Origin of the sequence: Vibrio sp. 10N.222.52.C12 (assembly GCF_041474215.1) — a bacterium.
GTDB lineage: Bacteria > Pseudomonadota > Gammaproteobacteria > Enterobacterales > Vibrionaceae > Vibrio > Vibrio crassostreae_C.
Window position 1 is genome coordinate 1 of sequence record NZ_JBFRTR010000108.1, and the last position, 49,680, is coordinate 49,680.

43 protein-coding genes and 3 pseudogenes are annotated in these 49,680 nt (G+C 43.8%); 25 read left to right on the top strand and 21 right to left on the bottom strand.

Annotated features, from left to right (window positions below; genetic code table 11):
• Positions 1-93: 93 nt before the first annotated feature.
• Complete coding sequence (locus tag AB4623_RS18755) at positions 94-417, bottom strand: DOPA 4,5-dioxygenase family protein (protein WP_017079771.1); 324 nt, start codon at positions 415-417, stop codon at positions 94-96.
• Between the two features lie 176 nt (positions 418-593).
• Positions 594-1,451 carry a glutathione-dependent disulfide-bond oxidoreductase gene (yghU, locus tag AB4623_RS18760; RefSeq protein WP_050712431.1) on the bottom strand — a complete coding sequence of 286 codons (858 nt, stop codon included), beginning with the start codon at positions 1,449-1,451 and terminating at the stop codon, positions 594-596.
• Between the two features lie 284 nt (positions 1,452-1,735).
• Between yghU and AB4623_RS18765 the strand changes: the two genes are divergently transcribed.
• The gene (locus AB4623_RS18765; protein ID WP_017060876.1) at positions 1,736-2,080 is read left to right on the top strand and encodes a YajD family HNH nuclease; all 345 of its coding nucleotides are present in this window, start codon (positions 1,736-1,738) and stop codon (positions 2,078-2,080) included.
• Positions 2,081-2,260: 180 nt separating this feature from the next.
• Here AB4623_RS18765 and AB4623_RS18770 read toward each other — a convergent pair whose 3' ends face one another.
• A complete protein-coding gene (locus AB4623_RS18770) occupies positions 2,261-2,641 on the bottom strand; it encodes a hypothetical protein (RefSeq protein WP_017064770.1) in 381 nt (126 codons plus the stop codon).
• Between the two features lie 594 nt (positions 2,642-3,235).
• Here AB4623_RS18770 and AB4623_RS18775 point away from each other — a divergent pair.
• From AB4623_RS18775 to AB4623_RS18785, 3 genes are all read left to right on the top strand, one after another.
• A complete protein-coding gene (locus tag AB4623_RS18775) occupies positions 3,236-4,474 on the top strand; it encodes an OFA family MFS transporter (RefSeq protein ID WP_017067032.1) in 1,239 nt (412 codons plus the stop codon).
• A 57-nt stretch (positions 4,475-4,531) separates the two neighbouring features.
• Positions 4,532-6,196, top strand: coding sequence for a VRR-NUC domain-containing protein (locus tag AB4623_RS18780; protein ID WP_372147145.1), 1,665 nt, complete (start codon positions 4,532-4,534; stop codon positions 6,194-6,196).
• A 222-nt stretch (positions 6,197-6,418) separates the two neighbouring features.
• On the top strand, positions 6,419-8,773 hold the full coding sequence (locus AB4623_RS18785) for a fatty acid cis/trans isomerase (protein WP_372147147.1): 2,355 nt from the start codon (positions 6,419-6,421) through the stop codon (positions 8,771-8,773).
• Positions 8,774-8,904: 131 nt separating this feature from the next.
• Here the strand turns inward: AB4623_RS18785 and AB4623_RS18790 are convergent, their stop codons facing one another.
• Positions 8,905-9,843, bottom strand: a complete 939-nt coding sequence (locus AB4623_RS18790) for a LysR family transcriptional regulator (protein ID WP_372147149.1) — start codon at positions 9,841-9,843, stop codon at positions 8,905-8,907.
• 93 nt (positions 9,844-9,936) lie between these two features.
• Here AB4623_RS18790 and AB4623_RS18795 point away from each other — a divergent pair, with 93 nt between their 5' ends.
• Genes AB4623_RS18795 through AB4623_RS18805 form a run of 3 tightly spaced genes read left to right on the top strand, consistent with a single transcriptional unit; the run spans position 9,937 to position 13,977 of the window.
• A complete protein-coding gene (locus AB4623_RS18795; protein WP_017064775.1) occupies positions 9,937-11,262 on the top strand; it encodes a cytosine permease in 1,326 nt (441 codons plus the stop codon).
• A gap of 5 nt (positions 11,263-11,267) precedes the next feature.
• Entirely contained in the window at positions 11,268-12,392 is a 1,125-nt protein-coding gene (locus tag AB4623_RS18800; protein WP_017064776.1) for a DUF917 domain-containing protein, read from the top strand.
• 4 nt (positions 12,393-12,396) lie between these two features.
• Complete coding sequence (locus tag AB4623_RS18805) at positions 12,397-13,977, top strand: hydantoinase/oxoprolinase N-terminal domain-containing protein (RefSeq protein ID WP_017064777.1); 1,581 nt, start codon at positions 12,397-12,399, stop codon at positions 13,975-13,977.
• A gap of 135 nt (positions 13,978-14,112) precedes the next feature.
• Here AB4623_RS18805 and torS read toward each other — a convergent pair whose 3' ends face one another.
• On the bottom strand, positions 14,113-17,118 hold the full coding sequence (torS, locus tag AB4623_RS18810; protein ID WP_372147150.1) for a TMAO reductase system sensor histidine kinase/response regulator TorS: 3,006 nt from the start codon (positions 17,116-17,118) through the stop codon (positions 14,113-14,115).
• A 92-nt stretch (positions 17,119-17,210) separates the two neighbouring features.
• Here torS and torT point away from each other — a divergent pair, with 92 nt between their 5' ends.
• Complete coding sequence (torT, locus tag AB4623_RS18815) at positions 17,211-18,239, top strand: TMAO reductase system periplasmic protein TorT (RefSeq protein WP_372147152.1); 1,029 nt, start codon at positions 17,211-17,213, stop codon at positions 18,237-18,239.
• A 60-nt stretch (positions 18,240-18,299) separates the two neighbouring features.
• Positions 18,300-18,755 (top strand): methylglyoxal synthase, encoded by a 456-nt coding sequence (locus AB4623_RS18820; protein WP_017064778.1) that lies wholly within the window; start codon positions 18,300-18,302, stop codon positions 18,753-18,755.
• 120 nt (positions 18,756-18,875) lie between these two features.
• Here the strand turns inward: AB4623_RS18820 and AB4623_RS18825 are convergent, their stop codons facing one another.
• A complete protein-coding gene (locus tag AB4623_RS18825) occupies positions 18,876-19,226 on the bottom strand; it encodes a VOC family protein (protein WP_372147154.1) in 351 nt (116 codons plus the stop codon).
• Positions 19,227-19,313: 87 nt separating this feature from the next.
• Positions 19,314-21,389, bottom strand: a complete 2,076-nt coding sequence (helD, locus tag AB4623_RS18830) for a DNA helicase IV (RefSeq protein ID WP_372147156.1) — start codon at positions 21,387-21,389, stop codon at positions 19,314-19,316.
• A 177-nt stretch (positions 21,390-21,566) separates the two neighbouring features.
• On the opposite strand from helD, the gene yccS reads away from it, so the two are divergent.
• From yccS to AB4623_RS18855, 5 genes are all read left to right on the top strand, one after another.
• Positions 21,567-23,750, top strand: coding sequence for a YccS family putative transporter (gene yccS / locus AB4623_RS18835; protein WP_372147158.1), 2,184 nt, complete (start codon positions 21,567-21,569; stop codon positions 23,748-23,750).
• A 332-nt stretch (positions 23,751-24,082) separates the two neighbouring features.
• Entirely contained in the window at positions 24,083-24,268 is a 186-nt protein-coding gene (locus tag AB4623_RS18840) for a hypothetical protein (protein ID WP_029235859.1), read from the top strand.
• A gap of 121 nt (positions 24,269-24,389) precedes the next feature.
• Positions 24,390-24,710: a hypothetical protein gene (locus tag AB4623_RS18845; RefSeq protein ID WP_017060893.1), complete on the top strand. Its 321-nt coding sequence runs from the start codon at positions 24,390-24,392 to the stop codon at positions 24,708-24,710.
• A 161-nt stretch (positions 24,711-24,871) separates the two neighbouring features.
• Complete coding sequence (locus AB4623_RS18850) at positions 24,872-26,134, top strand: hydroxymethylglutaryl-CoA reductase (protein ID WP_372147159.1); 1,263 nt, start codon at positions 24,872-24,874, stop codon at positions 26,132-26,134.
• Positions 26,135-26,209: 75 nt separating this feature from the next.
• Positions 26,210-27,121 (top strand): LysR family transcriptional regulator, encoded by a 912-nt coding sequence (locus AB4623_RS18855; protein ID WP_372110200.1) that lies wholly within the window; start codon positions 26,210-26,212, stop codon positions 27,119-27,121.
• A 75-nt stretch (positions 27,122-27,196) separates the two neighbouring features.
• On the opposite strand, the gene AB4623_RS18860 is transcribed toward AB4623_RS18855, so the two are convergent.
• The 3 genes from AB4623_RS18860 to AB4623_RS18870 all read right to left on the bottom strand — a co-directional run bounded on the left by AB4623_RS18860 (position 27,197) and on the right by AB4623_RS18870 (position 30,650).
• Entirely contained in the window at positions 27,197-28,111 is a 915-nt protein-coding gene (locus tag AB4623_RS18860; RefSeq protein WP_372110201.1) for a YjjW family glycine radical enzyme activase, read from the bottom strand.
• Between the two features lie 43 nt (positions 28,112-28,154).
• Positions 28,155-29,720, bottom strand: a complete 1,566-nt coding sequence (locus AB4623_RS18865) for a YjjI family glycine radical enzyme (protein WP_017060897.1) — start codon at positions 29,718-29,720, stop codon at positions 28,155-28,157.
• 330 nt (positions 29,721-30,050) lie between these two features.
• Positions 30,051-30,650 carry a class I SAM-dependent methyltransferase gene (locus AB4623_RS18870; protein WP_017064785.1) on the bottom strand — a complete coding sequence of 200 codons (600 nt, stop codon included), beginning with the start codon at positions 30,648-30,650 and terminating at the stop codon, positions 30,051-30,053.
• 161 nt (positions 30,651-30,811) lie between these two features.
• Here AB4623_RS18870 and AB4623_RS18875 point away from each other — a divergent pair, with 161 nt between their 5' ends.
• Positions 30,812-31,690, top strand: a complete 879-nt coding sequence (locus tag AB4623_RS18875; RefSeq protein WP_017071134.1) for a LysR family transcriptional regulator — start codon at positions 30,812-30,814, stop codon at positions 31,688-31,690.
• A 57-nt stretch (positions 31,691-31,747) separates the two neighbouring features.
• On the opposite strand, the gene AB4623_RS18880 is transcribed toward AB4623_RS18875, so the two are convergent.
• Positions 31,748-32,098, bottom strand: a complete 351-nt coding sequence (locus AB4623_RS18880) for a hypothetical protein (protein WP_017060899.1) — start codon at positions 32,096-32,098, stop codon at positions 31,748-31,750.
• Between the two features lie 288 nt (positions 32,099-32,386).
• Here AB4623_RS18880 and AB4623_RS18885 point away from each other — a divergent pair, with 288 nt between their 5' ends.
• On the top strand, positions 32,387-33,283 hold the full coding sequence (locus AB4623_RS18885; protein WP_050653601.1) for a cation diffusion facilitator family transporter: 897 nt from the start codon (positions 32,387-32,389) through the stop codon (positions 33,281-33,283).
• A 39-nt stretch (positions 33,284-33,322) separates the two neighbouring features.
• On the opposite strand, the gene yddG is transcribed toward AB4623_RS18885, so the two are convergent.
• Complete coding sequence (yddG, locus tag AB4623_RS18890; RefSeq protein WP_372147161.1) at positions 33,323-34,252, bottom strand: aromatic amino acid DMT transporter YddG; 930 nt, start codon at positions 34,250-34,252, stop codon at positions 33,323-33,325.
• Between the two features lie 267 nt (positions 34,253-34,519).
• A complete protein-coding gene (yjjG, locus tag AB4623_RS18895) occupies positions 34,520-35,194 on the bottom strand; it encodes a pyrimidine 5'-nucleotidase (protein WP_372058278.1) in 675 nt (224 codons plus the stop codon).
• A 626-nt stretch (positions 35,195-35,820) separates the two neighbouring features.
• On the opposite strand from yjjG, the gene yiaY reads away from it, so the two are divergent.
• A complete protein-coding gene (yiaY, locus tag AB4623_RS18900) occupies positions 35,821-36,969 on the top strand; it encodes an L-threonine dehydrogenase (RefSeq protein ID WP_017060904.1) in 1,149 nt (382 codons plus the stop codon).
• Positions 36,970-37,164: 195 nt separating this feature from the next.
• Positions 37,165-38,088, top strand: a complete 924-nt coding sequence (locus AB4623_RS18905) for a hypothetical protein (RefSeq protein WP_029235256.1) — start codon at positions 37,165-37,167, stop codon at positions 38,086-38,088.
• A gap of 176 nt (positions 38,089-38,264) precedes the next feature.
• Here AB4623_RS18905 and AB4623_RS18910 read toward each other — a convergent pair whose 3' ends face one another.
• Positions 38,265-38,699, bottom strand: a complete 435-nt coding sequence (locus AB4623_RS18910; protein WP_004730224.1) for a YccF domain-containing protein — start codon at positions 38,697-38,699, stop codon at positions 38,265-38,267.
• 256 nt (positions 38,700-38,955) lie between these two features.
• Here AB4623_RS18910 and AB4623_RS18915 point away from each other — a divergent pair, with 256 nt between their 5' ends.
• Positions 38,956-39,081 (top strand): hypothetical protein, encoded by a 126-nt coding sequence (locus AB4623_RS18915; RefSeq protein WP_017060906.1) that lies wholly within the window; start codon positions 38,956-38,958, stop codon positions 39,079-39,081.
• A gap of 122 nt (positions 39,082-39,203) precedes the next feature.
• Here AB4623_RS18915 and AB4623_RS18920 read toward each other — a convergent pair whose 3' ends face one another.
• On the bottom strand, positions 39,204-40,280 hold the full coding sequence (locus AB4623_RS18920) for a low specificity L-threonine aldolase (protein WP_372147163.1): 1,077 nt from the start codon (positions 40,278-40,280) through the stop codon (positions 39,204-39,206).
• A gap of 306 nt (positions 40,281-40,586) precedes the next feature.
• On the opposite strand from AB4623_RS18920, the gene AB4623_RS18925 reads away from it, so the two are divergent.
• From AB4623_RS18925 to AB4623_RS18935, 3 genes are all read left to right on the top strand, one after another.
• Complete coding sequence (locus tag AB4623_RS18925; protein WP_372147165.1) at positions 40,587-41,204, top strand: NAD(P)H-dependent oxidoreductase; 618 nt, start codon at positions 40,587-40,589, stop codon at positions 41,202-41,204.
• A complete protein-coding gene (locus tag AB4623_RS18930) occupies positions 41,204-43,126 on the top strand; it encodes a monovalent cation:proton antiporter-2 (CPA2) family protein (RefSeq protein WP_017067137.1) in 1,923 nt (640 codons plus the stop codon). The genes AB4623_RS18925 and AB4623_RS18930 overlap by 1 nt, the downstream gene beginning before the upstream one ends.
• 541 nt (positions 43,127-43,667) lie before the next feature.
• Positions 43,668-44,894 carry a DUF819 domain-containing protein gene (locus tag AB4623_RS18935; protein WP_017064792.1) on the top strand — a complete coding sequence of 409 codons (1,227 nt, stop codon included), beginning with the start codon at positions 43,668-43,670 and terminating at the stop codon, positions 44,892-44,894.
• 128 nt (positions 44,895-45,022) lie between these two features.
• On the opposite strand, the pseudogene tdh reads toward AB4623_RS18935, so the two are convergent.
• The 4 genes and pseudogenes from tdh to AB4623_RS18955 form a co-directional block, all read right to left on the bottom strand.
• Positions 45,023-45,166 (bottom strand): annotated as a pseudogene (gene tdh / locus AB4623_RS18940) (L-threonine 3-dehydrogenase); the annotation flags it as partial.
• 176 nt (positions 45,167-45,342) lie between these two features.
• A pseudogene (locus tag AB4623_RS18945) lies at positions 45,343-45,778 on the bottom strand (transposase); the annotation flags it as partial.
• Positions 45,779-45,842: 64 nt separating this feature from the next.
• Complete coding sequence (locus tag AB4623_RS18950) at positions 45,843-45,983, bottom strand: hypothetical protein (RefSeq protein WP_157936388.1); 141 nt, start codon at positions 45,981-45,983, stop codon at positions 45,843-45,845.
• Between the two features lie 284 nt (positions 45,984-46,267).
• Positions 46,268-46,672, bottom strand: a complete 405-nt coding sequence (locus tag AB4623_RS18955; RefSeq protein WP_102257267.1) for a hypothetical protein — start codon at positions 46,670-46,672, stop codon at positions 46,268-46,270.
• Positions 46,673-46,764: 92 nt separating this feature from the next.
• Here AB4623_RS18955 and AB4623_RS18960 point away from each other — a divergent pair.
• Positions 46,765-46,949: pseudogene (locus AB4623_RS18960) on the top strand (IS110 family transposase); the annotation flags it as partial.
• Between the two features lie 25 nt (positions 46,950-46,974).
• Here the strand turns inward: AB4623_RS18960 and AB4623_RS18965 are convergent.
• The gene (locus tag AB4623_RS18965) at positions 46,975-47,466 is read right to left on the bottom strand and encodes a hypothetical protein (RefSeq protein WP_017082548.1); all 492 of its coding nucleotides are present in this window, start codon (positions 47,464-47,466) and stop codon (positions 46,975-46,977) included.
• A gap of 331 nt (positions 47,467-47,797) precedes the next feature.
• Positions 47,798-47,995, bottom strand: a complete 198-nt coding sequence (locus AB4623_RS18970; RefSeq protein WP_102561088.1) for a hypothetical protein — start codon at positions 47,993-47,995, stop codon at positions 47,798-47,800.
• 563 nt (positions 47,996-48,558) lie between these two features.
• Here AB4623_RS18970 and tpx point away from each other — a divergent pair.
• Positions 48,559-49,056: a thiol peroxidase gene (gene tpx / locus AB4623_RS18975; RefSeq protein WP_017082551.1), complete on the top strand. Its 498-nt coding sequence runs from the start codon at positions 48,559-48,561 to the stop codon at positions 49,054-49,056.
• Positions 49,057-49,058: 2 nt separating this feature from the next.
• Positions 49,059-49,667: a redoxin family protein gene (locus tag AB4623_RS18980; RefSeq protein ID WP_017082552.1), complete on the top strand. Its 609-nt coding sequence runs from the start codon at positions 49,059-49,061 to the stop codon at positions 49,665-49,667.
• The last annotated feature ends 13 nt before the right edge of the window (positions 49,668-49,680 follow it).

The following is a 49,680-nucleotide window of genomic DNA, read 5'->3' on the forward strand; positions in this document are numbered from 1 at the left end:
TTAACTGATCGGCATTACCTCATTTGAGGAGCCTTTTTATTGTTCATGTATTTTCCGGTCGGAATGAGTTAAGTGCAATATTGGTATATTTGATTAGCTAGTAAGCGTTTCTTCAAAGACACCCAATTCACGACCAAGCCAGATCGCTCGTACTGTGTGATCCAAAGTTTCTTCACCGCCAGTTACAGGGTGAATAAGCACCGACATATCACCGCGTTCTTGCTCAAGCCATTCAACAATGCCCGACTCTTTGTTCGCAAAGTGAATCTCAAACATTGGCATCTTATGTGGACCAACCAAACGCTGTATTAATGGGAAAGTTTCTAACACATCTTTGCGCTCTGAGAGGATTTTCTGACGCAGTGTTTCTGCTTGCTCTGCAAATCGCAGAGGGAAATAGATATGACCGTGGTACATGGCACCATCCTTTAGAATTATGATGTCGCAAGTTTATACCTAAACCGCCTTTAATAGCCAAACCTAAATAGGTGAGCTTGCTTTCGGAAGGATCAATTTGAAATGGGAAAACTAGAGTTTGTTACTCGAACGAATCGAAAACAAACTCTAGTGATATTGACTATTTCTTTAAATCACTACGGGCGTAGTTTTAAAACACGGTCGATGTCTTCTGCGGAATGGCGTTCTGGTACTTGCTCCCACTCTTCGCCAAATGAACGATTAACCACTCGGCCGCGTTGGAAACCTTCACGCGCTTCTAGCTGCTTCGCCCAGCGCACAACGTTGGTGTAAGACTCAACTTGTAGAAATTCGGCTGCGTCGTAAATTTTGCCAAGTACTAAGTTACCGTACCAAGGCCAAATCGCGATATCTGCAATAGACAGCTCTTCACCCGCAACGAAAGTGCTGTTAGCAAGTTGCTTGTCTAACACATCTAGTTGACGCTTAGCTTCCATTGCGAAGCGGTTAATTGGGTACTCTTGCTTTTCATCCGCGTAAGCGTAGAAGTGACCAAAACCACCACCTAGGAATGGCGCAGAACCTTGTGCCCAGAACAACCAGTTAATGGTTTGCGTTCTTGCTGCCCCTTCTTTTGGTAAGAAGTGACCAAATTTTTCTGCTAGATGCATCAAGATAGATGCCGATTCGAATACATTCACGTCTTCGTCACCAGACTTGTCGACAAGTGCTGGTATTTTGGAGTTTGGATTCACGCCAACAAAGCCAGAAGAGAACTGATCAGCCTCACCGATGTTGATCAAGTACGCATCATATTCAGCTTCTTTAACACCCGCCGCTAACAACTCTTCCAGCAAGATAGTGACTTTTTGACCGTTAGGTGTGCCAAGAGAATACAATTGAAAAGCATGGTCACCAACAGGAAGCTCTTTATCAAAGCGAGCTCCAGATTCAGGACTATTGATGTTTGCCCACTTGTTACCACCAGCAGTATCATTAACCCAAACTTTTGGCGGAGTGTATTGTTCTGACATGATATTTCCTTATTAATATAGGGTCTCACAAACTGATATTAGGTCACATGCCTGCGGTTAAAACCCCTGAATACGATTTATTTTCAAACTGTTAAGCATGGCTTATTCCAGAAAGACATAACCCGCTTAAGCGTTAGTGTGTAGAAGGTAAGTCTGTATTCAAACTTCAATCTAATATCGATAAGTCCACTGCATCATTTAGCAATGATTTTACGAACGACATACCGACAGCTTCAAGAAAGCTGTGATAAAATCGGGGTATTACAATTGATAAGGATTTGGCAATGTCTTCTGATTTCACAGGTTCGAGTGCAGCGTATGCTCGCCAAGAGAAAGGCTACCGCGAAAAAGCACTAAAACTGTACCCTTGGGTTTGTGGTAAATGTGCGCGCGAATTTGTTTACTCAAACCTCCGAGAGCTTACCGTTCACCACGTGGATCACGACCATACAAACAACCCTGAAGATGGCAGCAACTGGGAGCTACTGTGCCTGTACTGTCACGATCATGAGCATTCAAAATACACTGACCATGAGCGTTATGGTGTGGATGCAAAAGCGAGTTTAGATGATCATCAGTCAGCGACACACAACCCGTTCGCCGATCTCGCTAAGATGATGAAGAAATAACACACCTTCAGAGTAGTCTTTGGTAGATGGTAACTACTAGATAATAGATACATAACAAGTAACCCCAGTATGTCACCATACTGGGGTTTCTTTTATCTGCCGTCATAACCAAATAATAGAGTTCAGGTAGGCAGGAGCAAAAAAGCCTTCCGAAGAAGGCTTTTTAAGAATCAAATCGAATTATGCAGCCGCTTGCTTGCGAGACTCTTCTACCTTCTTAGCGCGTTGTTTTAGCGTCAATTTATCGCGGTATGCAAACCAAACGTAAGACACAACCACTAAGAAGAACAGGTATGACAATGAGAAAATGAACGGCGATTGAATGATATCGTTCGAGATACCCCAAGAAACACCGATAACAGTCACTGCAATTTTCGCAAAAAAGCCACACATCAATAGCACTAATGCCAACTGTGGGAAACGCGTACTGCGGAATGCAAGCCAGTAGCAACTACCAACTGCTAGAGCCGCAACATAGAAGCCGAATAGGAAAGAGTGAATATGGTCAGCTGCCGCTACACCACCAGAAATTGACATCAATAAAATTAAAAACAGTTTCATAATACTCGCCTCACCATAAGTTGGAAACGCATCCTTTCAAATTTGGAATCTCAGTTTGCATACCATTTTCCCACTTTTTACGGACAACACAACCCCTCCAATCGAACAAAATGTAAGCAAAAGTACTAACAAAAATCACCCTTAACAATTGCTTAACATTCTGTTTTTAATAAAACTCCGTTACTCCTTGTCTCATATGAGCAAAGCGCTGTTACGATTTATTTTGTTACACAAATTTAACCTTGGAAATTAATTAAAATTATTTGTAACTCTGTGATATCCGCACGCAATACGCGTCTATTCAAAAACCATCACCTCAAAATCCCTGAAATAATAAGAAGACAGAGCGAAAAAGAACAAAATAGAGAGGTGTTAAAAACATTTCAAAAACCAATGAAAAACAACTTATTAACAAATTGAATTTAATTTACCAAAAATGGAAAAAGAGATTCCAATCACTTTTTAATTGGTTATAATCCGCGCTCTTTTGCGCTATCTGTTGATAAACGCAAACTAATTTTGAAGAAACAATCACAATAACCCGTCTTTAGTTAAGTGGCTCTCCACTAACCGATGACAAAACTGAGAATAAAAATGAGCAAGATTGATAAAGCAACACGTATCCTGCTAGCAGGCTTCTGTATCAACCTTTGTCTTGGCATCCTGTATGCTTGGAGTGTATTTAACAAAGCGCTAGTAACTGAAGCTGGTTGGAGTGCTGCTGAAGCATCTTCACCTTACGCTATTGCAACTATCACATTCTCTGTTTGTCTTCTTGTTGCGGGCATCCTACAAGACCGTATGGGTCCACGTAAGATCCTTATCTTAGGTACAGCGCTTACAGGCCTAGGTATGATTGCTTCTGGTTTCGCTACAACGCCTATGATGCTGAACATCACGTTCGGTATTATAACAGGTGCAGGTATCGGCTTCGGTTACGCATGTCTGTCTCCATCAGCAATGAAGTGGTTCCACTCTTCTAAGAAAGGTATGGTTAACGGTCTTATCGCAGCAGGCTTCGGTCTTGCGGCTATTTACCTAGCACCAGTAACTTCTGCGCTAATCGACAGCATGGGTATCCAAACTAGCTTTATGATTCTTGGTGTTGGTGTACTTGCAATCGCAGTACCTCTAGCAGCAACAATCAACAACCCACCAGCGGATTACACGCCAGCTGAGCCTAAAGTAAAAGCAGGCCAAGCTCCTAAAGCGGTTAAGAAGACTGAAGACCTTACTTGGAAAGTAATGCTGAAGACTCCTCAGTTCTACTCTCTATGGATCATGTACGCATTCGCTGCATCTGTTGGTCTAATGATCATCGGTAACATCACTACAATTGCTAGCGTTCAAGCTAACCTGCCAAACGCAGTTTACCTAGCGTCTATCCTTGCAGTATTCAACTCAGGCGGCCGTGTTGCTGCGGGTATGCTTGCAGATAAAATCGGTGGCGTACGTACTCTACTTCTAGCGTTCATCCTTCAAGGCGCGAACATGGCTCTATTCGCTACGTTCAACTCTGAATTCACGCTAATCATTGGTACGGCTATCGCAGCGGTTGGTTACGGTACGCTTCTAGCAGTATTCCCAACACTAACTGCTGAGTTCTACGGCCTGAAAAACTACGGTACTAACTACGGCGTGCTTTACACGGCATGGGGTATCGGCGGCGCTATCGGTGCAGCAGTTGTTGGCTTCTCAATGTCAAACGGCGAAGGTTACGGCCTAGCTTACACAATCTCTGCAGTTATGATGGCAGTGTGTATTGTTCTAGCAATCATCACTAAACCAATCTCTGAAGCTAAAGTTGCTGAACTAAAAGCATCACAAGCTTAATCAACAGAAAAGATTGAATTTGTTACTGAAGAGCTTAACCTTAGGGTTAGGCTCTTTTTGTATCAAGCGACTTCTCCATTGACGACCGAAACCACTCTTCAGCTCTCCCCCACTTATTATCTCGACAACTTCAATCGACTGGTTGAACACGCTCAAACGCTCTACCCCGATCTTCTGAGTGATGATGAATGTCGTTGGTTGTCCGCATACAAACGTCTTTCTGTTTCAAGCCAATGCCTAATGGTTCGTTTGCTTTCTCGTAAAGGCCGTTGGTTTCGCAGCGATAAACTCAACTATGTTGAGATCCCAGATCTAAAGACCGTACTGCAAGAGCTAAACAGCTCAGGCTTTATTGCGTTAAGTCATCCCGAAGAACAGCATCACCTCGTCATTAGTAAGGTCGAGATCGGGTTTCACTTGCTCACCAAACCAGAGCTGTTGAGTGTATTCCCCGCCCTTAAGAGCCATAGAAATGCCAAGAAAGACGAGCTGTTGTTACGGCTTGATCAGCAACCTTTTGATCAATTTCAAAACCTCTCTTTCGACTGTATTTACGTCATCGAATCTCAAGTGATTGATGTATTACTGTTGCTGTTCTTTGCCAACACCTATCAAGACTTAAGTCAGTTCGTGTTAAGCGACCTTGGGCTAAACACCTTTGAGAACTACCCATTAAGCAAGCAACACCGCTTCTTCACCTCTAGGGATCAGCTCAATCAATTAATCCAGATGCGCGATATTCAACGCTTGTCTTCAGAAGGTGACCGCAAAGATGGCGAGTTTCTGGAACTGATTTTAAATGCGATTCCTGAAGAATCAGAACACAGAAGTATTGCCAGAAAACGATCGCGTTTGATCAATGATATTGCTCGCGATCTTGAAAGGCTTAATCTAAACGACCAAGCTATCTTTTGGTTCAGACAATCTACACTTCCTCCGAGCAGAGAACGACTTGCACGCATCTATGATAAGCAAGGTACGCTAGACTTAATGTGTGACATTGTCACGCAAATGAAAGCTACTCCATCGGATGTGTCAGAGTTGGAAATCGCTATTAAGCTTGAAGACCGGCTGCTACGGAAACAGGGGCACAAAGTTTCACGAACCATAAAGCCGAGCTGCAAAGAGTTAAAACTGGAATTAGACCTCAGCCAAACTCGAGTCGAGCTTGCGGTAAAGCAGCATTTTGAGAACCAAGGTTGGGACGTCTACTTTTCAGAAAACAGTTTTCTGTGTGGCTTGTTTGGTTTGGCTTTCTGGGATGTCATTTTCGCAGACATTGAAGGCGCCTTTATCAATCGTTACCAACATCGACCATTGGATCTGTACCATTCAGATTTCGTAGACAAGCGAGCCGAACAGATTGAAGCCGTGTTTCAAACGATATCCAAACATGGGCTGAACCATTTGCTCAATACTTACGATGAAAAGCAAGGTATCGCGAACCCCTTTGTTCATTGGAATTATTTTCCTAAGGCACTCATCGAACATGGCATGGCTTCAATTCCAAATGCCTTGGTTGTAGACCTCTTCAAAGTGATATTGAGTGACTTAAAGCTATTTAGAACTGGGATGCCGGATTTGATTGCGTTCAAGGGCGATGAGTTTCATTGGATTGAAGTCAAAGGCCCTGGCGATAAACTGCAAGACAACCAGTGGCGCTGGATCAAAGAGTTTGAGCGATTGTCTGTCCCCTTCTCTGTTTGTTACGTCAATCAATGAGTCTTAGCTCTTAACTCTTAACTCTTAACTCTTAACTGCTAGCTTTTAGCTCTTGGGGCTTAAATCTAGCTATCTTGAAACTCCAATTTCTGATCACAAGCGAGTAACGCGCATCGACAAGTCACTCGTCCCATCAAGATCTTGTCTACAAAATTGTTAGAACATGAGCATTTTCAATCATTTTCGATATAATTATAGAAAATGCCTAATATTTAAATACGTATGAATTTGAAAAAACTCTTCATTTTAGCTTTTGTTAGCGTCTTCTCAGGTTGTGCCGTCTACGCGGGTTTAAACTTCGACGAACTGTTTGGTGAACAACAAGTACGTGATCGCCAAGCCCCTATTCTCTCGGCTCAAGCCCAGCACTTCATTGACGAAGTGAAGCCCATCATTGATAACCGCTGTGTAGTTTGTCACGCGTGTTACGACGCTCCTTGCCAACTCAAAATGTCGTCTGTGGAAGGCATAGACCGAGGTGCGAGCAAAACACTCGTCTACCAAGGCACTCGTTTAACGGCCTCTGCTCCAACTCGTTTATTCGAAGACGCAATCACTACGCAAGAGTGGCGCGATGCAAGCTTCCACCCTGTGCTAAACGAACGTATGCAGAATTCAACCGCAAACCTCGATGCAGGTCTTGTCTCTCGAATGTTGACGCAGAAAGAAAACCACCCTCTTCCCGATCAAACGCAATTAGAAGGGTTCGATTTTTCAACCAATCGCGATCAACAGTGTCCGACTATTGAAGAATATGCTCAATACGAAAGAGATTACCCGACTTGGGGGATGCCTTATGGTATGCCTAACTTAGATAAAACGGAATATGCGACCTTAATGAGTTGGCTGGAAAATGGTGCACTGATGAATGTCCATATTCCCCTCAATGACAGTGAACAAGCGTTGGTCGATACCTATGAAAACCTTTTTAATGAAAGTGACCTTAAGAGCCAACTTTCCGCTCGCTACATCTACGAGCACCTATTTTTATCACACCTGTATTTCTCTGACCTATCTCAGCCAACTCGCTTTTTTACGCTTGTCCGCTCTGCCACGCCTCCAGGCGAAGCCGTTCAACGCATTAGCACTCGTCGCCCTTACGACGATCCAAAAGTTGGACGTGTTTACTATCGACTAATACCCGAGCAAGGCACTATTGTCGACAAAACTCACATGCCTTTCGCATTGAATAAAGAACGTCTACAAAACTGGAAAACATGGTTTGTTGATGCGGATTACAAGGTAAAACAACTTCCTAGCTATGATATAGACGTGTCAGCTAACCCCATGACGTCTTTCGAAGCGATACCAGTTAACTCGCGCTTCCACTTCATGTTAGACAATGCGCAAAACACCATTATGGCCTTTATTAAAGGACCAGTGTGTCGTGGTCAACTCGCTCTCAACGTAATTAATGACCGCTTTTGGGTATTTTTTATCGATCCAGAGAAAGCCGATTTACCAGAAATAAATGCCTTCTACGCAAGTCAAAAGAAAAACTTAAAGCTACCTAGTGAGCTTACAAGCAACACAGTACCGGTAACGAATTGGGTAAGATACGCGAAGCAACAAGCACGATACCTCAATGCGAAATCAGACTTCACCAACCAATGGTTTGGGAGCGGTGTAAACTTAGATACAAGCATTATTTGGGACGGTAATGGTACTAACCGAAATGCAGCGCTGACCATCTTTAGACATTTTGATAGCGCCTCTGTTGTCCAAGGATTGGTCGGCCCGCAACCTAAAACAGCCTGGATTCTAGATTACGCCTTATTAGAGCGAATCCATTACCTCCTTGTTGCCGGTTTTGATGTTTACGGTAATTTTGGCCACCAACTAATTACACGCATGTTCATGGACTTCTTACGTTTAGAAGGTGAAAGTAACTTCTTAACTCTTCTTCCTAAAGACGTTCGACACATTGAGCATTCAAGCTGGTACAAAAACCAGAGCGTGCAATTAAGTGACTTCCTGCAACGTAACATCGCACCTTTCGAGCAGCCGACAAACGTGGTTTACAAAACAGCCGATCCTAAGCGTGAACTGCTCAACATGATTGAAGAAAAACTAGAACCTGTACTCGATAACCGATTCGACATCGTCGAGACAGGCTTTAGTAAAAAAAATGAAGCCTTATTGAGTCAAGTTAATTTGATTCGAGGGGAAGGCTTACGCCATGTACCTCAGCTCATCATGATCATGATTGAAGGCGAGAACGGTAAAGAACAGTTATTTACGCTCATTCACAATAACGCCCACAGCAACATCTCGAGCCTATTTGATGAAGAAGGTAACAGAGATTACGCCAATGATGATTTAACGTTAGTTAGAGGCGTTATAGGAAGCTATCCAGCCGCATATTTATCATTAACAGAAGAGCAAATACCCACTCTCGTATCGGTGTTGCAGAAGATAAATTCAGAAGAAGATTATGTAGCGCTACTTGATAAGTTTGCAGTACGACGCAGCTCTAGCGAGTTTTGGCCGTTCAGTGACCGCGTTCATCGTTGGTATAAGAAAGACCAACCAATTGAATTTGGCCTGTTGGACTACAACCGCTTTGAGAACCGTTAATCGAATTAAGACCAGCAAGCGAGTTAGCCTAGAACTTTAAATGGATAAAAACCCTCTGGGCACCTCACTCGGAGGGTTTTTCTATAAGCGAAGGTAAGTACCTTCAGTATGATTTAGAAACAAAGGAGTCCCTAGTTTGAGTCCGATGTTTCCAGTTGGTGTAACTCATCAAAAAACGCACGCGCGGCAGGGGAAAGGGAATCCACAGGCTGCTTTAGCACCACGTAAAACTGGCTCTTAAGGCTCCATTTCTCAGGCTGAAGTGGAATCAAAGCTTGGTCATAATGGCCACGGTCGATTAAGTGAGACGGTAAAAAACTCAAGTGTGTGCCAGCCAAGGTTAGAATCACCCCCGACTCTACATGCCAACCATCAAAAGGCTTTACTGAATCGTACTGTTCAATATTAAGCAATCTGAACATCTCATCTTTGGCATAGCCACCCATGTTGATACGACAGCCATCCAATGAGAAATCCTTGTCCATGATCTTCTCAGCTAGATCCTTACGCGCATACAGATAACTGTGCTCTTCAAACAGTGGGTATTTATGTTGAAACGCTGATTTTTGATGTGACCCTAGAACCACTATCATCATATCAATCTGGTTCTTTGCTAACTTCTCATTCAACTGGGTGAAATCCCCGACATCAACACTCACCTCAACACTGTTACTGCGTTGGTAAAACGTCTCGATCGCTTTGGGAAGTGGGTTATAAGGCAAAGTGACGGTGTTATCCAAACATCCAATTCGCACATGCCCAGAGAGTTCCGTCTGTACACCTCGTAACTTATAAGCGAAGTCGGTTAAGGTCGATTTTAGTTGGTTCGCATATTTATACACTTGCTCACCTTCATGAGTCAGCTTAAAACCACGTCGACCACGTTGGCATAATGTTAATTCTAAGCTTTTTTCCAAGGCAATAAGCTGATTACTCAGCACTGGTTGACTAATCCCAGTGCTTGCGACCGCCTGATTGATGCCTCCTTGTTCAACAATTTCACAAAAAAGCTCTAATCTACGTAGGTCTCTTTTATCTAACTTATTGTTTGGATTCACTTTGCCACTCACATTTGTTTTTTGTTATGTTTACATCTGATTATATTCATTTATTAACAATAAATACATCAGTATGCTTTATTCACACTTATGGAATAACAATGCATGGATGGCACTATGGCGGCAGAAGCTTACGTGAATAAACCCGAAGCAACACACAGCCACAAAAAGATAGATGACTTCGAGTTGGAACCCGTTCCCGAGAAGGCCAAACGATCTTGGTGGGTCATCAGCCTTATTTGGTTGGCAATCGGCATCGACATTTCGGGACTGTTTCTCGGCTCGATTCTAAGCAGCGGTATTGGTTTTGAAGACGCACTGCTTGCCACGTTTATTGGTTCAGGCTTATTGGCGATCATCGCGATGCTGTGTGCCAACATTGGCTTTCAAGCTGGCGTGTCTACCCCGCTGGTGAGCAGCGCGGTATTTGGCCGTAACGGCGGTAAAATTCTTGGCTTCATCAACGGCATCTCATTAGTCGGCTGGTTCGCATTCCAGGCTGATTTCTTCGCTTTCATCATGGTCGATGCACTGGCGAAATACGACATCATAATTTCACACCTCACCGCTCTTATTGGCGGCAGTGTGTTAATGATGATGACGGCTATCTATGGCGTTCGTGCTTTAGGCAAACTCAGTACCTATTCTGTTCCATTGATGGTGACGTTGATTACCATCGGTTTGTTTATGGCTGCTGATTATCAAGGTGGCGCAGCGCCATCGATTGAAGATCCTTTGACGCTTGGCCAAGCCATCTCTTTTGTTATGTCTATCTGGATTCTAGCTGCGGTTGCTGCACCTGATATTGCTCGCTACGCCAAAACACGCCGTGATGCGATTTTAGGAGCGGGTATCGGTTTCCTCGTCGGCAACAGTGCCATCATTCTTATCGCATTGATCTTGACCAAAATGACCGGCACCGACGACCTAGTTGAGGTCTTCTTCACCTTAGGTTTAGGCATGGCAGCTATCATCGTGCTGGTGTTCGCACAATGGACGACCAACAGTAGCAACCTGACCTCTGGCGGCTTATGCATGTCGATGGTTCTACCTAAGATTCCGCGCCCTGTTCTGGTTGTGATCATGACCATCGTCGGCATTGGCATTGCTCAGCTCGGCATGGTGAACAAGTTTACCGACTTCTTAATGCTACTCAGCGTAACCATTGCGCCTGCTGCGGGTGTCTACATCGTTCAATATTATGTTTTAGATTCGACAAAAATGAGCTTTGAGAACATCCAACAAGTTCCAGCTTGGATGTTTAAAGGCTTGGCTTCTTGGGCATTTGGTACTGCATTCAGCGCTTGTACTGCACCAGAGTTTTTCAACCTGTTTTCGTTCACCAGCATCTCGGCGTTAGACGGCATTCTTGCCGCTGGTGTGATTTACCTCGCCCTAATGAAGCTTTCTCCTTCAAGTGATAAGGAATAGTAGTTGTGATTATTACTGAACAAATGATTGATGATATCGCGCTGGGTGCGACGGTATTAGGTACTGGCGGCGGCGGTGACCCATACAGCGGTGCCTTGATGGCGAAAGTAGCCATTGCAACGGCAAAGCACCCTGTACGCATGATTCCTTTAGAAGACGTGCAAGACGATTGGATGACAGTGCCCTCTTCAATGATTGGCGCACCAACAGTCGCAGTAGAGAAACTCAATTCGAAAGATCAAATGTTGATTGCTTTCGAAGCGATGGAAAAAGCGCTCGGCACTGAAGTAGCAGCAACGTTTCCTATCGAAGTAGGCGGCTTCAATTCATTGATTCCAATTCTCGTTGCAGCACAAAAGAACATTCCTGTGATCGATTGTGATGCGATGGGACGTGCGTTCCCAGAAGCTCAGATGGTGACCTTCTTTCTTGATGGTCTCCCTTCGGCACCGAACACATTGGCCGATGAGCGTGGCAATGTCGTCACGCTTTATCCGATTGACGGTATTTGGTCTGAAAAGTTTGCGAGGCCGATTACCGAACAGATGGGTGGCTCTGCAGCAATGTGCGATTACCCAATGAACGGTAAGAACCTAAAACGCAGTGCACTGCCTGCGACACTGACCCAAGCAATGAAGATTGGTGAAGCGATTAGACTGGCGAACGACAACAATAAAAGTGGCACACAGGCCGTATTAGACATTGTCGGCGGCCATACCATCATCAGTGGCAAGATTGTTGATATTCAACGTGAAACCGATGGTGGTTTTGCAACAGGTGGTGTCGTGATTGAAAAGCTGGCTCAGTTTGAAGATACCGGCGTCGATAACGTGTTTGTGCAGTTCCAAAACGAATTACTTCTCGCGCACAAAGGTACAAGCCGCGCAGACATGAGTCAAGATAACCTGCTGGCATCAACACCGGATCTTATTTCGATCTTGGATCATGAAACGGGTAAGCCAATCACAACCGAACAACTTCGTTACGGGCAGCGCATCGACCTTATCGCTTACCCTTGCGACCCCAAATGGCGCACTGACAAAGGTATTGAAGTCGCGGGCCCGGGTTACTTTGGCTACACCGTCGAGTATCAAACCATTGAACAACTAAAGTCTGCATTGAAGAGGTAGTCGCATGACAAACATTACGCTTGATTACTGCCGTTTGGGCATTGACGTAGGTGGCACCAATACCGACGGTGTGCTGCTCGACGCAGACTTAAATGTGATTGCCAAAGTAAAAACCGCAACCACACATGATGTTTCAACAGGGATCGACAACGCGATTTCTGCGCTATTAAACCAAGCAAACATTGATGGTCAGCAAGTGAAACACGCGATGCTTGGCACGACTCAATGCACCAACGCAATCGTTGAACGAAAAGGCTTAGACAGAGTCGGCATGATTCGCTTAGCGCTTCCCAGTGGTGATAGCGTCCCGCCCCTTTGTGGTTGGAGTGAAGCGTGGCAAAACCTGCTTGGTCAGCACTTCTACCAAGCACACGGCGGCTATGAATATGACGGCCAGTTGATTGCCGACATTCAAGAGTCTGAGATCCGCGAGCTTTGCCAGAAAATGAAAGGCCAAGTGGATTCCATTGCTATCTGCGGAGTGTTCTCTCCCGTCAACGGCGACCAGGAGCTTCAAGCAGCAGAATGGATTCAACAAGAACTTCCGGGCGTGAACCTATCGTTATCCCATAAAGTGGGCAGTTTAGGGCTTTTAGAGCGTGAGAACGCCACTATCCTCAATGCGGCTCTGCAAGGGACAGCAAAACGATTCGTTGACGGCTTTTGCAGTGCACTCATCAATCATGAAATCCACACCACGCCTTATTTCGGTCAGAACGACGGAACACTGATGTCACAGCAGTTCGCATTGATGTACCCGATTCTTACCGTGGCTTGTGGGCCAACAAACTCGATTCGTGGAGCGAGTCACTTAACTAAGTTAAAAGACGCGATTGTGGTCGATGTGGGCGGCACTACGTCTGATATCGGCGTACTGACTCACGGCTACCCAAGAGAATCGAGCTTAGCAGTAGAAATCGGTGAAGTGAGAACCAACTTCCGTATGCCTGATATTTTGGCGTTAGCCATTGGTGGTGGTACCAAGGTTCGCTTTGAACAGCAGCGTATAGAGCTAGGCCCAGAAAGTGTTGGCCATACCTTGACGCAAACGGCGCGTAGCTTTGGTGGTGATGAACTTACGCTCACCGATATTGCACTCAAAACAGGACAAATGCAGTGGCAGGCAGAACATCAACTGAGTGATGAGATTGGTGTTTCAGCCGAACAAGCAAGCAAGATTTATCAACAAATGGTCACGGATGTTGAAGAAGGCATCGATAAGATGAAGACCTCTGCGGCGAGTGTACCCGTAATCATGGTTGGTGGTGGTAGTGCCCTATTCCCAGATCATTTTGAAGGTGTGAGCCAAGTGGTTCGTCCTGAGCACTTTGAAGTGGCTAATGCGATTGGTGTTGCGTTGGGTGAAATATCAGGTCAATTCGATAAGATCGTACCGATTGACCCAGCATCACGTGAAGAGACCTTAAAGGGCTTGGAAGCGCAATCAAAGCAACTGGCGATTGAAGCTGGCGCATGCAGCGATAATGTCGCGATCATTGAACGCAGCGAGATTCCATTAAGCTACCTACAAGGCAATATGGTTCACGTTAAGATCAAAGCTGCTGGACATATCAAGATGGCTTAGAGCCGTTCCTTGAAAGCCTTACTTAGATTCTTATTCGACAATAAAAAAGCAGGTCACTTCTTCATATTAAAACGGAGAAATAGCCTGCTTTTTGTTTTCTGTTCTTATTTTGGGGCTTTCCGCCCAATAGCCACTCTATAGTTGCTCTCGGAGCGCTGCTAACGAGTCTTTCACCAATTCAGGTAATGAGTCTGCATTATCGCGATATTGAAGTAATGGATCCTCGCTCGCTTCAATGCTCTGGCATAAAGCAAACAGTGCAGATAATCCTAGGCTGCCGGCAGACCCTTTCAGTTTATGAGCTAAAGACTTAATTTCACGAGCGTTGTCAGCGGCACTTGCCACAATCAGTTCATCGAGAGTGACTTGGCTGCTTTGGTCAAACAACCCAACAATCTGCACTATTTTTTCTCGACCGAGAATGGCCAAGTCGTCTTTGATAATCTTAGGGTTAATCATCTGCACAATCGGTTCTCCTTGATTATGTTCCGCGTCTTGGTTTGCTCGTTGTGTCGAGCTTGCAAATGCCAATGCTGATAAGTCTAGCTCGGTTTCCTGAGGTTTAGAGTTTAGCTGACAGCAAACAGCATCTGACGGATCCGGCTGAGGCAGCAACAGCGTGTGACCGTCCAACTGCTCAACAATCAATTCCGATAATGCTTCCTTCTCTAACGGCTTAGGTAAGAATCCATCAAAGCCAGACGACAAATAGCTTTCCACTTCTTCGTTAAACACATGAGCCGATACTGCGATCATTGGGGGTACTTTTCGAATTACGTCTTCTTCACTTTTATGCTGAAGCGCATCGTCTTTGAGTTGTTGAATTAACTCGACGCCATCGCAGTCGGGTAAGTTAATGTCCACCAGCGCAATATCGAACTCTTGCTCACTGAATATGGCTCTCGCTTCTTGTCCGGTTGTCGCAATCACAACCTCGTGGCCTAGATTATGCAAAAAGCCTTCAGCAACGATGCAGTTTACGGGGTTGTCTTCAATTAGAAGTACCTTCGCTCGAATACACGCTTCAATGATCGGTACTTTCGTTTCTATCTTCTCACCGGCTTCAAGTGGCAGTGAGAACCAGAACTGGCTACCCTCGCCTTCTTCAGAATGAACGCCAATATCCCCGTTCATTGCCAACATGATGCTTTTACTGATCGCTAATCCAAGCCCTGTGCCGCCGGTTTTGTTGCGACCGCTATCGGTTTGGGTAAAGGCATCAAACAGACAAGCTTGTTCGCTAGCATCAATACCGACACCTGTATCTGACACTTCAAACATCACTCGATTTTCATCTTCGATATCTAAGCTGATAAAGATATCGACCGAGCCACTTTCCGTAAACTTAATCGCGTTACCGACCAAATTATTCAAGATTTGGCTGATTCGCGTTACGTCACCACGCCAATAGCGTTGCACATCACTTTCAATATGGAAATCAAAGTTCAGCTTCTTCTCAGCGGCACGCCCTTCCATCAATTGGTAGGTATCTTGAACCATCTGATGAAGATCAAACGACGCCGTGCGGATTTCTAAATGCCCTGCTTCAATCTTTGAGTAATCCAACACGTCATTCAAAATCGCGAGTAGGTTCTTACCGCTGCGGTTAATGATGTCTGCATAGCCGGATTGCAGCGGGTCTAACCCGGTATCTTTGAGCAATCTTGCAGTACCTAATACACCGTTCATCGGCGTTCGTATTTCATGACTCATCGTCGCAAGGAAAGCGGATTTTGCGCGGCTTGCTTGTTCTGCGGCGTTACGAGCCTTAGCGTGGTTCCCTACCTCGATGTTCAGCTTCTCATTGGTCTTTTGCAGCTGGTAGGTTCGGTCTGTGACCAACTCTTCTAAGTGTTCTTTGTGCTCTTCAAGTTCGCGTTTCGCCTTTGCTTCACCCACCGCAACCACTTGTAGCGCCTGCGCGGTGTTTCTGGCAGTGATGATCGCCTCGCCCATATGAGCCAGCTCATCATTACCCTTTACCGAGATATCAATATTCAGGCGACCTTGTGCGATAGACATCAAGGCCGATGAGTATTCAGTAAGACGTTTAACAACCGAGATATACACCACTCGCCACACGATAAATGCAACGATAACCAAACCAATAACCGAAATCACAGACAGTGACCATTGAGCCAAATTCAACGTGCTGGTCAGCTCATCAACCGCTTTTTTGGTACTGCGGTTTGAATCATCAACCAGTTGGTTAACCGTTGTATTCAGCTGAGAGAACAGCTCCAACGTATTTTGCATCAGAAACTCTGACTTTTTGGTGTTCTCATATTGTTCTAATGAAATATCGAACACGACTTGGCGTTTTCTGAGCTCTTCTAGAAGCTGAGACATCTGCGCTGAACGAGTAGGATCTTCGACCGCTTTAACGCGGCGCGCCATGATTCTTAGGTTGGATTCAAATTCTGATTGGATTTGATGAATACGCTCTACGTTGGTAACGGTTTGCGTTTCTTCAATTTGGTTAAGCATTTTGAACGCCAGCAAATGCAATTCGTGTAGGCGCTCAGACAAATCAAGGTCAACCTCTACAAGCGCATCTAAGGCTTGGTAGGCTTTATCCGTTTCTTTGGTTTCTAGCAGGTCATAGATATGCGTGACGTTAGCAACCGCAATGGTAGCCGTGTTCAAAACTTGGGTTCGCGTCAACTGCTCTAGCTCTTCGGCCAATAGGCGCATCTCTTCGACACGAGACGACAACTCTTTGCTTAACCAAAGCTTACGCTCAACCGACACACCCAACTCAGCCAGTGTGTTAATAACGCTTTGAACATTGTTTTCGAGTTTATTGAGGAGCTGAGAATCGAAACTGTCGACACCAAGCTCTTTGATATGTTGAAGAAGCGACTCAAGTTGGTCAAACAGTACGGTGCCAGCCTCTTTTCTTTCGGCCTCGTTTCTCGCATTAGAAAGTGTTTGTACTGACGAAATAATACGGTTACTCAACTCAGAAACCTGACGAGCTTCGATCATGGCAGGAAGCGCCGAATCAACGACGTTTCTTTCCGTTTTGGCTACAAAGCTAAAACCAGAAACACCGATCAATGCAGACAATAGAACCAACAGTGCCATCACTAAGAATGAGGCCAGCAGCTTGCGTCCAATACTCGCTGAAGCTAACAACATAAACTCTAAACCTTAAAACGTTCTTCTTTACCCATGCAGAATACGCTATATTTTGCAGTGTTTCTTATCTAAAACCAACAAAACGGCAATTCATGCTATCTAGACCTTTCGCTTCAATAATTCTTCTCTCACTACTGGCCTCAGTAACTACTGTCGCAGGTGCTAGTGAGCCTTTGAGCCCAATAAAGCCCGCCAATGCCACATCACAAAAAGAGAAAATCTGTGCCATTTATCCGCACCTCAAAGACTCTTATTGGTTGTCGGTAAACTATGGAATGATCTCTGAAGCAGAAAAGCAGCAAGTTGAGCTAAGAGTATTGGAAGCTGGCGGTTACCCCAACGTGGCCAAACAAGCCTCGCAACTGGTGCTTTGCACGCAATGGGGAGCCGATGCCATTATTTTAGGTACGGTTTCACCCGATGCGTATCATGACAATCTCAGCGATTGGGTTGGCTCGACGCCTGTGTTTGCTACGATAAATGAGTTAACCGTCAATGAAGAACAACAGAAGGTATTAAAAGGTACGGTCGGTGTCGATTGGTACCAAATGGGATACCAAGTCGGAGATTTTTTGTCGAAACGACACCCGAAAGGATCAGGCGAAACACCTATCGCCCTGTTACTTGGTCCACAAGCAAGTGGCGGCACTAAGCCTGTGGCACTGGGGTTTTATGATGCGATCAAGTCGAGTGATATCAAAATCGCGATCAGCTATTGGGCAGATAACGATAAAGAACTGCAAAGAAACCTAGTACAACAGGTGATCGAGGAGCCGGATATCCAATATATAGTCGGAAGTGCCGTCGCGATTGAAGCAGCGATCAGTGAGCTACGAGCGGCCGATAAAACCGAAGAGATTGGGTTAATTTCGAGTTACTTAAGTCACGGAACCTACCGTGGTTTACTTCGTAACAAGGTACTTTTTGCGCCAACCGATAAAATGGTTGAGCAAGGTCGCTTGTCGGTAAAACAAGCCACGAGTTACTTACGCGGTCAACCTTACGAGCAACACAGCGCACCGATTATCGAAGCGCTGACACCTGCAACTCTCAAAGATCAAATTATCGCCGACTCATTGTCACCTTCTGAGTTTCGTCCGGTATTCAGTGTGAATCCTTAGTGCTATATTGGCTGAAGAACTCAAAACAATAAAAACGAAACAACAATTTAGGGAACATTCATGCAAAAAACGACGCGCACTATGCCAACACATAAGCATATCGCTTTGGTCGCTCATGACCACTTCAAACCTGAGCTACTAAGATGGGTCAAAGAGAACAAAGAAAAACTACAAAAGCACTTCCTTTACGCAACGGGCACGACTGGTTCTCTACTCAGTAAAGAGACAGGCTTAGCAATCAAGAGCATGATCAGCGGCCCTATGGGCGGTGACCAACAACTTGGCGCGCTTATCTCTGAAGGCAAGATCGATATGCTGATTTTCTTCTGGGATCCACTTAATGCTGTACCACATGACCCAGACGTAAAAGCACTGCTTCGTATCGCAAGTGTTTGGAACATTCCTGTGGCCACTAACCGCGCTACCGCTAATTTCTTGTTTAACTCTTCACTGCTTGAAGAAGAAGTAATCATCGAGATCCCAGACTACGAAGCGTACCTAGCTGAGCGCACGTAATCGCACGTTAAATGTGCTCTCTACTGAACAGACTAAAAAGCCTGCATTTTATCGCAGGCTTTTTTATGTCTCGTTTTCAGACATTAAACAGTTCAATCATAAAACAGTGCGAGAGTCTCTCTATTTATCGCTCCACACTGCCATCTCGTTGCCACTTGGCTCTCTGAAATGGAAACGTCTGCCGCCGGGAAAGCTAAAGATCTCACGGTTTATCTGACCACCAGCATCAATTACATCGCGCTCGGTTTGCTCAAGATCTTGGCTATAAAAAACCATCAGCGCCGCGCCATTATCCGTATTCGACGCCAGATCCGCCAAATAGAAGCCGCCCATTAAGCCTTTGCCTTCAAAAGCAGAATACTCAGGGCCATAGTCTTCAAAGCTCCAACCAAACACTTGGCTGAAAAACGCCTCGGTTGCTGAGATGTCTTTCGCAGCAAATTCAATGTAGTTAATAGAGCCGTGTTCCATAGCAAATTCCTTATGCTTTATGCGTCTACCTTGTGATATTAAGGCAGGGATTGAAGATCTAATCTTAGACAATCAAGTCAAGTAACATCACTTTTTACGAACGACGGGGTAATCAGAACCATGCAGCTCCTGCACAAAGCCAGAGCCGTCGCCACTGTGCGTGATCCATACTTTCTCTTTTGCCCGCGTCATTGCTACATAGAACAAACGACGCTCTTCCGCATAAGGGAACGCGTCTGATGATTCAGTCAATGCGCCATCAATATGCAGCTGTTTCTTCTTGGTCGGGAACTGTCCTTCGTCAACACAAAGAATAATGACAAAGTCCGCCTCTTTACCTTTACTGCCGTGGCAAGTCATGAACTTGATATCAATGGAAGTGAAGATCTTCTTCCAGTCTTCCAACAACTCTGGCTTGTGGTAATGATTACGTCCAAGTAGCAGCACCGATTTATTGGTTTTGCCTTTGGATTGACGGTTCAGTTGATCAAGAATCTTCTCAACTTCTTTACTTGGCGCACTGTACACCGCCTTCTGCTTCTGTTGCTTGAAGCTGTTCAGTTCTTTCGGAATCTGAATTGGGTTTTCTTGTACAAAGCGATTAGCCACCGCACCTAACTGATTGTTAAAGCGGTAAGTCGTATCTAGGTGATGAATGGTCGAGCTTTCAAAACGATCCTTAAAGCCCGTGGTCAAATCCACATCCGCACCTGCAAACTGGTAAATCGACTGCCAGTCATCGCCTACTGCAAAAATAGAGGCTTGATGCTCGGCTTTAGACTGATTACACAGTGCTTCAACCAAGGCAAGACGATCAGGTGAGATATCTTGGTATTCATCGATCATGATGAACTTCCAAGGTGAGATAAACTTGCCCTTCTCGACATACTGAGTCGCTCGGCTGATCATGATTGAGAAGTCGATATGATTCTGTTCTTTCAGCTCCTTTTGCCACGCGGTTACACATGGCCAACACAGTGAAAGCTCGCTGTTGAGGCGCGCATAGTCTCGGTGATCAATCAGCTGTTGCTGTACTTCTTTTTTGGTTAAACCCGACGCATTCAACTGTTCTAGCTGATTTTCAAGCCAACCGATCAATTTGAGGTTTGAAACGTGGCTACCAAGCTCATCGTCACCGGTTAAATAAGCGATTGGCCATTTAGACAAATGCTTTTGCCAACGTTTAAAGTTGGTCGGTGTCATCCAGTGCTTCTTCAACCAATCAATGCACCATGCTTGGCGTTGGTTGTCATCGAGCGCTAAAGGAGAAATAACCACACGTTCGGGTTCAACTTGATTCAGTATCTTTAAACCCAACTGGTGGAAAGTGCTGACTTGCACCTTCTCTGCTGATAAACCAATTTTGCTGTCGAGACGTTGCTTCATCTCTTCTGCCGCTTCACGACCAAAAGCGAGCAATAGCAACTCTTCAGCTTGAGCTTGATGGCTTTGCAGTAAATACGCGACGCGAGCCGTTAGAACACTGGTTTTACCCGAGCCTGCACCCGCTAAAATAAGGTTGTGATCATCATTCATCAACACCGCATATTGCTGCGATAAGTTCAGTGGTGACGACTCACATTGCGCAAACAACACTTCCCAGTTTTTTCGCTCGGTCTCTAGCCATTGCTGGTTTCTTTCAGCTTGCTTGATTTCCGTTTCAGATAACCATGGCTGCATTCTTGCGATGCGGTTTGGCATGCGTTGTGCGGCCTCTTCTAGCGTCATTGTCATACTCTCTAAGCCTGAGTTGACCATATCAACCCAAGTGTTGACCTTAGAATGCGGTAGAAAGGCTGGTAATTGCTCAAGACGTGTTAATTCAGCTTCCCACTGAGGTACGTGTTCAGCCAATTGTTCACATTGAGTGTCGTGCCACTTCTGATAAGCACTAACTGACGCGCGTGCAAATTGACGGCATTGATCCCAAGGTAAGCCTTGTACTAACCAACTGCGCTGTGTTCCATCTTGTTGATTAGCAAAAAATTGTAGCGATCCCCAGAACAATCCGCGCTTTATCGCGATCTTGCCACTCCAAATAGTAAATGGGATACGCTCTTCACTGCCTACTGAAGATAACAGCAAGCGTGGACCATCAAGTTCAACCTGATGATATTCATTTTGAATAAAAAACTGTGCAGTCTTGTTAGCGCTTAGCTGCATTGGAGTGTGCTCTTAATTGGGAATATTGAATTTATATCATGATGCAATGAGAATTAATAATATCTCATATCTTATCGACGCTTTCATGACCACCTACGGGCAATTATGGATAAGTATCAAATTCTTGTGCTTGATTTCTGTTAGGATTATGGTTTTTAGTGTGTCAAGTGAGCGACTGTGGACTTTTCAGCCAAATTACGCCTCTATTGGGCGAATAAAACCATAAATTACAGCGTATTAATTCTCATCACCCTACTCGGTGTTGTGGTGCCTGCTTGGTATTATGGACAAAACACACTCATCACCCCACTTATTTTAGGCGTCATTGCTGCTGCTCTAGCGGAAAGTGATGACAGCTTTACTGGTCGATTGAAAGCACTCACATTGACCTTTATCTGTTTCGCTGTTGCAGCCTTCTCTATTGAGATTCTTTTCGATACACCTTGGCTGTTCGCGATAGGGCTTTTCGTTTCAACCTTCTCTTTCATCATACTCGGAGCGATTGGCCCTAAATACGCCAGCATCGCGTTTGGCTCGCTGTTGGTCGCTATCTACACCATGCTTGGTGCACACGAGAGCACCAACCTTTGGTTTCAACCGCTTCTACTGTTAACTGGCGCCGCTTGGTACTACTTCATGTCGATGATTTGGCAGATAGTGTGGCCAATGCAACCTGTGCAGCAAAACCTAGCCACGGTATTCGATCAAATCGGTAATTACATCGATTCAAAAGCGGAACTCTTCTACCCCGTTTCAGACTTGATTCCCCAGCCACACCGAATCATTGAAGCCAAACTCAACGCGAGTACCGTTAACGCACTCAACATGTGTAAGGCGACGCTACTCAACCGCTCTAAGCGCGGACACATTGACGGCCCTAGTGACCGATTTCTTAACACCTACTTCATCGCACAAGATATTCATGAACGCGTAAGCTCTAGCCACTATCGTTATCAAGAGCTAGCAAAACACTTTGAACGCTCTGACGTGTTGTTTCGATTTAAGTATCTACTGGAAGCGCAGGCAACAGCTTGTAAAGAAGTGGCGAGCTCATTGAAAGTTGGCGCTGAATACCAGCATGGTGACAAGTCTGTATTGGCACTTGATGAGCTGATGTCATCGCTCAATCACCTGCACCAACAGAACAACCCTGAATGGAAATCACTGCTGAATCAGTTGGATTACTTATTCAATAACCTAGCAACCGTTGAAAAACAGCTCTCGAATATCAGCAACCCAGATGCAGAGAAGATTGAAGAAGGTGTATTGGACGATACCAACCCTCATACTTTGACGGCAATGTGGCACAAGATCAAAGCTAACTTGCACACCGATTCTATGCTATTCCGCCACGCGATTCGTATGGCGATCACTCTGACGCTGGGCTATGGGATTATCCAAGGGTTTGATATTGAAAGAGGTTACTGGATTCTACTGACAACGCTGTTTGTGTGTCAGCCAAACTACAGTGCAACCCGTCAAAAACTGACGGCACGTGTCATTGGCACGGTCGCAGGCTTGTTGATCGGAGTACCTTTACTGACCTTCTTCCCGTCGCAAGAGAGCCAATTGGTGTTCATTGTGATCAGTGGCGTGATGTTCTTTGCGTTTCGAATCAATAACTACGGGTTTGCGACCGGCTTTATCACACTGCTTGTGCTCTTCTGCTTTAACCAATTAGGTGAAGGCTACGCGGTAGTATTGCCAAGGTTAGCGGATACCTTTATTGGTTGTGCTCTCGCCGTGCTTGCTGTCATTTATGTGTTACCTGATTGGCAGTCGAAGCGACTGCACAAAGTGATGGCGAATGCGCTCGATTCCAATAAGAACTATCTCGCTCAGATCATCGGCCAATACCGTGTCGGTAAGAAAGATAGCCTAAACTATCGTATCGCTCGACGTAGTGCGCATAATAATGATGCAAACCTGACTGCCGCGATCAGTAGCATGTTGGTTGAACCGGGTAAGTACCGCACCTCTGAAGATGAGAGCTTCCGATTCTTAACACTCAATCATGCTCTACTTAGCTATATCTCGGCTCTGGGTGCTCACAGAACGCGTATTGATGATGAAGCGACACACAAACTGGTGCTAGATGCGCACAGAGTAATCCACCAGCATCTCGACGCTCTAAATGATCAACTCTATTCTCATAAAGAGCATTGTGAAGTGAAAAACGCTTATGACCCGGAGCTGGATAAACGTTTGAGTGAATGGCGAGAAGAAGATGAGAATTCTGTCAAAATGGTTCTACAACAGCTCCATTTGATCTATCGAATGCTTCCAGAACTGCATACCTTAGCGACCAAGTTTGCAGTTAAGGTTAAGATCGACAAGTCGTTTGAAACAGAAGCTTCTTGAGCAACAAACAAAATACCGTAAAAACAAAAAGATAACGCCAATTGCTTATCTTTTGATCATCACAAATATTTATACATTGCTTTACCCATACCCCTAATTGGGTAGAGAAATTACTTACCTACCCTTGTGCCACAAGGGTTGAAGGCGTTTTTACATTGTAGGAATTTTCTGACTTTGATTGACCAAGCCTTAACTTTTCCTAACATTTCTCGGACAAAAAACGACCACAGGAATTTATAGTTGTCTTAGTTTCAAGAAACTTCAAACATCATTTAAAATTCACTTAATCTTGTTTGATTTCCTGAATCAGTAGACTATGCTCTAAAGAGCATATTGATTTGAACAAAGGTCACACTATGAATACACAGCAATTTGAAGCATTTAAGCAGCAAATACAGCTTCTTAGCCCACAACAATTAAAAGCACTTCAGGGTGAGATCGACGGCAACCTCGAAACAGAGAAGCCTTCTTTGCTTACTGATGAAGAGTTAAACGCGCTAAATGACCTGTTCAGTTAATAGACAGACATCACTATTTTAGCTTAAGTTCACATTTTCACCGTAAATTTCATCTGTTCACCATTGCGCTCAAAATATCGTCCGCCTAGACTCATTTCATACGTCAATAAAAGGTTCTGATATGTCGATATCTGGTATTCAATCTGGTTACGCCATTATTCAGCAATCCACCAACATGGCTGAAGAAGCCGCAATCGAGCTCAACCAAGCCTCCAAACACGCTCTAGAATCCGACGACACTTTCGAAGCTAGCGATCTCAGCTTTAATCAAATAGAGCCTGAACAAGCCATTTCCTTTAAAGACAAAGAACCTGAACCTGCTTCATCTTCAACCGATTCCTTGATTAAACTGACACAAAGCGCAAGTTATAACCGCGTTGGTGCAAGTGTGGTTGATCGTCAAAACGAAGCCATCGGTAGCCTTCTCGACATTCATATCTAAATTTCGCTCAAATACAGCCTATATTTCGCGAAACTTCGCTGCTTTTTGCTTCAACAACCACACAAACTGTAACTCATTATATCAGGCGCTTGTTTCTGGTTTATTACTCGGTAGAATCAGCGCAAACCAATTTGCTGCACAAACTTTACTTCATACTATTTATGCCAAAACTAAATCTGCATCGCCGTGACTATGTTTCTATTTTAGGAGGCGACATCTCCGCAGACGAATTAGAAAAAAAGCTTCAGCCTCATTTTGAAAAGCCAGTAAATAAGCTGACACCTAGACCCTACCTGACAGAAAAGAATCTCACACGTCGCTGGACAGCGCTCGATAATGCAGATTCACAGCAAGAACTGCTCGACCCTCATACACAAAGTCAGTTCCAAGCTTATGAGAAAAACATTGAGCACTTTATTGGCACCGTTAAAGTCCCTGTGGGAATATCTGGCCCTTTAAGAGTCAATGGCCTATTTGCTACGGGCGATTACCTAGTACCACTCGCGACCACAGAAGCTGCGCTTGTCGCGTCTTATAACCGTGGTTCTAAGCTGATTACGGCTTGTGGTGGCGCAAGTGCTATGTTGCTCAATGAAGGCGTAACACGTACTCCTGGCTTTGCATTTCAAGGATTAGTTGAAGCCGGACAGTTTGTGGCTTGGGCTGTGACTCAGTATGACCAGTTCAAGATCTTGGCAGAATCAACAACATCACACGGCAAGCTGACCGACATTAATATCAACATCGAAGGTAACCATGTTTACTTGGTGTTCGAATTTCTAACCGGAGACGCTTCTGGTCAGAATATGGTGACCATCGCAACCAATGCCGTGTTTGAGTACATCATCGAAAATACGCCAGTTAAGCCTGACCATGCTTTCCTTGATGGCAACTTGTCAGGCGATAAGAAAGCCAATACCCAAACCTTGCGCAGCGTTCGTGGCAAAAAGGTAACTGCTGAGGTTAATATCCCTGCAGAGCTTGTCGCGAAGTACCTACACACGACACCAGAGAAGATGGTCCAGTTTGGCCAAATGACCACAGTCGGTGGCGCTTTGAGCGGCACTATCGGTATCAACGCCCATTATGCGAATGCACTGGCGGCACTTTACATCGCTTGTGGCCAAGACGCGGCCTGTGTCGCCGAGTCAGCGATTGGTATGACGCGTATGGAACTCAACAAAGAAGGCGGTTTATACGCTAGCGTGACACTGCCTAACCTAATGGTGGGGACTGTCGGCGGTGGTACTGGCTTGCCAAGTCAAAAAGCCTGTTTAGATTTACTTGGGCTGCATGGTAACGGTAAATCACAAGCCCTAGCTGAAGTTTGTGCTGCACTGTGTTTAGCGGGTGAACTATCGATTGTGGGCGCATTTTGCGCAGGCCACTTTTCACGAGCGCACCATAAGCTAGCTCGTAAATAACCTTTATCCAATTTGGCTTGTTCGATTTTGTCGTTCATGCAAAATCACAAGCCAATCTGAATGCGTGAGTCATAAATGGATTACTTACACTTATCTAGGGTGAGCCTTAAGCACCTCACTGCGCTTCATATTATGCTGAACACCCACAGCGTCACTCAGACCTCAGAGCAACTCTGTGTCAGCCCTTCGAGTGTAAGCAAAACCCTGTCTCAGTTGCGTGACATCCTGAATGATGAGCTTTTCTATCGAGATGGTACCAAGCTTATCCCGACTCCCTTTGCTCTGAAGATAGCGCCCACTGTTCACGCAATTCTTTCAAGCATGAATGGACTGCTTCATCAAAAGAGTTTTACCCCTCAAGAGTACCAAGGCAGTTTTTCACTTTCGATGCGTGAAAGTACCTTCGAAGTATTTGCCTCTAAGATAAGTAAAATCACTACTGAACTGGCGCCAAACGCGAAGCTCAACATCTATTCGAAACAACAGCTCGGCTTCGATGCTTTACTCAGTGGCAAGGTCAATTTGATCTTGTTGCCTCATGATATATCTCAGCCGCCGACCGATAACAAAGAGCTGGTTTGGGAAACAATTCTTCCAGATGAAATGGTTTGTTTGATTGGCGCACACCACCCTCTCGCTCAGCAAGAACTGACGGTAGAAGGCTACTTAGATTACAAGCACATTGGGATTTTAGATAACGAACTGTCTCAGCCTTACTTTGAACAAAACTTGGTTCAATGCCACCAACCAAGAGAGATGGCAATATCGGTCGCGGACTTCGGCGCTGCGGCTGTGTTGTGTCACCACACGCCTTTCCTGTTCACTTGCTCTAAACAGTGGGCTGAGCGTGCTAAGCAAGCTCAGGGCTTAGTGAGCAAGCCCTTGCCTTTTGATTACGGTAAGGTGGCGTATAGCTTAGTGTGGAACAAGCCCAACATGAATGATCAAGCGATCAAGTGGTTGTGTGACCTGTTTTTAGAAGCTTAATATTTTTAGAGACTTAATATCTTTAGAAAGTTAACGTTCTTAGAAGCCTGATTGACTGCCTAAGAAATCTAAAGACTAGGTATAAACCTCAGGAGTTTGCATCGGTCTTTGAACTATGGTGTAGAGCTTATCGTGAAAGCTCTGCATCTGTTTTTCGGTGCATTTCGGCCAATCTAACGCGTCGCCAATGACACCATGATGCTGAAACGCATTCAGCCGAATTCGAACATCACTTGGTAGAGTCTTCAAGTAACGCCCCACTTGTTCAATTTCGTCCTCAAGATCGCTTTTATTTGGGATATGTAGCAACCTAACTTCGTGCAGTTTTTCTTTATCTGCTAAGTAGTTAATGGTTTCAAACACCCTATGATTACCTCTACCCACTAACCATTGATGTGTTTCCGATTGCCATGATTTTAGGTCAATCATCGCGCCATCAAGATAAGGCAACACCTTGTCCCACCCTTGAAGTGACAGCGAACCATTACTATCAATAAAACACGTGAGATGCGCTAACTGTGGATCACGTTTAATCGCTTGAAACAGCTCTATGATAAACGGCAACTGCATGGTCGCTTCACCGCCAGAAACGGTAATGCCACTCAAGAAAAACTGATTATGCCTGACAAGCTCCAGAACCTCTGAGACCGTCATTGTGGTAATTTTCGGGCTCGACTTATGGTCGCAGATATCGACGCACTGATCGCAGTTGGTACACGCGACCGGATCCCACTTCACCTTACCATCTACAGAGCTTAATGCGCCGCTTGGACACCCACTTATGCAGTCTCCGCAATGGTTACAGTGATTAATAGTGTGTGGGTTATGGCAGGTTATACAATCGAAATTGCACCCTTGTAGAAACAGCACTAGGCGATTTCCCGGTCCATCAACACAAGAAAAGGTCAGCACACGGCTGACCTTCGCTTGTTTTTCTGTCTTATTATTTTTAACCCTAGCCATTTGAGTTGTTAGATCAGAAATTTTCATAATTCACATTGTTCGTATTCGAAACGCATAACACACGTTAAAGCTATTCGTATGTCGGCGACATCTCTAAACTCGCCACGCGTGGTTTACGCTCTAATATGCCCGTGTTCTTCGCAGCTTCGGCACCTAAAAAGGTGGTATTGGTGCGTGAGCCTTGCTCGTCATATTTGGCAATGTCAGATAGCTTAATCATGTAACCCGTGACACGAACCAAATCATTTGATGCAACGTTAGCCGTGAACTCTCGGTAACCCGCTTGAATCGCGCCTTTACACAGGTTAAACATCGCTTCAGGGTTAGATTTCACTGTTTCGTCGATGGTCAGAATGTCACTGATGCCCGAGGTGTAGAACTTATGGTGACCCGCGGTTGCACGAACGTAAGAGACAGGATCCGGTTCGGTACCATAAGGAATACGGACACCCGGCGTCACATCTTCATCTAAGCTAATACCGCCTTGAGCATGCAGCAGAGCTTTACCTTCTAATCCATATTTCACTTCAGAGCGTTCAACGATCTCAGCCAGCTTTTCAGAGATACGATGACCAAGCTGATTCGCCAGTTCATCGTGACCATAACGCCCTGCTTGACCTTCTTTCTCCAACAAGATGTTGACTGCTTCCGCCATGCCGTAAATACCAAACATTGGCGCAAAGCGATCCTCTTCGATCAAACCTTCTTTGGTTAAGAAGCCTTCGAAGAAGTTAGACTCTTCATGCAAGAAGCGGCTTCGAACGTTCATCAACTCAACCATGATGCCACTGTAGTTCGGCAATACTTGTTGTAAGAAATCAGCACTGTCCTCAGACTTCAACGCCACTTGCTTAAGGTTCATACGCACCAAGGTGTTTGAACCACCCGCTAACGGCAGAGAGTTGTAGCAGCTCACAATACCAAAACGCTTATCGCCGTAAGCCTCGGCATGCGCTGGATAGTTTGCAATATGTGGTTTACTGCATTCACAGATGTTGCTCGCCGCATGACGAAGTAGATCATCAGGTGTCACGGCTGGGTCGTACATAAAGGTTAAGTTTGGCGCGATCTGCTTCAATTCAGCGTCTACACGTAAAATCGTACGGCAGATAATGTTGTCTGTCGGGCCGATATTCACATGCATAAAGGCGTCTGGCAGTGTGCGATCCAACATGATCCAGAACAGCTTAATCTTTTGGTATACCTGCTCTTCTGTTAAGTCGCCCACGAAAGGCATCAACACATCATCCAACTGACCTAGGTAAACCGGAATTGAAGTGACAGACGGAACATGGTGGTAAAGGATGGTAAGCATGTTCAATGCTTCATCGAAGTTGGTTGCCGCGCTAAGCTCTAAATACTCTGAGCCTTGATGTAAGTATTTAGAATAATCTGGAAGTACATAGCGCGGCTTAAATGGGGCGTGCCCTTCAAACATGTCACACAGCACACCTTGTTGTAAGGCTTGCTCTACTTCTTTGCTTACCGGCATATACGGTAAGCTGGCTTCAGCTTCTAAGGCAAGATAGCTCGACTTCTGTTTTGGTGACAGGTTGGCATCTGAAATGATATTGCTAAAGCGTTGTTGTTGCTCTGAAAGTGGTGAAGAAGTAGATGACGCAGATTGGTGGCTCATGATTAAACCCTTAGTGTTGTTATGGGCTTATTTTATATCTCACCGTTATATTTCCACTAATGAAATGTATGCAAGACTACATTTCCAAAATGGAAATAAATAATTTGTAAATTAGCGGTGTTGAGTTTTCTATGAGCGAGATGAGAAACAGAGAAATAGAGAAATAGAGAAACCAGAGTTAGTAGTGAAGAAATGAGAAAGCGCTAATTCGTTCTGTTTAAAACGATAGCGCCAAAAAGAGAAAACCCACATAACTGACGTTAGAGTCGTTAATGTGGGTTTAGTAGTTTAAATGAGCATTCTGAATGCTAGCTCAAGGCATACACACGATTACAGATCTGGAAGCGCTTGTTTACGTCCAACACCCATTAATACCTTTAACTCTCCTTGTGGAGTGTCAATCGAGAACGGTGTAGAGACTTCAACTACTGCAAAGCCCGCTGCACTCAATACATTTTCTGAGCGCTGTTGGCTTACACCGTAGTCTTCACTGTCGCTTTCCAAGTACCAATCCCAGTGTACAAACGTACCGTCGTTTTCAAGCAGCGTGTAAATCAGACTGACTGTGTCTTGTAGGTTCGGGATAAAACCACACACCGAAGAGGCTACCACTAGGTCAAACTGGTTTCTGAATGCTGGATGCTGCGCTGCAAGTCCGCGCGATAAAATATCAACTACCGGTTCAACGTTAGGTAACTCTTTCTTATCTAACTCTTCAATCATCCCTTCAGAGATATCAAGTGCGATGATCTCTTTTGCTAAAGGAGATATTTTCTGGCTGAGTAGTCCTGTACCACAACCAAAATCAAGGACACGGGTTCCGTTTAAATCAACGAGCTGTGTTAACTGGTCAAATACGGATTGTGCGAATACTGCGGTTGCGGGATCTTTATCCCAATCAACGGCGTATTCGTCCCATTGTTTCGCCATCATGGCCTCCATCTTTACTTCTTGTAGGTTCGGAACTTCCCCAGAGTAAACCAAATTAGTCAATTCGTCATAGAGTTATCATGCAAAGATGGACTATTTCTAAGATAGTCAGCACAATATTCAGATAATATGCACCGACCCCCGCTCAATATGGAAATGAAATGAACCTTTCTCAAGTCCAAGCCTTTTGTTCCGTTGCTGATTTAGGATCAGTTTCTGAAGCTGCACGCCAGTTAGAATGCAACCGAACCAAACTCAGCATGTCGATTAAAGCCTTGGAAAAAGAGTTAGATGTCGAGCTGTTCGTCCGCAGCGGAAACCACGTTGAGCTTTCAGAAGCGGGTAAAGCGATTTACAAAGATTGCGAAGGCATGTTGGTGACAGCCGCGCGTATTAAACAAACCTGCTTGCATGTTTCGGGCGAATTCAACGCAGAAATTTGGATAGCACGAGATGACTCCCTACCCGATGAAATGTGGCAGGACTTATCTCACGCCTTAAATAACAAGTACCCTTCTACCTCATTCAACTTCGTTCTCGCATCGAGCGGTGACTTAGCTAACCTAGTTGAAACTCAGCAAGTCGACTTCGCATTTGGTGTCGATTACGAACGCGTCGATGACCCAAGAATTATCTACAACCCGCTTGGTAAGATTCGAATGATGTCTGTATGTAAGAAAGGACATGATTTGAGTGCGATGCGACGAGTGTCTGATGAAGTACTGAGAAATTCGATGCAAGCAACCATGGTTTATCTTAATGAAAAGGATAATCCTGAGCTTGAGCCCTTCTCGCGTCGTTACATTGGCTTCTCTAGCTTCGACTTTATGTTGGATACGATTCTACGTGAAGAAGCATGGGGCGTAATGCCTGAGCCATTGATTCGCCATTTACTGCGTAAACAAGAGCTTGCCGTGATCAAACACACCTACGGTTTAACACAAGAAGACTACTGTATGTTTACCGCGGCTGGCATGGCAGAGCACCCAGGAATGAATTGGTTGGCCGACCAGCTTAGTGATTATTTGTTTGATTTCTAGCTCGCGCTTATTGCTTATCGTCGATAACAAAGGGAAAAACCACAAACAGCACTACTCCTAAAAGACCATCACGTGATCCACTAAATAGCGTCCGTCTTCTTCAACCAATACCATTTCAGCGACAAACTCACCTTTGGCGATGGTGTAAGCTTGTTTCCACACAAAGGCGATGGAGTCTGAACGTCTAAATAAAGCAACTTGCTCACGCTCAGCAAAAAAGCCATTACTGTGCTGATAATGGTGACACACCTTTTCTAAATATTCTGGCGTAACAATGTCTTTCATCCTTTGAGTAAAATCTCGACAGTGCTGTTCATGATCAACCTTAGTTGAACCATCCATCAGATTATCCATGATCGGGTTAGCAATCGCCCACAACTCATTATCACTGATATCGTCAAACTTCATATTGATTCACTCCTTGTCCATCGCAGTCGCAGTCAAATCTAGAAGACCAATAAGACCTTAGCGACTAATGTGTTTTATTAATCATAAACGATCCTATTTCAGTTGCACACCATCACCAAAAAACACTCAACGTCAACTTTATTGACACCACACCCTGATCTTAAGTAACTGAATTTTATTGATTTATATGTTCGAATTAAATAAGACATATAAACATCATCAGATAAAGTTTGTAAAGTTAGCTCATTATTAGAACAATGAAGTTATCAAAAACATCTGGAAAATATTATGTGTGACAGGAAAAGCCAAAACGAAAATCGAGTACTATTGTTCTCAGCCCTTTTAGCATCAGGCTTCGCAATTGGCGGATTGGTGTTGGGTCTTCTCGTTGGCTCTCTGGTCATAGTGTTTGACGGTGTCTATTCTCTTATCAGCTTACTGTTAACTTTATTGTCACTAGCTGCGTCGAAATACATCAATCGCCCTTCGGACACTGAGTTCCCGTTTGGTCGAGCTATCATCGAGCCGATTGTGATTGCGATTAAAGCCGTTGTGATTCTTCTTGTGGTTGGTTATTCACTTTACTCTGCGATTGGTGCCCTAATGACGGGTGGTCGTGAAGTTGATGCTTCTATTGCAACTCTGTTTGGTATTTTCAACGTGTTGGGTTGTGGTTACGCTTGGTGGTACATCGCGAATAAGAGCAAACGTATTTCTTCAGGTCTGATTCAGGCTGAATCTAAGCAGTGGCAGATGGATACGCTACTGAGTGTAGCGGTAACAGCGGGTTTCGTAGCGGCTTGGTTAATTACTTTTTCTCCGCTTGCAGAATACGCAGTGTATGCCGACCCAATGATGATGTTGCTAATGTCTTTCTACTTCATCAAAGTTCCTTTCGACATGTTACGTGAAGCCATGCGCGAACTGCTTATGATGTCGGCAAACAAAGATATTTGTGATGCGGTAGATAAGAACGTTGTCGCGGTAGACAAAGAAGCGGAGCAAGATTTGGAGCTGATGGGTGTGACTAAGGTTGGTCCAGAATTACGAATCAATGTTGATATTCATACCAACGACCAACAAGCGATTGCGGTCGATGATATTGAACGTACGCGCCGCCAACTTAAGCGACGCCTATCGAAGATGCCATATGAGCTTCAATTGAACCTCAATGTCGCGAGCTAAGTTTTCACCTAGCAAATAACGCTGGAACATAAGCGCAAATTAAGACTGAGATTGAACCTTTATAGAAGCCGACGCCTTTGCCGTCGGCTTTTCTCTTGTTACCCACCAGCAAGCCAGTGAACCAACGGTTACCATACATACGCCCTGCCAAAACGTCATGGTCAATGACAAGCCCAAAATCACCGAGGAAAGTAGTGTCGCGAAGATTGGCGTAAAGTACGACATGGTTGCCAAAAACACCATGTTGCCACCAAGAATCGCCGTGTTCCAAAGTGCGTAGCCTGCCCCCATGCAAGCGCCAGCTAGCGCTAAATCAATCGCCGCACTCGTTGTCATCACCATGCCGGTTTCATCACTCAATGCGTATTTGATCCACAGAGTGATCGCCGTAGCGATAAAGAAAAGTACAATCGCATTCTGCCCTTTCGCGACACGCTGGGTGTAGTTACAGTAAACAGCCCAAATAATCGCACCGAAAAACGCCATAGAATAGGTTTTAGGGTTGGTCGCAATGTTGGCAGCAATTTGGTCGACAGAGAGACCTTGGTCACCGCTGATGCTCCAAGCCACACCAAAGAATGCCAAGAAGATACTTGGATAAACCAGCCAGTTAATCTTCTTGTCGCTCAGCAACACCGCAAACAACACCGTCAGTGCCGGCCACAGATAGTTAATTACGGCCATCTCTATCGCTTGATGTCGGCTGTTCGCCATTCCCAAAGCCAGAGCCAGGAAAATCTCATAACAAACGAACAAGGCGCCGCCAATCAGCAAGTAAGACTTAGAAAAGCGTGACAACTTTGGTAAACCCATAACACAGACCAACAACAGCGCACTCACCGTGTAAAGGCTGGCAGCACCACCAATTGGACCTAGCTGTTCTGAGACGCTACGAGACAGAGCAATCAAACAGCTCCATAATAAAATGGCGATAATACCGTAGCAGCTATAACGATGAGATTTCAGCACGCCTTTTCCTTATCTATTTTTGATGGTCACTCTATGGTTAAACCAAGTTCAAAATAATTGGCCGAGTACATTTTCGTACTCGGCCATCAACACTTTGTTTACAAAGCATCTATCAATTTACGAAGTACCAACCAATTAACGAAGCATCAATCAACTTACGAACCATCAATCAATTTGCAAAGCATTGGTCAATTAGCGAAATCAACCGATTGTGATTATGATCGCGTATTCGCTAGTAGCAGTCAGTTGTTAACTATTAACTATTAACTAAGCCAACAGTAGAGCTTGTAAGTCAGCCAAAGACTTCACTTGATAGTGAGGGTTGATGCCAGCTGGTGTTGTCTTTTCTTGACTGTTTAACCAGCAAGTTTCAATGCCAAAATCGAGTCCGCCTAGAATATCTGAATGTGGGTTATCCCCGACCATCAATATTCTTTGTTTCGATGGCAATCCAACCAGCTTATGCGCATATTCAAAGATTTCAGCGTCTGGTTTCGCGACACCGACTTCTTCAGAGATGATCACATGGTCAAAGTAATCTGTCATACCTGTGCGTTCTAAACGTATAGATTGCAGCTCGGTAAACCCATTCGTGATGATACCCATGTTCACTTTGCCTTTTAAAGACTCCATCAACTCTTTTGCACCTGGGAGCAGAGAACAGATATCCGCCATTGCGGTCAAAAATGCACTGTTTAGTTCTGCTGTTGTTGTCTCTAACTTTGTTGCCCAGCTTTCAAAACGCGCGTGCTTCAGTTGAGCTGCCGTAATGCGGCCATCTTGATAATCTACCCAAAGTGGTAAATTAACCTCTTGGTAAACCGAATAATCCTGTTCGTTGAAGTCCACACCAAAACGAGAAAACATCAGCTTCATTCCCTGATAAGCATCAAAATGGAACAAGGTTTCATCTGCATCAAAGAATATCCAGTCGTACTTCATTTTATTTCCTATTAATCACGCTGTTGAGCTGCGTTTATCTTTAGTTGTTCATTGGCTCAAAGACCAGATGTTCATTCTACTACCAATTTTGTGAGCCTGAATATAGTTCTAATAATTTATAGAAAACAAGCCACAAGTCATGATGTATCGCAAATTTTGCCACATATTAAACCAATACCATACAATAAATACACTTAGGTACCGGGAGGTACTATGAAGCACTTTTTACCATCGTCTGTCATGCTTACCCCTTTTCTTGTCAAATACTATGACGAGGAGTCAGAAGACACCCTTGAGTCTGAAGAGTCGCAAGATCCTCAAATTGAGTGCAGTGATGACTCCGATAAAACGTCGACACCTGCCTAGCCAGATCAACTTTCAGTGAAAAACCTTAATTTTCATTGTTATAGAGCTCCATACTGTCTCTAATTTAGTCGATTTATCGCGATCTATTACTGACAATCAACACAGCCAAAAACCATGAAAACGATTGCTATATGAGCCCTATCACAACGACTAGCCACAAAGTGGTAGTTCGAATTCAAAGTTGTTCCAGATCAATGGTCGACCACTTGAATGCCGACAACATGTAGGAAATTAAAAATCATAATTAACGGAGTTTTCCAATGTCTACTGCATTTTACATCCCTACAATCAACTTCATGGGTACTGGCTGTCTGAAGGATGCTGCTGATAGTATTCAGTCTCAAGGCTTTAAAAAAGGTCTGATCGTAACTGATAAGATCTTGAATCAAATTGGTGTAGTTAAGCAGGTACAAGACCTTCTTAGCCAGCGAGGCGTAGACGCAGTTGTATTCGATGGCACTCAACCAAACCCAACCATCACGAACGTTAACGATGGTCTTGAATTGCTGACTGACAACGATTGTGATTTCGTTGTTTCTCTAGGTGGCGGTTCTCCACACGACTGTGCAAAAGGCATTGCTCTGGTTGCTTCTAACGGCGGCAAGATTGCAGACTACGAAGGCGTAGACCAATCTGAAAAGCCAATGATGCCTCTTATCGCTATCAACACTACGGCTGGTACAGCATCAGAAATGACACGCTTCTGCATCATCACTGATGAGGAACGTCACATTAAAATGGCGATCGTTGACAAGCACACAACACCGCTTATTTCAGTAAACGATCCTGAACTAATGCTTGCTAAGCCTGCATCACTGACTGCTGCAACAGGTATGGATGCGCTAACACACGCAATCGAAGCTTACGTTTCTATCGCAGCGACACCAATTACAGACGCTGTAGCGATTAAAGCCATTGAACTTGTACAAGCTCACCTAAGAACGGCAGTAGCGCACGGCGAAGACATTGAAGCACGTGAACAAATGGCTTACGCACAGTTCATGGCGGGTATGGCGTTCAACAACGCGTCACTAGGTTATGTTCATGCGATGGCGCATCAGCTAGGCGGCTTCTACGATCTTCCACACGGTGTGTGTAATGCTATCTTGCTACCACACGTTCAACGCTACAACGCGCAAGTTTGTCCTGAGCGTCTACGTGATGTTGCAAAAGCAATGGGCGTTAACGTTGAAGGTATGTCACCAGAGCAAGGCGCAGAAGCTGCGATCAACGCAATTGTTCAACTAGCAAATGACGTGAACATCCCAACAGGTATCGCGCAACTTGGTGCAAAGCTAGAAGATATCCCTACTCTGTCTGACAACGCACTGAAAGACGCATGTGGTTTTACTAATCCTAAACAAGCGACCCACGAAGAAATCTCTGCGATTTTCGAAGCGGCAATGTAATCTGCCATTAAGTCACTTATAAACTTATCGACAAACGGGCTCACCTACTGAGCCCGTTTTCTTTACCTGCCATATGTTATTCAAGTCTCTGTTTTGAATAGCCACTGATTAAGATAAATCTCTTTAAAAGTCGCATTGTCATAACTGCTTAGTTATAGTCAAACTATTGATACATAGAATGACAAACAGGTTCCATTGAGTCGTTGGATAGTTAACTCCTCATTATTAGCATCGCTCGTTTCCCACTCTGCCTTCGCGGAGGAACAGGATGAGTGTCACAGCCAACCGTTAGAAGACACGCGCGTCGAAAAAGCTTACCACTACCTAAACAGCAAGTTTTGTCAGCCCGCAATATGGTTCGATAACTTCTTTGTGGATGACCGTATTACCGAGGACGCCAGAGCCGGAACCTCTGTACGTTGGTATAATGATTTCATCTATTCTGAGGGCGGTGACGTGGATTATTCCACCAAGCTCAACGCACGCCTGCATTTACCCTTTGTCAGCAAAAGGCTTAAGCTAATCTACGAGTCTGTTGGCGATGAAGAATTCTTAGACTTCTTCCCACAAGATTCTGAAGAGTTAGAGAATGCACTTGGCCTTCGTTATGACGCCTATGCCAAGGGTTACAGTAGTTTCAATATCAAAGCGACATTACGCCCAAGAATAGAGGCTCGCTATCGTTTTACCTACCCGCTCACCACAGATGCAGTATTCAGGCTGACCCAACGTGTATATCAAGAAAAACAAGAGACTGGTGAGATCACCGACATCGACTTTGATCTTTCTTTAAGTGATGATTTCTTGGCTCGATGGTCAAGCTTTGCAGGATATAACGACGACCTTAAAGGTTGGAACTATGGTACAGGGCTAACCTTGTATCACTACCTTGCCCAAGACCAAGCACTTCAATATAGCGCTACAATTAATGCAACGGATGAGCCTCATAATCATTACGAATACGCTCAGGTTTCGGTTACCTACCGACAAAACGTATGGAAAGAGTGGCTGTTCTACGAACTCATCCCTCGTTATCAATGGGAACGAGAACCCCATGAGAAACATACCGAAGAAGCCAACATCACCCTTCGGCTTGAAGTCCTGTTCAATAATGTGTAGCTCTATAATGTCTAGTTCAACAACGTATAGTTCAACAGTATCTAGCTCAACAGTATCTAGTTCAACAACGCCTAGTTAGTGTTTGAGATATAAGCATCGAGAGATAAGAATAGAGGCATAAAAAAGCACATCATACGATGTGCTTTTTCAGTTCAATCAAGGCGTAGACTGCAATCTTAACCTTTGTAATTTCTTACTCGCGCCGCTTCTGCTTCACGTTTATCGACAACCGTCTTACCGATTGGCGCCAGCGAGATAACCGCGAGCTTAAGGTGTTGAATCGCGAACGGAATACCGATGATGGTAATGAAACACGCCACAGCTGACATGATGTGACCGATTGCTAGCCAGATACCCGCAAATAAGAACCAAATCACGTTACCAATCACGCCTAGCGGGCTCGTACCGATGTCCATTTCATTGGTTAGCTCGTCACGCGAAATCGCTTCCTGACCAAATGGGAAGAATGAGAAGTTACCCATAACAAAACACGCTCTACCCCATGGAATACCAACGATGGTAAGGAATGCGAGCAGTCCGAAGAACCACCAAGCTAGTCCCATAAATACGCCACCGAACAGAAACCAAATGATGTTTCCTATTGTTTTCATTCTGTATTCTCCAAATCTTGTAATACTGTTTATTTCATATGCCGAGTATGGCAATACTTGTTCTAATAGGTTCATTATTGTTGAACCTTTATGAACCGTTTATGAATCACTTACACTTTATGTGATTGATACACGCCACGAAACGCCAAATCCGCATAGGGCTCATCGATTTTATTTGATACCATGCTCTTAGATTTTTAGTACCACAAAGCTAAACAGCTACAATAGCTACAACAACTAATTGAAGGCCGAATTTATGAACAACACTGAGCAACCTAAAAAGAAAATGAAAAACTGGGTGCCAATCGTCTTCTTCGGGCTTCTCAGCACAGTCCCAGTGTTCATGTTCTTAGTCGACGTGTACATCAACCAGTATATGTAACAGAGCCGGACATCCTAGCTATATAAATGGATATAAGAACCCTTTCCTGTATCCATTTCAGTTCCAATTAGACCAGTTCTTCTTCAGTCAGCTCTTCTGTAATCAACTCAGCTCTTCGTTAATCAAATCAGCTCTTCGCTAATAAAATCTAGAATGTCTATCAGCTCATGATCAGGCAAATTTAGTAAGTTATCCCCTACATACCATTCAATCTTACATTGGTTTGGCAACTCACTGATCGCTGGGTTTCCTATCCAAATCTTGTGTTTCTTCGCTATGTTATCTCTCACAATAATGCCGTCTTCATAGCTCACAGGTAAATATAGGTGAAGCATGTTGACCTGCGGTTGCTGCGGATTAACAGTGAACTGAGGATAGTCTAATAAGATTTGGTAGATCTGTTTTGTTCGCTCAAACAGTGATGGCATCAACTCTAATCGCTCATCAAACTGCATTGCTGCTGAAACCACATAAGGCGTTCGGTGATAAACATTGCCACCTTGGCGCTTCATCCACGCAGATGCTTTCGCTACAAAGGCTTTATCGCCCAACAATAACGAACCACCAAGGCCATTGAGACCTTTGTACAGCGAAACATAAGCACTATCGAAGCCCTGAGCAATCTCGCTGTATGACTTTTGGTAATAGGCGCCGCATTCCCACAAACGCGCACCATCCATATGAAGGTGAATTGATTGTTCTTTGCAGTACTGTTTAATCGCCTCAAGCTCTTCCCATTCGGGTAACTGCCCACCAATTTCTCGCATCGGCAGTTCATATAATGCGGCTGCGATTTCATCAGGCCATGCCTTTAAGTCATCGACATTCCAAGTGCGGAATACGTTACCGACAGGAAGAACACTAAAACGATTTTGAAGCTGATACCCTTGGCGTTCATGGCGCATAATATGACTCGATTCATGCATCGCCACTACTGGGTTTCTTCTCTCTTGGCACGCAATTTCTAGTGCAGTCGGTTGATTCATGGTGCCCGTAATAACAAACACAGCCGCTTCATAACCGAGCAGATCTGCCACTTTCTTTTCAAAACTCTCAATAAACTCGCCATCACCGTAGCTATCGTGAGTAACATTATTTGTTTCACACCAGTGAGCCATCTGAGCGAATGTTTGTGCCGGAGTTGGTTCTAAGTGACCAGAAAGCAAAAAATCACATTGTTGACGCAGATCTGTACTCATACTCTTTCCTTTATTCGTTATCATTGTATGAAAAGTTGTCGAATGGTTTCGTTCTAACGTTAAGGTGACATAAAGTAAAAATGTTAGCTTTTATTATTAACGAATATTTAGTTTTACAAGCTCATATCCTTTCGAAGTATTGAATTGTATAAACAATACAGTGCCTTAAAACAAGGTAAACTATACGAAATGAGATAATGAAAAAACAATCACTATTAGCTAATTCGTTGTTCTTCAAGCATTCTTCTATTATTGTATATCTATAATCCCAATAGGTATTATTCGTTTATATACAAAGAGGGCTATATGTCGAAAAATCGAGTCTTGCTGCTATTCGCTCACCCTTCTCAACATCGTTCTGAAGCAAACAAACCCTTATTTGAACAAGCCAAACGCGTTGACGGTGTTACCTGTGTCGATCTCTATGCCGAGTATCCGACATTTAAAATCAACATCGACCGTGAACAGAAACGCCTGTTAGACCATGACATCATCATTTTTCAGTTCCCTTTGTATTGGTACTCAACACCGGCAATTCTTAAAGAGTGGCAAGACCTTGTTCTTGAATACGGCTTTGCCTACGGCGCCGAAGGCAATGAACTACAGGGTAAGAAATTGTTATGTAGCATTACTGCAGGAGGTAAAAAAGATGCCTACCAAAGTGATGGTTACAACCATTTCACGATTCGAGAACTGCTTCACCCAATCGAACAAACCGCTTCTCTGTGCGGGATGAACTATCTCGCGCCCTTTGCGTTATTTGGCTCGCGTACCGCTTTGGAAGAAAACCGTATTCAACAACATGTCGATAGCTACAGAACGCTTTTACAGGCCTTGGTTGCAGGTGATATCAACATCAAAAGAGCCAACAAGGCAGAAAAGTTGAACCATATTGTGGAAGAATTGATGGCAGAGGTTAAATAATGACGGGATACTTTCTACAAGCATTTATCTATTTAATTGCAGCCGTGATTGCGGTCCCTATTGCCAAAAGACTTGGACTTGGATCAGTTCTCGGCTACTTAATCGCTGGCGTTGTGATTGGTCCCATCATTGGATTGGTTGGCGAAGAGACAACAACCATCCAGCACTTTGCCGAGTTCGGTGTAGTGATGATGCTGTTCTTAGTCGGGCTTGAACTTGAACCTAAGATGCTATGGGCGATGAGAAACCGATTGATGGGGCTTGGTGGCCTTCAAGTTGGTGGTACGACCGCTATCGTGATGGGAATTGCACAGTTCTTTGGTCAACCTTGGACGATTGCTTTAACTATCGGTTTGATCTTTGCGCTTTCATCGACAGCCATTGTTCTACAAACGTTCAATGAGAAAGGCCTGTCTAAAACGGAAGGCGGTAAAAACGCTTTCTCGGTACTTTTGTTCCAAGATATTGCCGTTATCCCAATGCTGGCGTTCATCCCTTTGTTGGCTCTTCCTGAATTGGTTGCTTTGGCAGAAAGTGCCGCCCAAACCGCTGCACACCATGATGAACTCAGTTTAGTTGCAGGTTTGCCAAGTTGGGCATACGGACTTGTTATTACGGCTTCAATTGCGATTGTGGTCGTCGGTGGACATTATCTAAGTCGGCCACTGTTTCGTTTTGTTGCGAGCTCTGGCTTACGCGAGATCTTCACTGCAACTGCACTGATGTTGGTGATTGGTATTGCCGCGCTAATGAGCCTTGTTGGTTTGTCGCCTGCCCTAGGTACTTTCTTAGCAGGTGTGGTACTTGCCAACAGTGAGTTCAGGCACGAACTGGAATCTAACATCGACCCGTTTAAAGGGTTATTGCTTGGATTGTTCTTTATCACGGTAGGCGCAGGTATCAACTTTGGCGTTCTATTTAACGATTTCGCACTCATCATTGGCTTAACTCTTGGCGTGATGGCGCTGAAAGCCTTGGTGTTGTTTACACTGGCTTTAATCTTCAGAATCAAAAACAGCGACCGCTGGCTATTTACATTGAGCTTGGCTCAAGCGGGGGAATTTGGTTTTGTACTACTCAGCTTCTCAGCACAGAACCATGTATTACCTGCGGATATTGTTCAAACACTATCACTGGTTGTTGCCCTCTCTATGTTCTTAACTCCTGGTCTGTTCATTCTGTTTGATAAAGTCATTCTGCCCCGTTACGAGCAAAAATCGAACGATCGAGAAGAAGACAAAATAGAAGAGAAAGGTACCGTTATCATTGCAGGCATCGGCCGATTTGGTCAGATCGTAAACCGCTTGTTGGTATCAAATGACGTCAATACCGTAGTATTGGATCATCAAGCAAACCAAGTGGACTTATTACGCTCCATCAATATTAAATCTTACTTTGGTGATGCTACTCGTCACGACTTGTTGCATACCGCGGGTATCGAAGAAGCCGCGATGCTAGTAGTGGCAATCGACAACCAAGACTCAAGCGTTGAATTAGTGAAATACGTTAAACACACCTACCCTAAAGTGAAAGTCTTAGCGCGTGCATTCGACCGAGGTCATAGTTATCGCCTAAGAGAAGCGGGGGCAGACTTTGTTGAATCAGAGACCTACCATTCTGCTCTTGAAATGGGCGCTGAAGCCTTGCGTTCTTTGGGTCATCACCCATTCTTCGTCGAGCAGCAAAAATCGACTTATCAACGCGTTGAGAGCCGTAAGTCTGAAAAGCTTTACCAAGCTTGGTCTGAAGCGGAAGAGAACCCACGCTACGACAACAACTACCGACAAATCTTCATTCACCTTGAAGAAGCAATGAAAGAAGATATGAAAAAAGACCGTTCAGACAAACACTCTCGTTCTGAACGTGGTTGGACACCTCCACCGAAAGGCTATGCAGATGGCTTTGAGGAAGAAGAGTCTTAAGCAGAATCTAGACTACAGCTCTAGATAACCATGCTATTCAACCATCAAAAGCGGCTATTTGAGCCGCTTTTTCTTTCATTTAACCCCGACAAAACCTCAAATGAGCACAAGTATCAGGTGCTGAAACTCTTAATCCGAAAGATTTGTGTGATCTAGCTAAAATTTTTAATTTCTGACCACATGGCAAAAGTGGATTCGATTTTTACATTATTGAAACATTCCCACCCCGCATAAACCACACCAAAAACATGGCTATATATGCACTCATTCCTACCATTCAAGCACCCACCCAATTCTTAGCGACCACTCTCTAAGGCTTGAATTACATTGCATATATCGAAATACGCCGCAAAACCCCTAACAGATTCATTCATCAATCAAATAAATAACGCACGACATTCACAAATTCAAACCATCAAAATTAACATAAACATTTCAAAATATGTCTATCGTTACAATTTGTAACGAATGGCGGTTGTCGGTATAGTCCTGCAATTCAAAAAAGTGAGACCTTTGCGCTCACCTTAAAGGAGATATAATAATGATTACTAATGATGCTGTAATAATGGGCATGTTAGCTGTTATTCTTGGCGGTGTTTTTATCACGGAAAGTAGCCAAAATAGCGCACTGAAAAAATTCTACTCGTTCGTTCCGGGTCTATTGCTTTGTTACTTTGTTCCCTCTTTATTAAACAGCTTCGGCATAATCGATGCTTCGAATTCTAAACTGTACTTTGTTGCAAGCCGTTACTTACTTCCGAGTGCACTCGTTCTACTGATCATCTCTGCAGATCTGCGCAAGATCTTTGGACTAGGTTCAAAAGCCGTCATCATGTTCCTAACCGGTACTGTCGGTATTATCATTGGCGGCCCATTGGCTATCTTGATCATCGACCAAATAAATCCTGGCCTTGTATCGGGTGATGTATGGCGTGGTCTAACAACGGTGGCAGGTTCTTGGATTGGCGGTGGTGCAAACCAAGCTGCAATGAAAGAAGTATTTGAAGTTGACGATCAGTTGTTCTCTGCGATGATTACTGTGGACGTAATCTGTGCCAATATTTGGATGGCAATATTGCTTATCATGGCAGGTCGTCAGAAGAAGATTGATGCATGGTTAAAAGCCGATACTTCATCTATCGAAGACCTAAAAGAAACCGTATCTAAGTACCAAGAAGAAAACGCGCGTCCGACGACGACAACGGATCTAATGAAGATCACTGCGATTGCGTTTGGCCTTACGGGCTTAGCACACTTCTTTAGCGACATTATCGCACCATGGATCTCAACTAATGCTCCTGAACTGGCGCAATACAGCCTGACTTCTGGATTCTTCTGGTTAATCGTAATGGTGACTACGTTTGCACTCATTGCTTCATGCTTCAAATCAACACGCAGCCTTGAGCACAGTGGCGCATCTAAAGTGGGCTCTGCATTCATCTACATCCTAGTTGCCACTATTGGTATGCAGATGGATATCACAGCTATCTTGGATAACCCAGGCTACTTCTTCATCGGTATCACTTGGTTAACCATCCACGCGATTATCATGATTGTGATGGCAAAGCTAATCCGTGCACCACTGTTCTTCATGGCAGTAGGTAGCCAAGCTAACGTCGGCGGTGCTGCATCGGCTCCTATCGTAGCGGCAGCGTTCCACCCAGCATTAGCTCCAGTAGGTATTCTAATGGCTGTACTTGGTTACGCACTCGGTACATACGGCGCTTACATCTGTGGCCTAATCATGCAGGCTGCTGCATTGGGTTAACAACTCATTGCTGTAAAAAATGGGCAACTGAACCTTGATCATATCGCCCATTTTCTTGAGTTCCGAGATGTAAAAAAGGCGACAGTAAAAACTGTCGCCTTTCTAATATCTTGTTACTCAGCTAAAGCTTATTCCCAATCAAGAATTACTTTACCTGACATACCAGAGCGCATCATGTCGAAGCCTTTCTGGAAGTCGTCCACTTTGTAGTGGTGAGTAATGATTGGTGTTAGATCTAGGCCTGATTGGATTAGTGAAGCCATTGTATACAACGATAAGAAAAGTTAATTTAAAACAGACACTTACCACAAAATAAAATTACTAATGGCGACAAACTGGCGACAAATTTTTCTCTCCAAGATAAAAATAAGGTCAACAATAAGCCTATTTCTCGTCTTACTTCCAATCCAGCTTCTTTGACCAAGCAAAAGAAATATATAATTAAAATAACTTTACGCTGCCCTCCGTCCCGTGTTTTTTTGACTTTCCACTCACCTTCGTAGTAAACCTTAAGGCCAGTAGCATCAATGGCTTGGTCCTGACTTGCTCCTCTCGTTTTAGTACTAAATGAGACCTCAACTTACTTTGCTCCACGACTGAGGCAGGTCTAATGCGGACAACTTAACGGAAAGTTGGCTAGCCTAAATATTGAATAGATAAATCATTGTAAAGCCCCCAGTGGCATAGAGAAGACTCGCTTCACCATGAGCGGCAGTGTTAAACGCTAAATAACTAAACCGACGTGGTCTACCACGCCGGTTTTGCATGCTTTGGACCACCCGCTTATGGATTCCTCATCAATCCAAAGAGTCAGAGAACCACGTTTAATGAGTGCTCGGGTTGTATTGCTTCCATTTGGTTGTTTTGTAACGAGGCTTAGATATGAGGCTACGAGGAAAAGTGAGTGTTGCTGAACAGAGTGTAGGTTGTAGATTTAGTTCCCTCGAATTACGCAACAAAGCCGCTTGCATCATCAAAGTTATACATACCCTCCACAACACCCAGCGGTGTAACTTCTTGTGGAATGTCTGGAGGATGTGGATAAGAGTCCATATATGGATTATCCACATCCTCCTTTTTCCTTTTCATTCTCGGCTACCATCTCAGTTGCTTCGTCAACACCGAGCGCTGGATCTCAGCATTGTTTGACTCATCGTCAGAGTCCACATCTGATTGTTCTTATTCACGATCCTCAATTGCTTTTTCATCTTCCTTTTTAGCTAAATTGATAGTTCTTCCTTCAAACCCGCTGACACTACAACTTCAGAATCACCAAGATAGGTAGACACCTCACCAGTAGCTTTATATTGCAAACGCAGGATTGGGGAAGTTATTAGGGGATCCGGCAGCGCCTAATACGTTTGTTATCAGTATTACATTTCGCTATTATTTGGCTGATTCAAGCCCACATCACATGACCACACTAATTTTTGTGACATATCTTTTGTAGAATAATTCATTGTCACCTTGCCTGTCTTTTTATCAAATTTCGTCAGTCCGACATAATCCTTAATATAAAGACTATTTTTTGTATTTGATATATTTACGCCGTCATTTGAACCATAACGCAACATAACCCAGCCACCAATTTCTATGGAATAATACATATCATCTTGGATTCGAAGCCAACCATCTCTCACATCCCCTTTTCCCAAATCACTTAGCAATGGGTTAATTGACGTCAACTCGCAGAACAAGCGTCGTTTCTCATCGTAATTCGCGCTATCCGCTGCATTTAAACTAAATGCCAATGGCAAAAGAAATAGAACTTTTTTCACTTATTTACCCTTAATACTTATAAAGAATGACATGGCTTCCCACTTCCGAGGCTCTGCCATAATTATGTGGTAACTAATTGCATCGAGGCACCATGTCTGATTATTCTTATTTCTTCGATATCGACATAGCCAAAAACCACTTTAGCCACCATGCCGTAGACAAAAATGGTAAGGTCATACTTCATAAGTAGTAACCCGCTCTAAACTACTGACTACAATAACAAATATGCCACTCATGCGTACAGGCGGTGAAGCGTGTTGCGGTGCACATTATTGGGGCTTTGTTAATGTAGCATCGTGAATTATTGTAGAGAACAAGGAGCCTCGTTATATTGATACCGACTAAATACATAATTACGGCCATTCCAACGCATGACAGGAAAACAAAAACCCGGGCCGCCTATCTCAATATCCGGCCAACCGTGAGGTTCCTGAGTAATTATAAAATTCGGTATTCCAACTCCACTGGTGATTAGCTTCCAACTACTATTGTTCCATTTACTGACGAGAGTATAGTGATAGCCAGTATTTCCATAACAATATGTATTACTTTCTGTGATAATCACCTCAGGCTGATCATCACCATTCAAATCTCGTACAACAGTTATTTCACCCAATGAGGTGAAGCGAAATTCCTGACAATTACTACGCCAAGATTTGCCATCGAAGCTATAGCCTGCGGCTTTAAACGCAGAAACTTCGTCTGCATATGTAAGTTGAACGGAAAACGCATTTATACTCCAGAACAGCAAAGGAGTATATAAGAAGTAAGCATATTTGTTTTCAAATGGCATTGTTGTTTTTTTTCATAGTGTTGAAAATTTTTGTGAACCCTCTCGCTGAATATTTCCATGAGTTGAAGGTGATAAAATTCTTTCTCTTCAATTCATTTATTAGATATTTTCTTCCTAAATTTGTTAATGGATATGTCAATGACGTATATTAATTCGCACAAAAACTTTCCATTTTCACTACCTTTCCATTTATATCAAATGGTTTCATATTTTCCTTCTTACCCGCTTTGTCTCGACAGTCAACTGCTGGTGTTAATAGTTGCGCAATATGAATTTATCCATTTTCTTCTATATGGGTAACTAACATGAATGAATAATCTAATTAATCTAATTAATCTAATTCATCTAATTCATCTAATTCAGCGTTGGCTTTTTGTTCAAAATCTTCAACCATAGTTAATCCATTGTCTGCTTTAATGTATGCCCAGTCTTCAGTAACATTTAACTTCCATTCATAATCATTGGCTGGAAAGCCATTCGCTAAGATCTGAGTCGAAATAACGAGTGCAAGTGCAAATGTTTTTTTCATTTCCCTGTGTTTCGATTGTCAGTTTTGTCTTTATTTTCAAGATTATATACAACAGGACTAGCGAGCGTGACTGCAAAATCGTGGTATAGGATAGTTAGAAACTATCAAAATATAACAATGAATTTAATCTATGGTCTAATTTCATTGTAAATGTAAGAAGTCACGCTGTCTTTGAAAGTTGACCAACTAAAACAGCATGACTGGGGGTTCTTTGTTTAGGAATGAATACTAATTCCTGAATACAGCTCGCTCATCGTTAAAGAATCAAAAAACAACGTAAAAAACCACGTTCTTTCCCTATGAATAATATTTAATTTTCGAAAACACACCTAAATACGAACACTCTTCAGAAACTCCACAGAAAAAATTAAATCATACACCAACCAAACCATTCAAATCGGACTAAAACAATGGGCATTTAGGACTTAACATCTTATTTATTAGAATCTTAAATAATAACAAATAGAATAAAACACATCGGATTTGTTATTTATAAATATCAAATTACTATCTCGCCGCTCAATAATTTCTAACCAAAAAATAAACAATAAAAAGGTATTAACATGTCTATAACTTTTCAAGGTAACCCCGTTTCAATCTCAGGTCTATTTCCTAAACCTAATCAAGTAGCACCAAGTTTTACTCTCTGCGACAAAGAATTAAATAGCCTAACCTTAGAAAGCCTAAAAGGGAAAAATGTCTTATTAAATATTTTCCCTAGCATTGACACCCCAGTTTGTGCTGCAAGCGTTCGTACATTTAACGAGAAAGCCGCTAATTTAAACAATACAATCGTATTATGTGTTTCTGCCGACTTACCATTTGCTATGAACCGTTTTTGCGGTGCTGAAGGCATTGATAATGTAACAACCGCTTCTTTCTTCAGAGAGTCATCATTCACTGAAAACTACGGTGTAAACTTAAATGAAGGTGCGCTTGAAGGGTTAGCTGCTAGAGCTATTATCGTTATTGGTCAGGATGGTATGGTCACACATAGTGAATTGGTTTCTGAAATTACTACTGAACCAAACTATGAATCAGCACTAGCGGCTTTATCATAATCATGCGTAAACTACTTATTGTTGCTGCTACCCTATATTCAATAAACGCCTTCGCAAAGTTTGAAACTACTGAAGACGATGCTGAGTTTGGAGCGGCTCAAGTCGTCACACTTGATAAAACCACAAAGTTTGACCTGATTGGTACACCATTAGAAGTAGGTGATTTAATGCCTTCGGCTAAGATGCTGACTTCAGATTTAGGAAGCTATGATACCAGTGCGAAAAGTAAATCGATCAAAGTCTATAGCATATTAACATCTGTTGACACGCCGGTTTGTGTTCAACAAGCTATAGAACTTTCTCAATACATAGAAAACAACAGTCACAAACTTCAAGGTATTGAATTTTATGCAGTGAGTGCCGATACTCCTTTCGCTCAACAACGGTTCATTAAAGAGTACTCTCTTGACGGGGCGACATATCTTTCTGACTCTTCAGAACATAAGTTTGGCCTAAATACAGGGACTCAAATTAAGCAGTTAGGTTTGCTTAGTCGAAGTATCATTGTAGTGGGTATAAATAACCAAATTATTTATACCCAAAGAGTACCTGAACTTACAACTATCCCTAGTTTAGAGCGAGCCGTAAAAATAGCGTTAAAAAACCGCTAGATACCAATAAGAT

Bases quoted from the DNA above. Each gene is read 5' to 3' on its own strand.
- AB4623_RS18950 (WP_157936388.1), bottom strand. From the start codon at position 45,983: ATGAAAAGGAAAAAGGAGGATGTGGATAATCCATATATGGACTCTTAT.
- AB4623_RS18820 (WP_017064778.1), top strand. From the start codon at position 18,300: ATGCAAAAAACGACGCGCACTATGCCAACACATAAGCATATCGCTTTG.
- AB4623_RS18785 (WP_372147147.1), top strand. From the start codon at position 6,419: ATGAATTTGAAAAAACTCTTCATTTTAGCTTTTGTTAGCGTCTTCTCA.
- AB4623_RS18855 (WP_372110200.1), top strand. From the start codon at position 26,210: ATGGATTACTTACACTTATCTAGGGTGAGCCTTAAGCACCTCACTGCG.
- AB4623_RS18850 (WP_372147159.1), top strand. From the start codon at position 24,872: ATGCCAAAACTAAATCTGCATCGCCGTGACTATGTTTCTATTTTAGGA.
- AB4623_RS18775 (WP_017067032.1), top strand. From the start codon at position 3,236: ATGAGCAAGATTGATAAAGCAACACGTATCCTGCTAGCAGGCTTCTGT.
- yiaY (WP_017060904.1), top strand. From the start codon at position 35,821: ATGTCTACTGCATTTTACATCCCTACAATCAACTTCATGGGTACTGGC.
- AB4623_RS18770 (WP_017064770.1), bottom strand. From the start codon at position 2,641: ATGAAACTGTTTTTAATTTTATTGATGTCAATTTCTGGTGGTGTAGCG.
- AB4623_RS18885 (WP_050653601.1), top strand. From the start codon at position 32,387: ATGTGTGACAGGAAAAGCCAAAACGAAAATCGAGTACTATTGTTCTCA.
- AB4623_RS18910 (WP_004730224.1), bottom strand. From the start codon at position 38,699: ATGAAAACAATAGGAAACATCATTTGGTTTCTGTTCGGTGGCGTATTT.
- yghU (WP_050712431.1), bottom strand. From the start codon at position 1,451: ATGTCAGAACAATACACTCCGCCAAAAGTTTGGGTTAATGATACTGCT.
- AB4623_RS18795 (WP_017064775.1), top strand. From the start codon at position 9,937: ATGGATGGCACTATGGCGGCAGAAGCTTACGTGAATAAACCCGAAGCA.
- AB4623_RS18920 (WP_372147163.1), bottom strand. From the start codon at position 40,280: ATGAGTACAGATCTGCGTCAACAATGTGATTTTTTGCTTTCTGGTCAC.
- AB4623_RS18970 (WP_102561088.1), bottom strand. From the start codon at position 47,995: ATGAAAAAAACATTTGCACTTGCACTCGTTATTTCGACTCAGATCTTA.
- AB4623_RS18860 (WP_372110201.1), bottom strand. From the start codon at position 28,111: ATGAAAATTTCTGATCTAACAACTCAAATGGCTAGGGTTAAAAATAAT.
- yjjG (WP_372058278.1), bottom strand. From the start codon at position 35,194: ATGAAGTACGACTGGATATTCTTTGATGCAGATGAAACCTTGTTCCAT.
- AB4623_RS18825 (WP_372147154.1), bottom strand. From the start codon at position 19,226: ATGGAACACGGCTCTATTAACTACATTGAATTTGCTGCGAAAGACATC.
- AB4623_RS18845 (WP_017060893.1), top strand. From the start codon at position 24,390: ATGTCGATATCTGGTATTCAATCTGGTTACGCCATTATTCAGCAATCC.
- AB4623_RS18765 (WP_017060876.1), top strand. From the start codon at position 1,736: ATGTCTTCTGATTTCACAGGTTCGAGTGCAGCGTATGCTCGCCAAGAG.
- AB4623_RS18925 (WP_372147165.1), top strand. From the start codon at position 40,587: ATGTCGAAAAATCGAGTCTTGCTGCTATTCGCTCACCCTTCTCAACAT.
- AB4623_RS18980 (WP_017082552.1), top strand. From the start codon at position 49,059: ATGCGTAAACTACTTATTGTTGCTGCTACCCTATATTCAATAAACGCC.
- AB4623_RS18870 (WP_017064785.1), bottom strand. From the start codon at position 30,650: ATGGCGAAACAATGGGACGAATACGCCGTTGATTGGGATAAAGATCCC.
- torS (WP_372147150.1), bottom strand. From the start codon at position 17,118: ATGTTGTTAGCTTCAGCGAGTATTGGACGCAAGCTGCTGGCCTCATTC.
- AB4623_RS18930 (WP_017067137.1), top strand. From the start codon at position 41,204: ATGACGGGATACTTTCTACAAGCATTTATCTATTTAATTGCAGCCGTG.
- AB4623_RS18880 (WP_017060899.1), bottom strand. From the start codon at position 32,098: ATGAAGTTTGACGATATCAGTGATAATGAGTTGTGGGCGATTGCTAAC.
- AB4623_RS18965 (WP_017082548.1), bottom strand. From the start codon at position 47,466: ATGCCATTTGAAAACAAATATGCTTACTTCTTATATACTCCTTTGCTG.
- tpx (WP_017082551.1), top strand. From the start codon at position 48,559: ATGTCTATAACTTTTCAAGGTAACCCCGTTTCAATCTCAGGTCTATTT.
- AB4623_RS18875 (WP_017071134.1), top strand. From the start codon at position 30,812: ATGAACCTTTCTCAAGTCCAAGCCTTTTGTTCCGTTGCTGATTTAGGA.
- torT (WP_372147152.1), top strand. From the start codon at position 17,211: ATGCTATCTAGACCTTTCGCTTCAATAATTCTTCTCTCACTACTGGCC.
- AB4623_RS18865 (WP_017060897.1), bottom strand. From the start codon at position 29,720: ATGAGCCACCAATCTGCGTCATCTACTTCTTCACCACTTTCAGAGCAA.
- AB4623_RS18805 (WP_017064777.1), top strand. From the start codon at position 12,397: ATGACAAACATTACGCTTGATTACTGCCGTTTGGGCATTGACGTAGGT.
- AB4623_RS18935 (WP_017064792.1), top strand. From the start codon at position 43,668: ATGATTACTAATGATGCTGTAATAATGGGCATGTTAGCTGTTATTCTT.
- AB4623_RS18755 (WP_017079771.1), bottom strand. From the start codon at position 417: ATGTACCACGGTCATATCTATTTCCCTCTGCGATTTGCAGAGCAAGCA.
- helD (WP_372147156.1), bottom strand. From the start codon at position 21,389: ATGCAGCTAAGCGCTAACAAGACTGCACAGTTTTTTATTCAAAATGAA.
- AB4623_RS18915 (WP_017060906.1), top strand. From the start codon at position 38,956: ATGAACAACACTGAGCAACCTAAAAAGAAAATGAAAAACTGGGTGCCA.